The sequence below is a fragment of the Hymenobacter crusticola genome, assembly GCF_002154225.1.
GTDB lineage: Bacteria > Bacteroidota > Bacteroidia > Cytophagales > Hymenobacteraceae > Hymenobacter > Hymenobacter crusticola.
The window spans coordinates 115,344-173,014 of record NZ_MTSE01000004.1; the positions used below are offsets into that span (position 1 = coordinate 115,344).

Annotated in this window: 45 protein-coding genes (2 of these 45 cut by a window edge); 24 read left to right on the forward strand and 21 right to left on the reverse strand. The window is 57.9% G+C overall.

Annotation, left to right across the window (positions count from 1 at the left end):
• From BXP70_RS09775 to BXP70_RS09800, 6 genes are all read left to right on the forward strand, one after another.
• Nucleotides 1-1,245: the 3' portion of an alpha/beta hydrolase-fold protein gene (locus BXP70_RS09775; protein ID WP_086593883.1), read on the forward strand. 687 nt of this gene lie to the left of the window's left edge; 1,245 of the gene's 1,932 nt are visible here — the last part of the coding sequence; its start codon lies off the left edge, out of view; its stop codon occupies nucleotides 1,243-1,245.
• Nucleotides 1,246-1,451: 206 nt separating this feature from the next.
• Nucleotides 1,452-3,941: a glycoside hydrolase family 95 protein gene (locus tag BXP70_RS09780; RefSeq protein WP_086593884.1), complete on the forward strand. Its 2,490-nt coding sequence runs from the start codon at nucleotides 1,452-1,454 to the stop codon at nucleotides 3,939-3,941.
• 47 nt (nucleotides 3,942-3,988) lie between these two features.
• A complete protein-coding gene (locus BXP70_RS09785) occupies nucleotides 3,989-4,945 on the forward strand; it encodes a glycoside hydrolase family 43 protein (protein ID WP_086593885.1) in 957 nt (318 codons plus the stop codon).
• A gap of 20 nt (nucleotides 4,946-4,965) precedes the next feature.
• Complete coding sequence (locus BXP70_RS09790; RefSeq protein WP_086593886.1) at nucleotides 4,966-7,614, forward strand: glycoside hydrolase family 31 protein; 2,649 nt, start codon at nucleotides 4,966-4,968, stop codon at nucleotides 7,612-7,614.
• Between the two features lie 77 nt (nucleotides 7,615-7,691).
• Nucleotides 7,692-9,779 carry an alpha-glucuronidase gene (locus BXP70_RS09795; RefSeq protein WP_086593887.1) on the forward strand — a complete coding sequence of 696 codons (2,088 nt, stop codon included), beginning with the start codon at nucleotides 7,692-7,694 and terminating at the stop codon, nucleotides 9,777-9,779.
• A gap of 65 nt (nucleotides 9,780-9,844) precedes the next feature.
• Complete coding sequence (locus BXP70_RS09800) at nucleotides 9,845-11,470, forward strand: glycoside hydrolase family 43 protein (RefSeq protein ID WP_086593888.1); 1,626 nt, start codon at nucleotides 9,845-9,847, stop codon at nucleotides 11,468-11,470.
• Between the two features lie 409 nt (nucleotides 11,471-11,879).
• On the opposite strand, the gene BXP70_RS09805 is transcribed toward BXP70_RS09800, so the two are convergent.
• On the reverse strand, nucleotides 11,880-12,701 hold the full coding sequence (locus tag BXP70_RS09805; protein ID WP_086593889.1) for an alpha/beta fold hydrolase: 822 nt from the start codon (nucleotides 12,699-12,701) through the stop codon (nucleotides 11,880-11,882).
• A gap of 135 nt (nucleotides 12,702-12,836) precedes the next feature.
• On the reverse strand, nucleotides 12,837-12,989 hold the full coding sequence (locus BXP70_RS29885; protein WP_179197647.1) for a hypothetical protein: 153 nt from the start codon (nucleotides 12,987-12,989) through the stop codon (nucleotides 12,837-12,839).
• A 148-nt stretch (nucleotides 12,990-13,137) separates the two neighbouring features.
• Between BXP70_RS29885 and BXP70_RS09810 the strand changes: the two genes are divergently transcribed.
• The 5 genes from BXP70_RS09810 to BXP70_RS09830 all read left to right on the forward strand — a co-directional run bounded on the left by BXP70_RS09810 (nucleotide 13,138) and on the right by BXP70_RS09830 (nucleotide 19,712).
• Nucleotides 13,138-14,349 (forward strand): PAS domain-containing sensor histidine kinase, encoded by a 1,212-nt coding sequence (locus BXP70_RS09810; RefSeq protein ID WP_086593890.1) that lies wholly within the window; start codon nucleotides 13,138-13,140, stop codon nucleotides 14,347-14,349.
• 814 nt (nucleotides 14,350-15,163) lie between these two features.
• Nucleotides 15,164-16,471 carry a glycosyltransferase family 4 protein gene (locus tag BXP70_RS09815; protein ID WP_086593891.1) on the forward strand — a complete coding sequence of 436 codons (1,308 nt, stop codon included), beginning with the start codon at nucleotides 15,164-15,166 and terminating at the stop codon, nucleotides 16,469-16,471.
• A gap of 335 nt (nucleotides 16,472-16,806) precedes the next feature.
• Nucleotides 16,807-17,508 (forward strand): hypothetical protein, encoded by a 702-nt coding sequence (locus tag BXP70_RS09820; RefSeq protein WP_143436438.1) that lies wholly within the window; start codon nucleotides 16,807-16,809, stop codon nucleotides 17,506-17,508.
• A 158-nt stretch (nucleotides 17,509-17,666) separates the two neighbouring features.
• The gene (locus BXP70_RS09825; protein ID WP_086593893.1) at nucleotides 17,667-18,755 is read left to right on the forward strand and encodes a sensor histidine kinase; all 1,089 of its coding nucleotides are present in this window, start codon (nucleotides 17,667-17,669) and stop codon (nucleotides 18,753-18,755) included.
• A 171-nt stretch (nucleotides 18,756-18,926) separates the two neighbouring features.
• A complete protein-coding gene (locus BXP70_RS09830) occupies nucleotides 18,927-19,712 on the forward strand; it encodes a LytR/AlgR family response regulator transcription factor (protein ID WP_086593894.1) in 786 nt (261 codons plus the stop codon).
• Between the two features lie 82 nt (nucleotides 19,713-19,794).
• On the opposite strand, the gene BXP70_RS09835 is transcribed toward BXP70_RS09830, so the two are convergent.
• From BXP70_RS09835 to BXP70_RS09850, 4 genes are all read right to left on the reverse strand, one after another.
• Nucleotides 19,795-20,568: a LytR/AlgR family response regulator transcription factor gene (locus BXP70_RS09835; protein WP_245849590.1), complete on the reverse strand. Its 774-nt coding sequence runs from the start codon at nucleotides 20,566-20,568 to the stop codon at nucleotides 19,795-19,797.
• Between the two features lie 85 nt (nucleotides 20,569-20,653).
• Nucleotides 20,654-21,106: a DoxX family protein gene (locus BXP70_RS09840; protein WP_086593896.1), complete on the reverse strand. Its 453-nt coding sequence runs from the start codon at nucleotides 21,104-21,106 to the stop codon at nucleotides 20,654-20,656.
• Nucleotides 21,107-21,122: 16 nt separating this feature from the next.
• Complete coding sequence (locus BXP70_RS09845) at nucleotides 21,123-22,148, reverse strand: sensor histidine kinase (RefSeq protein WP_086593897.1); 1,026 nt, start codon at nucleotides 22,146-22,148, stop codon at nucleotides 21,123-21,125.
• 292 nt (nucleotides 22,149-22,440) lie between these two features.
• Nucleotides 22,441-23,763, reverse strand: coding sequence for a TraB/GumN family protein (locus tag BXP70_RS09850; RefSeq protein ID WP_086593898.1), 1,323 nt, complete (start codon nucleotides 23,761-23,763; stop codon nucleotides 22,441-22,443).
• Between the two features lie 365 nt (nucleotides 23,764-24,128).
• On the opposite strand from BXP70_RS09850, the gene BXP70_RS09855 reads away from it, so the two are divergent.
• The 3 genes from BXP70_RS09855 (at nucleotide 24,129) to BXP70_RS09865 (ending at nucleotide 26,924) form a co-directional block, all read left to right on the forward strand.
• Nucleotides 24,129-24,617, forward strand: a complete 489-nt coding sequence (locus tag BXP70_RS09855; RefSeq protein ID WP_086593899.1) for an ankyrin repeat domain-containing protein — start codon at nucleotides 24,129-24,131, stop codon at nucleotides 24,615-24,617.
• A gap of 145 nt (nucleotides 24,618-24,762) precedes the next feature.
• On the forward strand, nucleotides 24,763-26,073 hold the full coding sequence (locus BXP70_RS09860; protein ID WP_086593900.1) for a family 1 glycosylhydrolase: 1,311 nt from the start codon (nucleotides 24,763-24,765) through the stop codon (nucleotides 26,071-26,073).
• Between the two features lie 113 nt (nucleotides 26,074-26,186).
• Complete coding sequence (locus BXP70_RS09865) at nucleotides 26,187-26,924, forward strand: SDR family NAD(P)-dependent oxidoreductase (RefSeq protein WP_086593901.1); 738 nt, start codon at nucleotides 26,187-26,189, stop codon at nucleotides 26,922-26,924.
• 72 nt (nucleotides 26,925-26,996) lie between these two features.
• Here BXP70_RS09865 and BXP70_RS09870 read toward each other — a convergent pair whose 3' ends face one another.
• Together BXP70_RS09870 and BXP70_RS09875 are read right to left on the reverse strand one after the other, a co-directional pair.
• Nucleotides 26,997-27,860, reverse strand: coding sequence for a hypothetical protein (locus BXP70_RS09870; protein WP_086593902.1), 864 nt, complete (start codon nucleotides 27,858-27,860; stop codon nucleotides 26,997-26,999).
• A 40-nt stretch (nucleotides 27,861-27,900) separates the two neighbouring features.
• Entirely contained in the window at nucleotides 27,901-28,350 is a 450-nt protein-coding gene (locus tag BXP70_RS09875) for an ABA4-like family protein (RefSeq protein ID WP_086593903.1), read from the reverse strand.
• A 181-nt stretch (nucleotides 28,351-28,531) separates the two neighbouring features.
• On the opposite strand from BXP70_RS09875, the gene BXP70_RS09880 reads away from it, so the two are divergent.
• From BXP70_RS09880 to BXP70_RS29890, 3 genes are all read left to right on the forward strand, one after another.
• The gene (locus tag BXP70_RS09880; RefSeq protein WP_143436439.1) at nucleotides 28,532-29,263 is read left to right on the forward strand and encodes a hypothetical protein; all 732 of its coding nucleotides are present in this window, start codon (nucleotides 28,532-28,534) and stop codon (nucleotides 29,261-29,263) included.
• Between the two features lie 355 nt (nucleotides 29,264-29,618).
• A complete protein-coding gene (locus BXP70_RS09885) occupies nucleotides 29,619-30,656 on the forward strand; it encodes a trypsin-like serine peptidase (protein ID WP_086593905.1) in 1,038 nt (345 codons plus the stop codon).
• Nucleotides 30,657-30,729: 73 nt separating this feature from the next.
• Nucleotides 30,730-30,996, forward strand: coding sequence for a carboxypeptidase-like regulatory domain-containing protein (locus BXP70_RS29890; RefSeq protein WP_179197648.1), 267 nt, complete (start codon nucleotides 30,730-30,732; stop codon nucleotides 30,994-30,996).
• A gap of 119 nt (nucleotides 30,997-31,115) precedes the next feature.
• Here BXP70_RS29890 and BXP70_RS09895 read toward each other — a convergent pair whose 3' ends face one another.
• A complete protein-coding gene (locus BXP70_RS09895) occupies nucleotides 31,116-32,258 on the reverse strand; it encodes an AMP-binding protein (protein ID WP_086593907.1) in 1,143 nt (380 codons plus the stop codon).
• Between the two features lie 163 nt (nucleotides 32,259-32,421).
• Here BXP70_RS09895 and BXP70_RS29440 point away from each other — a divergent pair, with 163 nt between their 5' ends.
• The gene (locus tag BXP70_RS29440) at nucleotides 32,422-32,619 is read left to right on the forward strand and encodes a hypothetical protein (protein WP_143436440.1); all 198 of its coding nucleotides are present in this window, start codon (nucleotides 32,422-32,424) and stop codon (nucleotides 32,617-32,619) included.
• Between the two features lie 84 nt (nucleotides 32,620-32,703).
• Here BXP70_RS29440 and BXP70_RS09900 read toward each other — a convergent pair whose 3' ends face one another.
• The 12 genes from BXP70_RS09900 to BXP70_RS09955 form a co-directional block, all read right to left on the reverse strand.
• Entirely contained in the window at nucleotides 32,704-33,063 is a 360-nt protein-coding gene (locus BXP70_RS09900; protein ID WP_143436441.1) for a hypothetical protein, read from the reverse strand.
• 175 nt (nucleotides 33,064-33,238) lie between these two features.
• Complete coding sequence (locus tag BXP70_RS09905) at nucleotides 33,239-34,792, reverse strand: lipase maturation factor family protein (RefSeq protein ID WP_086593909.1); 1,554 nt, start codon at nucleotides 34,790-34,792, stop codon at nucleotides 33,239-33,241.
• Nucleotides 34,793-35,538: 746 nt separating this feature from the next.
• On the reverse strand, nucleotides 35,539-36,201 hold the full coding sequence (locus BXP70_RS09910; RefSeq protein ID WP_245849591.1) for a DUF2490 domain-containing protein: 663 nt from the start codon (nucleotides 36,199-36,201) through the stop codon (nucleotides 35,539-35,541).
• 415 nt (nucleotides 36,202-36,616) lie between these two features.
• Nucleotides 36,617-38,161 carry a serine hydrolase domain-containing protein gene (locus tag BXP70_RS09915; protein WP_086593911.1) on the reverse strand — a complete coding sequence of 515 codons (1,545 nt, stop codon included), beginning with the start codon at nucleotides 38,159-38,161 and terminating at the stop codon, nucleotides 36,617-36,619.
• 211 nt (nucleotides 38,162-38,372) lie between these two features.
• Complete coding sequence (gene bla, locus BXP70_RS09920) at nucleotides 38,373-39,317, reverse strand: subclass B3 metallo-beta-lactamase (protein ID WP_086593912.1); 945 nt, start codon at nucleotides 39,315-39,317, stop codon at nucleotides 38,373-38,375.
• A gap of 109 nt (nucleotides 39,318-39,426) precedes the next feature.
• The gene (locus tag BXP70_RS09925) at nucleotides 39,427-39,762 is read right to left on the reverse strand and encodes a potassium transporter KefB (protein ID WP_086593913.1); all 336 of its coding nucleotides are present in this window, start codon (nucleotides 39,760-39,762) and stop codon (nucleotides 39,427-39,429) included.
• A 260-nt stretch (nucleotides 39,763-40,022) separates the two neighbouring features.
• A complete protein-coding gene (locus BXP70_RS09930; protein WP_086593914.1) occupies nucleotides 40,023-40,889 on the reverse strand; it encodes a sugar phosphate isomerase/epimerase family protein in 867 nt (288 codons plus the stop codon).
• 286 nt (nucleotides 40,890-41,175) lie between these two features.
• Nucleotides 41,176-43,704 (reverse strand): cellulase N-terminal Ig-like domain-containing protein, encoded by a 2,529-nt coding sequence (locus BXP70_RS09935; RefSeq protein WP_086593915.1) that lies wholly within the window; start codon nucleotides 43,702-43,704, stop codon nucleotides 41,176-41,178.
• Nucleotides 43,705-43,978: 274 nt separating this feature from the next.
• A complete protein-coding gene (gene menB / locus BXP70_RS09940) occupies nucleotides 43,979-44,803 on the reverse strand; it encodes a 1,4-dihydroxy-2-naphthoyl-CoA synthase (RefSeq protein WP_086593916.1) in 825 nt (274 codons plus the stop codon).
• A 143-nt stretch (nucleotides 44,804-44,946) separates the two neighbouring features.
• Nucleotides 44,947-46,782 carry a 2-succinyl-5-enolpyruvyl-6-hydroxy-3-cyclohexene-1-carboxylic-acid synthase gene (menD, locus tag BXP70_RS09945; RefSeq protein WP_086593917.1) on the reverse strand — a complete coding sequence of 612 codons (1,836 nt, stop codon included), beginning with the start codon at nucleotides 46,780-46,782 and terminating at the stop codon, nucleotides 44,947-44,949.
• A gap of 264 nt (nucleotides 46,783-47,046) precedes the next feature.
• The gene (locus BXP70_RS09950) at nucleotides 47,047-48,306 is read right to left on the reverse strand and encodes a chorismate-binding protein (protein ID WP_086593918.1); all 1,260 of its coding nucleotides are present in this window, start codon (nucleotides 48,304-48,306) and stop codon (nucleotides 47,047-47,049) included.
• On the reverse strand, nucleotides 48,303-48,746 hold the full coding sequence (locus BXP70_RS09955; RefSeq protein WP_086593919.1) for a hotdog fold thioesterase: 444 nt from the start codon (nucleotides 48,744-48,746) through the stop codon (nucleotides 48,303-48,305). The genes BXP70_RS09950 and BXP70_RS09955 overlap by 4 nt, the downstream gene beginning before the upstream one ends.
• 80 nt (nucleotides 48,747-48,826) lie before the next feature.
• Here BXP70_RS09955 and BXP70_RS09960 point away from each other — a divergent pair, with 80 nt between their 5' ends.
• The 6 genes from BXP70_RS09960 to BXP70_RS09985 all read left to right on the forward strand — a co-directional run.
• A complete protein-coding gene (locus BXP70_RS09960; RefSeq protein ID WP_086594182.1) occupies nucleotides 48,827-49,447 on the forward strand; it encodes a histidine phosphatase family protein in 621 nt (206 codons plus the stop codon).
• 258 nt (nucleotides 49,448-49,705) lie between these two features.
• The gene (locus tag BXP70_RS09965) at nucleotides 49,706-51,433 is read left to right on the forward strand and encodes a pyruvate dehydrogenase complex dihydrolipoamide acetyltransferase (RefSeq protein WP_086593920.1); all 1,728 of its coding nucleotides are present in this window, start codon (nucleotides 49,706-49,708) and stop codon (nucleotides 51,431-51,433) included.
• A gap of 330 nt (nucleotides 51,434-51,763) precedes the next feature.
• Nucleotides 51,764-54,340 carry a TonB-dependent receptor gene (locus BXP70_RS09970; RefSeq protein ID WP_086593921.1) on the forward strand — a complete coding sequence of 859 codons (2,577 nt, stop codon included), beginning with the start codon at nucleotides 51,764-51,766 and terminating at the stop codon, nucleotides 54,338-54,340.
• Between the two features lie 201 nt (nucleotides 54,341-54,541).
• Nucleotides 54,542-55,078, forward strand: coding sequence for an ATP-dependent protease subunit HslV (hslV, locus tag BXP70_RS09975; protein WP_086593922.1), 537 nt, complete (start codon nucleotides 54,542-54,544; stop codon nucleotides 55,076-55,078).
• Between the two features lie 132 nt (nucleotides 55,079-55,210).
• A complete protein-coding gene (locus BXP70_RS09980) occupies nucleotides 55,211-56,182 on the forward strand; it encodes a deoxyhypusine synthase family protein (protein WP_086593923.1) in 972 nt (323 codons plus the stop codon).
• Nucleotides 56,183-56,186: 4 nt separating this feature from the next.
• Nucleotides 56,187-57,671 carry the 5' portion of a hypothetical protein gene (locus BXP70_RS09985; RefSeq protein WP_143436442.1) on the forward strand. Its footprint extends 264 nt past the window's final position, so 1,485 of the gene's 1,749 nt are visible here — the first part of the coding sequence; the start codon lies at nucleotides 56,187-56,189; its stop codon lies off the right edge, out of view.

Below are 57,671 nucleotides of genomic sequence, written 5' to 3' on the forward strand. Positions count from 1 at the left end.
GACGCCGATGGCCTGCTGCCCATCAGCCAGCGCACGCACGACTACCTCTACGAGCACAACGTGCCGCACGTGTACTACATCGAAGCCGGTGGGCACGACTTTAAGGTCTGGAAAAATGGGCTGTACATGTTCTCGCAGTTCTTGTTCAAGCCCGTCGATGTGGCGGTGCTGCCCACCTACACGGTGCTAGGCGCCCAGGCCACCACCAACGTGCGCAACGCCAAGTACCCCCAGATTTTGCCCGACAACCGCGCCGTGTTTCACCTCAAAGCCCCCGGCGTGCAGAAAGCGCAGCTGGACCTAGGCCGCAAATACGACATGGTGAAAGACAGCAGCGGCACCTGGACCGTAACCACCGACACCCTCAGCCGGGGCCTGCACTACTACTCGCTGCTGCTCGACGGCCTGCCCATCGCCGACCCCGCCAGCGACACCTTCTACGGCATGGGGCGCATGGCCAGTGGCATTGAGATTCCGGGCCGCGGCACCAGCTTCTACGCCCAGCGCGACGTGCCCCACGGCGAAATACGCGAGCGGAAGTTCTTCTCCAAAGTCACCAATTCGTGGCGCCGGTTTTTCGTGTACACCCCGGCCGGCTACGACGCCAACACCTCTGCCAAGTACCCGGTGCTGTACCTGCTGCACGGCGGCGGCGAAGACGAAACCGGCTGGGCCAAACAAGGCAAAACCGATGTAATTCTAGATAACCTGATTGCCGACAAAAAGGCCAAACCCATGCTCATCGTGATGATGGACGGCAACATGGGTGGCCCCGGCGGCCTAGCCGGTTTCGGCGAGCCGACACTGAAGCGTTTCGAGGACGAGCTCAAGCAAACCGTGATGCCCGTAGTGGAAAGCAACTACCGGGTAGCCCCTGGCGCCCAGAACCGGGCGCTGGCGGGCTTGTCGCTCGGGGGCCTGCAAACACTCTACGCCGGCATAAAGAACACCGACATGTTTCAGTACCTGGGGGTATTCAGCTCAGGCTTTTTTGCCAACAACGCGGCCTTGTCTGACCCGCAGTATGCCTTCATGAAAGCCAATGCCAGCACCATTAACACCAACCTCAAGCAGCTATGGCTCTCGATGGGCGGGCCCGAGGACATTGCCTACGCCAACAACAAGGTGATGCGCGCCAAGATGGACGAGCTCGGCATCAAGTACGCATACAGCGAGTATCCCGGCGGCCACACCTGGCCCGTCTGGCGCCACGACTTGTATCTGTTTGCGCAGAAGCTGTTTTAGGCAGATAGGAGGGAGGAGTGCAGGCAGAAAAAGCAATTAAAAATGCCTGTCATGCTGAGCTTGCCGAAGCATCTCTATCGCATCGTTGAACGGCTTGGATGAAGCGGTAGAGATGCTTCGGCAAGCTCAGCATGACGGTCTAGTAATACTTTGAATACATTCTAACGCTCCGCTCTTTCAAGCGTCAGCGTCCATCCCACCCACGTATGAGCAAACCTCACTGGTCAGCTAAAGCCTCTTTGCTGCTGCTTTGCTGGGCCACCACCCTAGGGGCCGCGGCGGCCAAGCCGAAGCCTACCCCCCTGCGGCTGTGGTACGATAAGCCGGCCGCCAACTGGAACGAAGCCCTACCCCTCGGCAACGGCCGCCTGGGCGCTATGGTGTTTGGCGCCCCCCAGCGCGAGCGGCTCCAGCTAAACGAGGAAACTATCTGGGCCGGCGGCCCCAACAACAACGTGAAGGCCGACGCGCTGCCCGTGGTGCGGCAGCTTCGCGAGCAGCTGCTGGCCGGGCAATTGGTAGAGGCGCAGGCCCTGGCGCAAGCCAAGATGCAGCCCGCCGGCAACAGCGGCATGCCCTACCAAATGGCGTCGAACGTGTACCTCGACTTTCCGGGCCACGACAACGCTACCCACTACCAGCGCGACCTAGACATCAGCCGGGCCGTGGCCTCGGTTAGCTATGAGGTGAGCGGCGTGACCTACCGCCGCGAAATGTTCAGCTCTCTGCCCGACCAAGTGGTAGTGGTGCGCCTCACGGCCAGCAAGCCGGGCCAAATCAGCTGCCAGCTCAGCGAGGAAAGCCTGATGCAGTACACCCGGCACGCCGAAAAAGACCAACTGGTGCTCGATGGCCGCGGCAGTGAGCACGAAGGCCAGGAAGGCCAGATTCGCTTCCAGACGCGCGTACAAGCTGTGGCCGAAGGCGGCAGCGTGCAAACCACCGACGGGGGCATCCGCGTGGAGCACGCCAACAGCGCCACGCTCTACATTTCTATCGGCACCAACTTCAAGAACTACCACGACGTGAGCGGCGACCCGGCTGCGCGGGCCACGTCCTACCTAGCTGCCGCCGTGCGCAAGCCCTACAAGCAGGCGCTGGCCGACCACGTAGCAGCCTACCAGCGCTACTTCAACCGCATGACCCTGAACCTAGGCGTGACGCCCGCCGCGCAGCTTCCTACCCCCGAGCGTATCGCTGGCTTTGCCCAGGGCCACGACCCGGCGCTAGCAGCCTTGTATTTTCAGTACGGGCGCTACCTGCTCATCAGCTCGTCGCAGCCGGGTGGGCAGCCGGCCAACCTGCAAGGCATCTGGAACGACCAGCTCAAGGGCCCCTGGGACAGCAAGTACACGGTGAACATCAACACCGAAATGAATTACTGGCCAGCCGAAGTCACCAACCTAACCGAGTTGCACGAGCCGCTGTTCGGCATGATTAAAGACCTGAGCGTGACCGGGCAGCAGAGCGCCCGCCAGATGTACGGCGCCCGCGGTTGGGCCCTGCACCACAACACCGACATTTGGCGCATCACAGGGCAAGTCGACCCGCCGCAATACGGCCTCTGGCCCATGGGCGGCGCCTGGCTAAGCCAGCATCTCTGGGACCATTACCAGTTCACCGGCGACCAGCAGTTTCTGCGCACCTACTACCCCGTGCTCAAGGGCGCGGCCACCTACTTCGTCGATGCCTTGCAGGAAGAGCCTACCCACCACTGGCTGGTGGTGGCGCCCTCGGTATCGCCCGAAAACACCTACCCCCTTCAAGGCAAGCAAATTGCGCTAGTGGCCGGCACCACCATGGACAACCAGTTGGTGTTCGACCTGTTCTCGAAGACCATTCGGGCCGCCGAGCTGCTCCAGCTTGATAAGCCTTTTGCTGACAGCCTGCGCACCCTGCGTGAGCGGCTACCTCCCATGCAGATTGGCCAGTACGGGCAGCTGCAGGAGTGGCTGCAAGACGTGGACAACCCCAAGGACCAGCACCGCCACATTTCGCACCTCTACGGGCTGTACCCGAGCGGGCAACTGTCGCCGTACCGCACGCCCGCGCTGTTTGAGGCCGCCCGCGTGACGCTCACCCAACGCGGCGACGTGTCCACGGGCTGGTCGATGGGCTGGAAGGTGAACTTCTGGGCCCGCATGCAGGACGGCAACCACGCCTACAAGCTGCTCACCGAGCAACTGCGGCTGCGGAGCAGCCAACCCGGCGGCGTGAGCGAGGGCGGCGGCACCTACCCCAACTTGCTCGACGCGCACCCCCCGTTCCAGATTGACGGCAACTTTGGCTGCACCGCTGGCCTCGCCGAGCTATTCGTGCAGAGCTACGACGGCACCCTCGACCTGCTGCCCGCCCTGCCCGACGCCTGGCCCACGGGCGAGGTCACCGGCCTCGTAGCCCGCGGCGGCTACGTAGTAGACCTAGCCTGGGACAAGGGCAAAGTGACGCGCGTGCGCATCACCTCGCGCCTCGGTGGCAACTGCCGCGTGCGGGTGCACAGCGCTGTAGCGGCTACCAGCGGCTTGAAGCTGCAAGAAGCGCAGGGCGAAAACCCCAACCCGTTTTACCAGACTCTACCCGTCAAGTCGCCGCTGGTATCTACCAAAACCACGGCTAAGCAGCCCACCGTAGCGCCGTCGGTCGTGTACGATTTTCCCACTGAAGCCGGCCAAACTTATTCCTTAAAAGCTCGCTAGCTCGGCGGCTCTTTCCTACCCCGCCTCTCTAGCTACAACCTAGTCCTATGAAAAATACCCTGCTCGTCGCCTTGCTGGCCTTCGGAACCTACCTGCCTTCGCAGGCGCAAAACCCGATTATTAGGGACGTATTCACGGCCGACCCAGCGCCGTTGGTGTACCGCGATACACTGTTCCTGTACACCGGCCACGACACAGCTTCGGTGAAGGAAACGAACTACAAGATGCCCGACTGGCGCATCTACTCCACCACCGACATGGTGCATTGGAAGGACTACGGCACGCGCCTTTCGCCCCGCACCTTCGCCTGGGCCACCGGCGATGCCTACGCGTCGCAGTGCGTGTATCACAAGGGCAAGTTCTACTGGTTTGTGGCCACCTTTCACAAGAAGGACGACAACAGCCAGGGCGGCGCGGCCATCGGCGTAGCCGTGTCGGACCGCCCCACGGGGCCGTTCAAGGATGCCATTGGCAAGGCGCTTATCGTCAATGAGATGACCAAGGACAAGCCGCACGCCTGGGACGACATCGACCCCACCGTGTTCATCGATGATGACAAGCAGGCCTACCTGTATTGGGGCAACTTAAGCTGCCGCTGGGTGAAGCTCAAAGACAACCTGACGGAGCTGGCTGGCCCCATCACGGTGGTGAATATCAAGAACTACATCGAAGGGCCCTGGGTGTACAAGCGCAAAAAGCTCTACTACCTCGTGTACGCTAGTGCCGGCACCAAGCCCGAGATGATAGAGTATTGCACCGCCCCGAGCGCTACCGGCCCTTGGACGTACCGCGGCATCATTCAGGAAAACGTGCCGAACAGCTTCACGACGCATCCCGGCATCATCGACTACAAGGGTAAGAGCTACTTCTTCTACCACAACGGCTCCTTGCCCACCGGCGGCAGCTACCGCCGCTCCATCTGCGTGGACGATATGTATTATAATCCGGATGGCACCATCAAGCCCATTGTGCAGACGACGAAGGGGGTAGCGCCGGTGAAGTAGCCTTGCGTTTACTAAACAGCATGGTTACCAAGTTGATAGATAACGCACTACATACTAGCAAGCTGCTAGCAGTGCTGCTAGCCTTGGGTGTGCCCCTAGGTAGCTTTGGGCAGCGCGTACAACGCTATACCCAAGCCGCTGACCGGGTTACGCTTACTCTGGCCGATGGACAGCTGGTGCTGCGCCCGCTGGCGGAAAACGCCATCCGGGTGCAGTTTACCAAGGACGCTCAGCCCAAGTTGCCCGAGTTGGTGCTGACGAGTCCGGCGATGGTACCTGCGTTTAGGGTGACGGAAACCAGCGCGGCAGTGCAGCTAGCTACCAAGCAAGTGAAAGTGCTAGTAGATAAGGCCACCGGCACCTTGCGCTACGCCGATAACACTGGCCGCATGTTCTTGCAAGAGCAACCTACTACCCGCCTGCGGGCCGCTGAGCCCGTGTTGGGTGAAGCCTGCGTCGTGGCCGAGCAACAATTTCAAACTGCGCCCGATGAGCTGCTGTTGGGGCTAGGGCAATTCCAGGACGGGCACTTCAACCTGCGCGGCATCACCCGGCAACTCACGCAGGTGAACACGCAGACTGCCCTACCATTCATTTATTCCAGCAAAGGGTACGGCTTGCTCTGGCACCAATACGGTTTGACCGACTTTAACCCGGCGGACTCGCCTATTCCGCTGGAAAAGCAGGCGCTGGCCGTAACGCAAGCCGGCCAAGCAGTAGATGCCACCACCGCCACGGGCACCCAAAAAGTAGCGCAGGACCAGGCCACTTATACTGGCACGTTTACGCTGCCGGCAGCGGGGGAATATTCCCTCATGCTCGACCTAGGTGCCATGGGCAATCGGCACTACCTAGCCATTGATGGCGTGGCCTGCCTCGACCACAGCAACTTCTGGCTGCCCCCCACAGCGAGTGCCAAAGTGACCCTGGCCGCAGGGCCGCATCGCATCCAGGTGGTGTGCAAGGCCAACAACACGCCGCACGTCACCTACAAACGGGTGGATGGCCTCACCACGTTTCGCTCGCCCAACGCGCAGCTGCTGGACTACGTGGTGTTTTATGGCCCGCAGGCCGACGCCGTTATTCAGACGTACCGCAACCTGTCGGGGCAGGTGCCGCTGCTGCCGCAGTGGGCCTATGGCTTTTGGCAATGCCGCGAGCGGTACACTTCCAGCGCCCACCTTCAGGAGACGGTGCAGGAATTTCGGCGGCGCAACATCCCGATGGACGTGATTGTGCAGGATTGGCAGTACTGGGGCAAATACGGCTGGGGCGTGATGCAGTTCGACGAGGCCAAGTACCCCGACCCGGCCGCGCTCATGCAGAACCTACACGCCCAGCACGCGCGCTTCAATATTTCGGTGTGGGAGAATCTGAACAAGGAGTCAGCCATTGGCAAAAGCCACGTAGCCAACAACTTCTACATCCCCAATAGCCCCTGGCTGGACCTCACGAACCCGGCGGCCCGCACGGCGCACTGGGCGGCCATGAACCAGCACCTGTTCCGCTACGGGGTAGACTCGTGGTGGCTAGATGCCACCGAGCCCGAAAACGACGCCCTGCACGGCAAAAAGCTGTTTGCGGGACCAGGCGACTTTTACCGGCTCACGTATCCGCTGTTCGTCAACCAGGCCGTATACGAGGGCCAGCGCCAAACCACCGCTGATAAGCGCGTGTGCATTCTCACGCGCTCGGCTTTCTTGGGTCAGCAGCGCTACGGCACCATCAACTGGTCGGGCGACATTGGCGGCACCTGGGACTCATTCAAGCGCCAGATTCCGGCTGGGCTGAACTTCACCATCACGGGCCAGCCGTACTGGACCACCGACATCGGCGGCTTTTTCCGGCCCGGCGCCGGGCAATACACCGACCCGCAGTACAACGAGTTGCTGATGCGCTGGTACCAGTGGGGCACGTTCACGCCCATCTTTCGGGTACACGGCTACCAGACCGAAACCGAGCCCTGGAAAAACGGCCCAGTGGTGGAAGCCAACATCCGGCAACTGCTGGACGTGCGCTACCGCCTGTTGCCCTACCTCTACTCTGAAGCCTGGCAAGTGCACCAACACGGCTCAACGCTCATGCGGCCGCTGGTGATGGATTTCCCGGCCGATACCACGGCCGCGCACCAAGCCTACGAGTACACGTTTGGTCCCGCTTTCCTGGTGGCGCCTGTCATTAAGCCGGGCGTGACGGCGTGGCCGGTGTATTTGCCGAAGGCGGCGGGATGGTACAACTTCTGGACGGGCCAGCGCCACGCGGGCGGGCAAACCGTGACTGCGCCCGCACCCGCGGCCACCACTCCGGTATTTGTGAAAGCCGGCGCCATCGTGCCCCTAGGCAAACGCCTGCAATACACCGGTCAGAAGACAGCTGATACGTTGGAAATCAGAGTGTACGCCGGTGCCGATGGCCGTTTCGCTTTGTACGAGGACGAAGGTGATAGTTACCGCTATGAGCAGGGCCAACACACGCTCATCACCTTCGCCTGGGATGAAAAGCGCCAAACGCTCACCATTGGCCCGCGCCAAGGCACGTATCCTGGCGCGTTGCCGCGGCGGGTGTTCAACCTCGTGTGGCCCAGTGAGGCCACCGGGCTAGGTGCCGCGTTTGGTAAGCCCCAAAAGCAAGTAGTGTACACAGGCAAACGATTGACGATAAAACGGTAGCATCAATTACTTTTCAACGAGTAGTACGCCACTCATCTCCGGCGCTAACTGCTAATTAAGTGTTAAGCATCAGGTATATGAAAAAGCTTCTTTTTGCCCTTTTGCTGCTAAGCCCCGCCCTAGGGCTGCGCGCCGAGGACGGTCACCAGCTTTGGCTGCGCCCGCACGCGGCGGTGCCGGTCACGGTGGTGGTGCCCGCCAAAAACTCAGCCTTGCTTGCCACGGCGAAGCAGGAATTGCAGCAGGGCTGGCAGGGTAGGGCAGGGGCCACCGTGACGCTGACGCTCAAGAAGGACAAAGCCTTCAAGTATGATGGGTTTCGCCTGAGCGCGCAAGGCGTGCAGGCTGCCACCGAGGCGGGCCTCCTGTATGGGGCTTTCGAATTGCTACGGCGCCAGCAAACTGGCCAATCGGTGGCTGAGGAAGTTTCTAACCCTTCGTACGAGCTTCGCCTACTCAACCACTGGGACAACCCCGATGGGTCGGTGGAGCGCGGGTACGCTGGCAAGTCGATCTTCTGGCGCAAGGACAGCGCCCTGGTGGTGACCAACCGCGACAAGAAACTGTGGCAGGAATACGCCCGGGCTAACGCGTCTATTGGCATCAACAGCAGCGTGCTCAACAACGTGAATGCTTCCCCAATGATTCTCTCGGCCGAGTACCTAGGTCGGGTGAAAGCCATTGCCGACGTGTTGCGGCCGTACGGGGTGAAGACGTATCTCTCGGTGAAATTCTCGTCGCCGGTACTGCTGGGCGGCCTCAAAACCGCCGACCCGCTGGACCCGGCCGTTGTCAAGTGGTGGCGCGGTAAGGTGAAGGAGATTTACCAGCAGGTGCCGGACTTTGGTGGCTTCCTAGTGAAGGCCAGCAGTGAAGGCCAACCCGGTCCGCAAGATTACGGCCGCACCCACGCCGACGGCGCCAACATGCTGGCCGACGTGCTGAAGCCCTACAAAGGCTTGGTGATGTGGCGCGCCTTCGTGTATAGCCCCAACGATAAGGACCGCGCCAAGCAGGCCTACAACGAATTTGTGCCGCTGGATGGCAAATTTCGGGACAATGTTATCGTTCAGGTGAAGAACGGCCCGGTTGATTTTCAGCCCCGTGAGCCATTCAGTCCGCTGTTTGGGGCGCTGAAAAAGACGGCCGTGATGCCCGAGTTTCAGATTACCCAGGAATACTTAGGGCACGAGATTGACCTAGCCTATTTGGCGCCCATGTGGGAAGAGTGCCTGCAAAGCGACACTTACCAGGCCGGCCCCGGCAGCACGGTGGCCCGCTGCACCAACGGCAGCGTGTACCGCCAGGCGCACTCGTCCATGGCCGGGGTATCCAATGTGGGACTGGATACCAACTGGACCGGCCACGACTTCGCCCAAGCCAACTGGTACGCCTTTGGGCGGCTAGCCTGGAACAGCAGCGCCAAAAGCGCCCAAATAGCCGAAGAGTGGCTCAAGCTGACTTTCCAAAATGCCGCCGGGGCTAACCAACTGGCTGCCTCCGCGGCCGACTGGAACGCTAAGTTCCTGACGCCCGTAGCTCAACTGATGCTGGCGAGTCGCGAGGCTATTGTCGATTACTCGATGCCGCTGGGCTTGCACCACATCATGTCGGCCACGCATGAGCACTACGGCCCCGGCCCGTGGTGGGCGCCGCCTAAAATGCGCGCCGACTGGACTCCGCCTTACTACCACCAGGCTGCGGCCAACGGTGTAGGCTTCGACCGCACCAAGAAAGGCAGCGACGCGGTGAGCCAGTACCACGAGCCGCTGGCTTCGCAGTTCAACGACCCCGCCACCTGCCCCGACGAGTACCTGCTGTGGTTTCACCACCTGCCCTGGGATTTTAAGATGAAAAGCGGCCGCACGCTCTGGGACGAGCTAGCCCTGCACTACGACCATGGCGTGCAGCAGGTGCGGCAGTTTCAGCGCACCTGGGACCAGGCCCAACCCTACGTGGATGCCGAGCGATTTGCAGTGGTGCAAAACAAGCTACGCAGCCAAAGCGGCAACGCCGTGCTCTGGAAAGACGCCTGCTTGCTCTACTTCCAGCAGTTCAGTCATATGCCCATTCCGGCTGCTATCGAACCACCGATGCATACGCTGGAGGCCGCCATTGCCAACGATATGCCGCCGCGGCCACCGCGCCAACCCCGTCAGCCTTAGTACCTTGTACTTACTTGGTCGGCCGCTTGTGGGCGGCTCGCCTTGCTGTTGCCTAGCCTCTCCTTATGCGTAAATCTTGCCTTCCTATTACCCTGCTCGCAGCAGTGGGGCTAGCCTTCACCGCGCTGCACAGCTACGGCCAGACGGCCCCCAAGCCGGGCGAAAATCCCATCCTGCGCGACGTATTTACCGCCGACCCGGCTCCGCTGGTGTACAAAGACAAGGTGTACCTCTACGTGGGTCACGACGAGGCCAAGGAGGGCCAGATGTTCAACATGAACGACTGGCGCTGCTATTCCTCCACCGACATGAAGCACTGGACCCCGCACGGCTCAGTGATGAACGTGCGGGACTTTACATGGGCTACGAAGGACGCTTGGGCCTCGCAAGTAGTAGCTCGCAATGGCAAATTTTACTTCTACGCGGCGGTGCAGGAAGGCGCCCCAGCCAACGCCAAGGCCATCGGGGTGGCCGTATCCGATAGCCCCACCGGCCCCTTTGTGGACGCCCGCGGCTCGGCCCTCATTTCCGACAAAACCACGCCTGGCCCCAACGGCTGGGACGACATCGACCCCACCGTATTCGTAGACGATGATGGCACGGCCTGGCTAGCTTGGGGTAACCCCAACTGCTACCTAGCCAAGCTCAAGCCCAACATGACGGAGCTGGACGGGCCCATTCAGCGCATCGAAGTACCTAATTACACGGAAGGCCCGTGGCTCCACAAGCGGGGCAACTTGTACTACTTCACCTACGCGGCCTTCGCACACCAAGGCATGTCGGAGAAAATGTGCTATGCCACGGCTCCCAAAGTAACCGGTCCGTGGACCTACCAGGGCATCCTCACCGACCAGGCCAAGAACAGCTATACCATTCACCCGGGCGTTATTGAGTTTAAAAAGCAATGGTACTTCTTCTACCACAACGCGACGCTTACCCTACCTAGTGGGGAAAGCGGGGCCCTAGGTCGTCGCAGCGTGTGCGTAGAATACTTGTATTATAATCCAGACGGCACCATCCAGCCCATCACCCAAACGGTGGCCGGCGTGAGCGTGCCACCCAAGCCTAGCGCCAGCCGAGCCGCAGCGTCGGCTACGCCTGTACCTACCGCCACCGGCCTTTCCGTAGTCCAAAATATCCAGCCCCGCCCCGCACAATGGCCCGGCGCGCCCTTGCTGAGCACCATGGCCGACCCGGCAACTACGGCCCTCGACAACATCAGCTTCAACCACGACAAGGGCGCTGCTAGCTTTGGCCAGACCTTTCAGGTGAAGACGGACTGCAAGCTGACGCGCATCGACCTGTTTGGGGGCGACGGGTTTGGCACCGACGCCAAGCAGCCCGTCACCCTGGCGCTCTACGACCTAGGTTCGCAGGCCAACCCCGCTTACACACCGGGTACCAACCTTTTCGGGGCTGGCAAGGGATTATCTGTTGCTTACACCCCGCAACCCGCCGGGCTGCTACAGTTCGATTTTGCGGGGAGCAATCAAGTGGCTCTACAAGCCGGGCACACCTACGCCTTTGAGCTGCAAGGCATTGAGAAGGCGGCCCCCCTTTTCTGGCGCGTGAGCCGCCAAGAGGCGTATCCGGCCGGCGGCGCCTATTTCAACCGGCAGCCTTTGCTACTAGGTGATAAACGGGGCTATGACTTTGCCCTAGCGGTATACGCTACGGCCGGGCTGAAATAATTGGCACAAGTGTGCATAAGCTTTGTGGTAGGTGAGTTTGCCTCCAGGCAGCGCAACCGCGCACTATCGCTCGGATCATACCACCGTGGCAGGCATTACAGGCAGGCATTACATTGCCATCAAACAAAACTTGTCTGCGCAGAAGGAGGAAACTGCTGCAGGCCGCCAGCGCTGGAGTAGTAGAGGAGTAGGTATCAAAATCCGCTGCGTTAGCCTAGCGCCTGATCGGCTGCATGAAGGAAGCTAGCCTAGCCTTAGTGGCCGCTGCCTCAGCGTGAAAGTCAAACAGCAGCCCTGGTACCAGGGCTGCTGTTTGACTTTCACGCTGAGGCGAAAATAAGAAGTGCAAAGAACGTCCTGCTCTAGCGAGCAGCTGCCGGCTGGGCAGGACGTTGCGCGAACCTAGGGGCTACGACTGGATAAAGGCCAGCAAGTCGGCGTTGATGGTAGCAGATTCAGTGGCAGGCATGCCGTGCGGGAAGCCAGGGTACGAAATCAGCTTGCCGTGCTTTAGGAGCTTTATGGATTTTGCCGCACTCACGTGGAAGGGCACGATCTGGTCGTCTTCGCCGTGCAGCACCAGCACCGGAATATCCACGCTTTTCAGGTCGTCGGAGAAATCGGTTTCTGAGAAGGCCGCAATGCCGTAGTAGTGCGCATTGGCCCCGCCGGTCATGCCCTGGCGGAACCAGTTGTCGCGCAAGCCTTGCTTTACTGTTGCGCCCTCTCGGTTGAAGCCATAGAAGGGCAGGGTAAAGTCCTGGTAGTACTGGGCGCGGTTGGTAGCTGTACCCTCACGGATTTCATCAAATATAGCCATCGGCACACCGTCCGGGTTGCTAGGGCCTTGCACCATCACGGGCGTTACGGCGCTGACGAGTACCACTTTGGCTACGCGGCCCTGCTCGGCGCGGGCGGCGTAGTGGATAGCCTCGCCGCCGCCCGTGGAGTGGCCAATGTGAACGGCATCCTTCAGGTCGAGGTGAGCCGTCAGCTCGGCTACGTCGGCCACGTAGGTGTCCATGTCGTGACCCGTGGCGGCCTGGGTTGAGCGGCCGTGTCCGCGCCGGTCGTGGGCGATTACCCGGTAGCCTTTAGCGAGAAAAAACAGGAGTTGGGCATCCCAGTCGTCGCTCGACAAAGGCCAACCATGATGGAAGAACAGCGGCTGGCCCGTACCCCAGTCCTTGTAGAAGATTTCGGTGCCGTCTTTTACGGTGATGGTAGGCATAACGCAGGTAGTAAGAAAGATGAAAAAATAGCTAGGTCGCCCGAAAGCAAAAGGCTGACGAGCGGCGTCGACGTGGCAAAAGTATTCGGACCTGGGGTCAGTTTAGCGGTAAAAAACCTGGCTTTCGCGGTACATTCATAGGAAACCATTGGGGCTTTTATGCAGCCGTTGTTTCTGGCCGGCGCCTCGCCGAACGCCGGCCAGGTAGCGCGGCCGGTAGGGGAAGGCGCTACGGGCTAGGTACCAGCCGCCGCCGCATACGAGCACCGGGAGCATCCAAAGAGGCATCGAATTCGCGCCGTTGATCTAGCCTTCAAGCAGGGCAGGAACCAGCCAATGCGGCACGCTCGCAAGCTCGTCTGGCATTGGCTGGCTATCTAACTTCCTTCTTTCCAATACGAAAGCTGTACATTCCCCTGGATTAGTCCCTTCTCTTATGCCCGATGCCTCTCCGTCCGCTATTCCGCCAGCGTCTCTGGCCGCTGAAAATCAAGCTCTGCGCGAGGAGATTCGGCACTTACGGGCCCAACAGCTAATTACCGCCGTGCACCAAGAGGCAGAAGACCGCTATAGCCAAAGCCAAGCCCGCTTCCGGACGGTATTTGAGAACTCACCCCTAGGCAATAAAATCATTGATGCCGATCTGCGCATTCGGCAAGTAAACCCGGCCGTTGTAGCCATGCTAGGCTTTACCGAGCCTAGCGAGCTACTCGGGCACCGAATTCTGGAGTTTGCCCACCCACACTTTCGCGCCGATTGGCATGAGTTGCAGCAGCAGCTTTGGGAGCACAAGCGGCCTTATTTCTCTTTGGAAACGTGCCTGGTGCGCGCCAATGGTTCTTCCTTTTGGTGTCAGGTCACCTCCGTGCTATTTCCCGACGAAGGGCACGAGCTAGGTTATACCATCTTGGAGGATATTTCCGCGCGGAAAGGGTTAGAAACCAAACTTCAACGGCTCTACGACGCGCAGGAAACCATCTTGCACCTCGCCACGCACGATGTGAAGGCGCCCATTGTCCAGATTCAGCTGCTGGGCGACCTGCTTCAGCGCGAGGTTGCCAGCCACCACGGTGAGGGCCCGCCACCTCCGGAGATGCTGCACTACCTTGCCCTGATCCAGCAGGCGTGTGGCCACGCCAACGGGCTGCTGCAGGACATCCTGTTTGTGGGCGACTTGGACGCGCATAGCTTGCAGAAAGTGCCTACGGAGATGAATACCTATCTCACCGAGCGGCTGCCCGTACACCGCCTCGTGGCGCAGGAAAAGGGCATCACCTTGGCGCTCGACCTGCCGCCAGAAAGCGTGTACGCGGCCTTGCAGCCCGAGAAGTTTGGCCGGGCACTGGACAACTTGCTCGGCAACGCGCTGAAGTTTACCCCCGCGGGCGGCACCATTACCCTTGGCCTGCAGGTGCACGACGGCCGAACCCAGGTGCGGCTACAGGACACCGGTATCGGGATTCCCAGCAAGCTACACGCGCAGTTATTCGACAAGTTTAACCCCAGTCGCCGTACCGGCCTGCGGGGGGAGCCTACCACAGGCCTAGGGCTGTTCATTGCCAAGCAGGTTGTAGAGTTGCACGGGGGGCATATCTGGCTGGAAAGCCGCGAGCAGCAGGGCACCACCTTCTTCATCGAGCTAGCTTGAGCGCCAAATACGAGCCGCTGTAGCTATTGAACCACCCAGTCGCCCTAGGTCACTAACCTAGGCGTATTAGCTCGGCTAAAGGCTAAGTGTCTTTCCTTTCTGCGACGCACCTGCTGTACTAGCTCTTCGAATCGTTCTATTCGCAAGAGGAGTAAATTCCTGTAGCCTGATGAAGTAGAATACCTGCTGCATACCCGGCTTTTTAGCATTCGGAAAAGAAATTAGTACTCAGAAAAGAGGGGGAGAACCTAGGTCTGCAACCATACAGGTAGCTAGCAGCTACACCCGCAAGAGAGAGGCAGGGGCGTACATGATTTTGGCATCGGGCGGTGGCTAGGTGTACGAGGTATGCTACAGGAATAGAAAAATAGGGCGTTTGCTTTCCGCCTGGTGTTTTTCCAAGAAGCTCGACTAAAGGGCCTAAGCTCTTAACGTTACCAAGGCGTACAATCCATGCTTAGGGTGCGTAAGTAAGCACGCTATTGTTCAAAAATACTCGTAGCAGTAGGCGAGAAATCACAGAACTGAACGGGAACGAAAAATATTTTTTGGCACTTAGCCAAACTTTTTTTGCATAAAACCGATATTAGTAGCTCGACATGCTACTTTGAAAGTTGCTCAACGTTTTTGCTGCTCCTATCACGCCCACGCTGCCCACTCCCACCCATTTCCCGGTGATAGGTCAAAAAGCTGACATAATACCCGCGGTGTGTGCCTACGCGCGGCCACGTGCCAGCACACAGACGACCCGCTCATCTCACCCCTAACCTAATCACCGCCATTTTGGCCCGCGCGGGGCACGCGCATACTGCTTATGAGAATTTTACTATCGGCTTACGCCTGCGATCCGGGGCTTGGGAGTGAGGAAGGCAACGGGTTCAATTGGCTTTGGGAAACCGCTTCCTTGGGCCATCAGGTGTGGGTGCTGACTACGCCACGCGGCAAGGACAACCTAGAAAAGGCTTTGGCTGCGCGCGCCGCCGAGCCAGCCGCAGCGCGCATCAAACCCGTGTACATCACGGTGCCTAGGTTTGTTGAGTACCTCTACCGCTGGCAGTTCGGCGTGTACACGCACTACATTGTATGGCAGTATTGCGCGTGGCGCATAGCGCGGCAGCTTGATCAGCAGGTGGACTTCGACCTAGTGCACCACGTTACCTACAACAGCCTGCAAATGGCCTCGTGGCTGTGGCGCCTCAAAAAGCCGTTGCTACTCGGTCCCCTCGGTGGGGGCATGCAAGCGCCGGCCTCGTTGCGCCGCTACCTGCCCGATTGGTTCAAGACCGAAACCATGCGCAACGTTATTGCTTGGCTGCTCACCACTTTCGACCCCAACGTGCGGCAGTCGTTGCGCCACGCGGCACTGGTGCTGGCCGCCAACCGCGACACGGCCGAACTCGCTCAGCGTCTTGGGGCCCGCAAAGTAGAGCTCGCCATGAGCGCCGGACAGCCCTTGAGCCTATACACGCCCGAATACGTGCCGCGGCCGGCGCTGGAAGGGCGGGAGCTACGCATCATGTGGCTGGCGCGCATCTATCCGCGCAAAGGGCTGCACCTCGTGCTGGAAGCGCTGGGCAAAGTTGACCCGCGCGTAAAGTTTCACCTCGACATCCTCGGTGACGGGCCCGTAGGCTCCATGGTGCCTGGCTGGATTGCCGACGCCGGCCTGCAAGACCGCGTAACGTGGCATGGCAAAGTGCCCTACGACACTATTCGGGAGCAATACCTACGCCACGACCTGTTCATGCTGTGCACGTTGCGCGATACGTACGCGGTGCAGTTCACCGAAGCCATGGCCCTCGGCTGCCCCATCCTCACGCTCGACCTGCACGCCAACACCGACTTCGTGCCCGACACGGCGGGCATCAAGGTACCCGTCTCGACGCCCGAGGAAACCAGCGCCGCCCTAGCGCGTGCCGTAGAACACCTCTACGACAATCCGGCCGAGCTGGAGCGCCTCGGGCGAGGTGGCTTTGCCTACGCGGCCCAGCAATCCTGGCCGGCCTTGGTCTCGCGCCTCCTGCATCGCGCTGCCCTCGCCTCGCACGAGCTAGCAGGCCTGACCGCCAACGTGGATACATCCTTCCAGAAGCTAGGTCGACCTGCCTTCGGCACCGAGTAGCAACCGGCGCTTTACGCTTTATCACGTGCACCCAAGGCTGAGTAGGCCTTGGGTGCAGTTGTTTTCGGGGCCCTGGGTGCTCCGTCGGGCGCTATGCGGAGCCCCGCAAAGCTTCTCGACTGTGGTAGCTATTGCTGCAAGGAGAGAGGCTCTGCGGGGCTCCGTATGCCCTCCGGTTTACTATTCCCAACCTATCGCTAAAAACGCTGGGTCTCAAAATCGACGGTTCGTCTGGCTGATCCGACGCTTCGGTAACTCAAAATTTCAGTACGCGGCGGCAGGCAGCACCTTTGGTTCAACAAAACGCCACTAACCAACCAAACTTGTTGAACGCCATGAAAAAGTCCATCCTCCTGCTCGCCCTAGCCGCCGTTTCGTTTTCCGCTGCTGCCCAAAAAACGCCGGCCCCTACCGCAGCCAGCACCCAGGCCGCGCCAGCCGGCTACACCGACCTGATGGCCGCTACCATCAAAGACCTGATGGGCACCGGTGACCCAGCCCAGTTGCGGGAAATCAGCGGCAAGATGGAGCGCGCCGCTGCCGTGGCCCCCGCCGACTGGCTACCCCGCTACTACCAATCTTATGCTTTGCTCATCAATGTGTTCCAGAGCAAAGAAGATGGTGAGGTGAAGGACAAAACCCTCGACCAGGCCGAAGAAGCGCTGGGAAAGGCTCGCAAGCTAGGTGGCGACGAATCGGAACTGCTGGTGCTGCAAGCCTACATCTACCAGGCTAGACTGGGCGTTGCACCCATGATGCGCGCCATGACCTACCCCCGCATGGTAGACGAGGCAGTGGCCAAAGCCAAAACGCTCAACCCCGCCAACCCCCGCATCTACCTCGTGCAGGCCAACAACAAGTACTTCACGCCTAAGATGTTCGGCGGTGGGGCTGAGGCAGCCAAGCCGCTCTTCGAGGAAGCAAAGGCTAAATACGCCGCCTTCCAGCCTAAATCGGCGCTGGCGCCTAACTGGGGTGAGCGGCAGGTACTAGGTCGGCTGAAAAGCTACGAAACGGCTTCGACAACGAAGAACTAAAAGCGTTCTGCGTTTGATTTCGCAAGCGCTTCGGCCGTCGTGCTGCGCCCAGCTCGGCACGACGGCCTAGTGGATTTCGCGAACCCAAATAGGCGCGAAAAGCCAACAAGCATCGGCCGTCAATTCTAGTTACCTTGTACCCCTACTGGCTTCGTGTTATGTCTACGGCCTTATCCTCTGGTTTCGAAATGAAAGAGTCGGTGCTGCTTGGGAAGAGCTACCCCAATGAGTCGCGGTGGTGGCGAAAGTTTGGCGCGATGGTGCTGTTTTCCATTGTGTTAAGCTTCTTCTTTTGTCCGAGATGCAGCATTTTCAGCGAAGATTACCTTGTTACGCTCGCTTACAATCTATTTTATACCAATGGCTTGTGGCTAGCTAATGATTATCCCAACCGCTGGCTCAATCGTAAATCTGACTGGACGCAGCAGCCACTGCGTCGCTTCCTGATTACGTTGGCGGGCTCCCTAGTCGCCTCGTTGCTGGTCATTACGCTGGTCAACGTTGGGTTCATGGTGGGGTACCACCACGGAAAGCTAAGCTCCATCCGTTGGGAAAACTTCGTTTTCCCGCTGCTGATTACGGTGGTCGTGTCCTTGTTCATGCACAGCCGGTCGTTTCTGCTAAGCTGGCGCAACGTGGCGATTCGGGCCGAGCGCATGGAGAAGGAGTCGGCCGTGGCGCGCCTCGACTCGCTGCGCCGGCAAGTAGACCCGCACTTTCTGTTTAACTCGCTGAATGCCTTGACATCCCTGGTGGAGGAAGACCCCACGCGGGCCGTACGCTTCATCCGGCAGCTTTCGCAGGTGTATCGCTATGTGCTCGACAGCCAGGACCACGAAGTTGTGACGCTGGCCGAGGAGTTGCGCTTCGCCGAGGCGTATCTATACTTGCAGCGCACGCGCCTGGGCAATAGCCTAGAGGTGGAGTTGGCCCTGCCGCCCACCGACGACCTGGAGAACTTCATGGTGCCGCCGCTGGCCTTGCAGCTATTGCTCGAAAACGCCATTAAGCACAATGCGGCGCTGCAAAACCAACCCTTGCACATCCGCATCAGCCTCGATGAAGCAAGCCACCAACTGGTAGTGCGCAACACGCTACGCCCGCGCCGGGTAGCGCCAGAAGAGTCGACGGGCCTAGGTCTGAAGAACCTGGAGGCGCGCTACGGTTTCCTAACCCAGCAACCTGTGTTGGTAGAAAAGACCGAGCAAGAGTTTATTGTGACGCTGCCGGTGCTGGAGCTAGTGTAAAAGTCAAAACCAGGGCGAGAAGCCAGGACGCAAACCTAGGTCCCTGCCTTGAAAAAGGAAGAAAGCTTCTAGCCCTAGCTTTTCACTGTCGCCTTAGGTTATAGTTTTAAGGCTGAATAGATCTTCAGCACGCATAGGCAAGCTGCCTACCCTTTGTTTCATTCTGTTGCTATGCCCCCAACCTTACGCGCTCTTATTGTGGAAGATGAGCCGCTGGCCGCGCGCCGCCTCACGGAGCTTCTGCGCAAGCAGGAGCCGCCGGTGGAAGTTGTCGGCACGGCCGAGTCGGTGGCGGCGGCGGAGGCTTTCCTGCAAACCATGCAGCCCGGTCCGGATGTATTATTCTTGGATATTCACCTAGCCGATGGCCTGAGCTTTGAGCTGTTTGAGCGCCTGGAGGTGAAATGCCCCGTCATTTTTACTACCGCCTACGACCGGTACGCCCTGCGCGCTTTCAAGGTAAATAGCATCGATTATCTGCTCAAACCCATTGACCCCGAGGAGCTAACGGCGGCCCTTGCCAAACTACGCAGCCTGCGGACCACAACGGTTGCGCCCGCCTTCGATGCGGCTATGCTAGCGGAGATATTGCGGCAGTCGCAACCGAGTACCAGCTACAAAACCCGCTTCGTAGTGCGCGTGGGCGAGCACCTGAAAGCCATTCCGACCGAGCAGATTGCTTACTTTTTCAGCCTCGAAAAAGCCACTCTGCTTCAAACCAAGGAAAACCGCCGCTTTGTAGTGGATTATACTCTGGAGCAGCTTGAAAACCTGCTCGACCCGAGTCACTTTTTCCGCCTCAACCGGGCCTACCTCGTCCACGCCGATGCTATTCAGGACATCATCCACTACACCAACAGCCGCCTCCAAACCGTGCTGCGCCCACCTAGCTCCGATGAAGCCGTGCTCGTCAGCCGCGAGCGAGTAGCCGCGTTCAAGGCGTGGCTGGATCGGTAGAGCGCAACTAAGTAGCTGAGTAGTTGGGTACTGCTAAATGACTTCACTCAGTTACTCCCCCTACTCAATCACGCCAGAGAAGCTAGCCTTCCAGCCAGCTCTTGAGCGCGCTGGCTTTCTCCCGGCTCACGACCACTTCCTCGCTCGGCGTGGGGGCTAGGTCTAGCTTGAGCTTGCCGTTGAAGTAAGGATGCAGGCGCTGCACGGCTTGCAGGTGCGCCAAAAACTGGCGGTTGAGGCGGAAAAAATGCTGCGGATCGAGCAGGTTTTCGAGTTGTTCCAAGGTATAGTCCACTACAAAGCGGCGGCCATCGGTGGCGGCTAGGGTGGTGACTTCGTTGCGGCTCTGGCACCAGGCCACTTGTGCGGCGGGCAGGGGCAAGAGCTGCTCCCCGCTGCGCACCAGAAAGCGAGTTTTGTACGACTGGTTTTGCCGGGGCAGGCTCTCGATCAGCCGCTCCAAACGCTGAGCTGAATCATCGGTAGGCGCGGCGGGTGTGCGCCACTGGCGAAGCTTCGTGAGGGCTGTTTGCAGCTCGGCTAGCTTCACGGGCTTCAGCAGATAGTCGACACTGTTGGCTTTGAAGGCCTGAATAGCATAGGCGTCGTAGGCCGTGGTGAAAATAACCGGGCTGCTCACCACCGTGCGCTCGAACACTTCCAGGCTCAGGCCATCGGCTAGCTGAATATCGGATAGGATTAGGTTGGGAGTGGGGTGCGCGGCCAGCCAAGCTAGGGTGGTGCTCACGCTGTCGAGCACGGCTACCACCTGCGTGTCGGGGGCTGCTTGCTGCAACAGGCGTTGCAGGCGTTCGGCGGCGGGATATTCGTCTTCCAGCAACAGGACGGTCATCATATAAGCGTAACGGAGTAGCTGAGTGACTGAGCAATTAAAGAATAAGTACGTGTACGGGCCACGAAATAGCCTGTGCGGGAAAGCTTCAGCTAGAAAAACCAAAAAACCACACCCAGGCAATAAACAGCAGTTGCAGCGGCACGCGAAACCATAGGTACCGCGGGCCTGGCCCGTCGGCAGTACCCTTCTGGTAGTCGATATGGTGCATGGCTGCGTAGATATTGGCCGGTAACAGCACGATGAAAAAGACAATCAACGGCCACGCAACCCAATGGCGCGTGCTTGGGAGCAGTAAGCCAGCCGCCGCCGCCAGCTCAACGACACCTGTAAAGTAAACCCACGCTTTGCGAGCTGGGAGCCAGCTTGGCAGCATACGCATCATGCCGTTGGTAAGCGTGAAATGCGCTAAGCCCGTGAAAAACAACATCACGGCCATTGCTAGGTTGCCGGCTAGCACGTAGTTGGCGGCGCCGCCCAGCAAACGCGTTGCGGCCAACGTCAGCACGAAAGTGCCGATCAAAACAAACAGAGGCTTCATGTTGGTAATGAGTTAATTACCCTGTGACTCGCCTGAGCAGGGGCAGGCGCACCCGAAACCAACCCTCGTCCTTGCTGACTTCCACGGGCAGCGGCGCTTGCAGCAGCTCGTAGCGGTGAATGATGTTTTGCAGACCGATGCCGGTGTTCGAACCGAGTCCGGCCGTGCGAGGGCGCAATACATTTTCCACCACCAAAAACGGCCCACTCAGCTCGTAGCGAACAGCTAGGTGCAGCGGGTGCTCCCGCGACGCTACGTTGTGCTTCAAGGCATTCTCCACTAAAAGCTGCACGCTTAGTGGGGCTACGTGCTGCATGAGGGCTTCCGGCGGCACGTCTTGGGTCACCTGCAAGTTGTCTCGAAACCTAGCTTTTTGCAGCGCCACGTAGGTATCTACGAAGGCTAGCTCCTCGGCCAGCGGCACGGTGGCTTTGTCGCGGCTGAGCAGCACGTAACGGTACACGTCGGCGAGCTGCTCCACGAAGTCTTGAGCGGGCAGGTTGTGCTCGTCGATAAGCGCCGAGAGCGTATTAAGGCTGTTGAAGAGAAAATGCGGGTCGAGCTGGCTTTGCAGGGCTTCTAGCTGACTCTGCACCCCGGCGCGGGTGAGCTGCTCGGTGCGGCGCACGTTCTGCTCCCACTGCTGAAAAAAATACACGGCCTCGTAGACCGTGAGCACCACCACCGTAGGAATCAGGTTGAAGATGGAAGCCCGCAGGTGATCGGGCCAAAAGGTGGTGCTCGGTAGCAACAGCTGCAAGGGCAGCCGCAGCAGCACCGTGGCCACGGTCGTGTAGAGCACCGACAAGGCCGCCAGCGTCCAGAGCCGTTTGGTGGTTTGCGCTACATCCGGAAAGCGGCCGAGGACCCATACCCACAGCGTTCGGTTGCCGATCCACAGAAAAAAGGTGAAATAAAAAGAGATGCTCCAATCGATAAAAAACCACAGCACGGATAATGACCTAAGCTCCGGAACCGTGAACAGCGTAATAAGCAAGCTCAGGATGGGAATGCCAATAAGCCGAAGCCGACGGTCGTGCATGGGGTAGTGGAGCAGGGAGGGAACCTAGGTCAGGAAGGGCGGAGGGTATTCAGTGGGGGCGCAGAAATAAGTCTACAAAATGAACGGCAGGCTGCGTTAGGCAACCATTTTATCGCGCGAAGCCCCCTTGAGAAAGACCCAAAGCTCGGCAAAACTAGCCCCTAGCTCCAGTGCGAACCAGGTGAAGTGACCAATCGGGGAGGTGAAGCGGCAGGAGCGACAGGGCGAGCCGAAACAGCCCACGCCGCCAACATGCTGGCATACCAGCAGCGCACCTGCAAAAGCTAGAGTACTACTGTTTCGCTAGCGGCTCCAATGCTTTCGAGCCCCGGACCAGAAAGGCATATTGGGCATAATCGGTAGCAACAGCATCTGGCTTGGTCGCGCTCATGTTCTGCCCAAACAGCGGCGCTTTGATATCGAGCAGCTGGCGGGAGTGCCGGTAGGGCGAATCGGCCGCGTCAAGTTTGAACAACGTAACGGCATGCTCCGGCGCTACTTTCGCTAGGTCCTTCAATCCCTTCACGAACACCAGCGGCCCTTGCTGATTCACCCAGTCGACGGCGACGTACGGCGTGGCTGGCCGCACCGACGCTGGCAGAGCGCCCGTTGGCAGTAGCGTTTCGCTTTCCAGCGAGAAAATAGGCATCGACACCACTTTATCGTGAAAAGGAAGAGGCGATTTCTTGAGCAAGGCCGCGAAAGGGAGCGTTTTGTTGATGGGGCCCTGCAAAACGTGGTACACGCCCCACAAACCGTACATTTTCTCCCGACCTAGGTGCTTGGCGTGGTACTCGGCTTGCAGGTTCAGCAGCAGCACACTGTCGCGCCGCACCCGGGGCTGCAGGTAGGTGAGGTTGCGCACAAGGTGCGCGAAGTCGGCGTACTGGGTGCCGAGCTGGCGCTGGTAAGTTTGGGTGGTACCTAGGTTCTGCTCGAGGCGGCGGGCGCAAGCGCTGAGGGCTTCTTCCGACGCCGGCTCGGCGGCCAGCAACTGCTGAAGCGTATCGAGCTGGGCAGCGGCGCCCGCTTTATACTGCGCAGCCTGCAGCAGCGCCTGCACCCGCTGCCGCGTGACACCTAGGTCCTGAAGCCGATCGAGGCCGATAAAGCGAATCTTGGCCGAATCGGGCAGTGACTCATTTAGCGCGTAAATGCGCTTGAGCTTGTTGTAAAAACCTACGTTGCCCCACTGGGCCGTATTTAGCCACGGCTGAAATGCCACGCGCAGGTTGCGCTCATCGCCCGTTTGCAAATACTGGTTGAAGTAGTACGCTTGGCTCGGGTCAATCTCGGCGATGTAGTTGCGCAAGCCAACCTTGGCATTCAGGTGCTTAAGCAGCGCAAAATCTAGGTCCTGGGGCGCGGCTGTGCCGTGCGACTCCCCCAGCAGAAAAATCTGATTTTGGTAAAACGTCTCATCGAGTAGGGCGAAGGTTTCCGGCGTGGCCGTCGTGAGTACCTCCTTGTGCTGCGCTAGGTATTGAATATTCTCCGTGCTTTCACTGCCCCGCGCCGCTAGTCCATACAGCGCATAACCACCTAGCGCTAGCAGCGGCACTCCCACAATCAGCAGAAGAAAAAGTATCAATAAGGCTTTTAAAAATTTCTTCATAGGTTACTGATTATGAAAGATGTATTACCTGTGGTAAGCCAACTGAGCTTTGCCAAAAACCCGTTGCAATGAGCCGCAACAGCCACGCAAACGCCGTGTCGCCCGACGTGAGGCGTCTCGCGTGCCACGCTAGCTTCAGGCACCAAGGTAGCCCCGGCACGTGTCATGTGTTGGTCGTCATCACGCAGAAAAGCTAGCGCATAAGAAATGCCCGGTGCTGGGTTTGGTGTGGGCTAACGGCTGTGGCGGCGTTAAGGTACTCAAGGTAGCCTTGCAAAAATCGGCCGGGAAGAAAGCCAGTCAGTTTTGTTCTTGTTGCGTAATTTATTTACTCCTACTGAAAACCAGAACCCCTACTTCCACTCATGTCCTTTTATTCTGCCCGACCTGAAGATCTGCTTTTTGATGCGGCCCGCAAGGGTGATGTTGCCTACCTCCAACACCTGCTAGATGGGGGCATTGACGTGAACGTGCAGGATGGCCGCGGCTTCACAGCTCTCATTCTCGCTAGCTACGACGGCCACCTAGACGCCACCAAGCTCCTGCTAGCGGCCAACGCTGACCCCAACATTCAGGATGTGAGCGGCAACTCGGCGCTGATGGGCGTGTCGTTCAAGGGCTACCCCGAAATCGCCAATTTGCTCATTCAGCACGGCGCCGACCTAGATCTGCGCAACGGCAACGAGGGCACGGCCCTCATGTTTGCCACGTTATTTGGCCGCAACAACTTGGTAAAAATCTTGGTGGAAGCGGGGGCCGACCAAACCCTGCGCGACCGGCGCGGCCTTTCTGCCTACGACCTAGCTATTCAGCAGGGCAACGAAGAAGCCCTGCAATACCTCCACGTTGGATAACGTGCTGCTGGCCTAGCTAGTAAGCTGGCCTTCATGCTCCGTTAATCTTGTTCGTGCCTATTTCTCCGCCCAAAGAGAAACACTGAAGGTCGTTGCGGGGCTTGTCCGGCAACGACCTTTTTCCTTCGCCCTTCACCCACCCTTTATGGTACCCCACTTCCTCTTTGCCACCGGCATCGAAAACAGCTACCCGACCATCCAAGGCGGCAAAGTCCGCATGGATGAAATGGACAAATGCGGCCACTACAAGCACTGGAAAAAGGATTTTGACCTGGTGCAGGAGCTAGGTATTTGCTTTCTGCGCTACGGGCCGCCCATTCATACCACCTGGCTCGGGCCGGGGCGCTACGATTGGTCGTTTGCCGACGAAACCTTCCAGGACCTGCGGCGCCGCGACATTGTGCCCATCGTCGATCTGTGCCACTTTGGAGTACCCGATTGGCTGGGAAACTTCCAGAATCCGGATTTTCCGGAGCAGTTTGCCCGCTACGCCCGCGACTTTGCCAAGCGCTTTCCGTGGGTGCAGCTCTACACGCCGGTGAATGAGATGTACATCTGCGCCGAGTTTTCGGCGCTGTATGGCTGGTGGAACGAGCAGTTGCAGTCCGATCAGGCCTTCGTGACGGCGCTCAAGTACATTGTAAAGGCCAACGTGCTGGCCATGCAAACCATTGCCGAAGTGCGCCCCGATGCCCTGTTCGTGCAAAGTGAATCGTCGGAGTACTTCCACGCCGAAAACCCGGCCGCCATCAAGCCCGCCGAGCTGATGAACGCCAAGCGGTTCTTGTCTTTGGACCTGAATTACGGTCGGCGCGTGGATTCGGAGATGTATGAGTACTTGCTCGATAACGGCATGACCCGCGAGGAGTACCACTTCTTCTTGGAAAACAAGATGAAGCACCAGTGCATCATGGGCAACGACTACTACAAAACCAACGAGCACCGCGTGATGGCCGACGGCAGCACCCGCGCCTCGGGCGAAATATTTGGCTACTACGCCATTACGCGCCAGTACCACGACCGCTACCATCTGCCCGTGATGCACACCGAAACCAACCTGTGGCAGGGGCCCTGCGGCGACGAAGCCGTGAATTGGCTCTGGAAGGAGTGGGCCAACGTGCTGCGCGTGCGCAACGACGGCGTACCGATTGTGGGCTTCACCTGGTATTCGCTCACCGACCAAGTCGATTGGGACTCGGCCCTGCGCGAGAACAACGGCAACGTGAACCCCCTAGGTCTCTACGACCTCGACCGCAACATCCGGCCCGTGGGCGCGGCCTACAAGCAGCTGATCCAGGATTGGCGCGAGGTACTGCCGGCCCAGAGCGTATGCTTGCAGGTGCCTATTGTGGTGCCCAGCGAAACCGACCAGCCCTGGGCCAAAATCCAGCGCGACCGGGCCCGGCGAACCCACACAAGCCGAAAATCGGTGGAGGCCAACCAAACCACGGTATAGGAAAGCGGAACGGGGCGTTCGTTGGGGCGCCCCGGCAGCGCTGTTTTAAAACCAAGCTCAACAAGAGCACGTAACACGCCCGGCGCGCCCTCACAACCCCGCCGCACACCTGCATGAGATTTCAAGACAAAGTTGCCCTTGTAACGGGCGGCGCCAGTGGCATTGGCTTGGCTACCGCCAAACGCTTCGCCTCGGAAGGTGCCCGCGTGGTTATCGTTGATTTAAAGCAGGAAAACCTAGACAAGGCGCTGCCGGAAATCAAAGCGGCCGGTGCCCCCGATGTGTGGGGCTGCGCCTGCGACGTATCAGACGAGAAGCACGTGGAAACTGCCGTGCAAGGCGCCCTAGCTAGGTTTGAGCGCCTCGATGTGGTGGTGAACAACGCCGGCCTAATGCAATTTAAGCCCCTGGAAGAACTAACCGGCGAGGATTGGCTGCGCGTGCTCAACGTGGATTTGCTCGGTACGTTCTACTTCACTAAGCAAGCCTTCTTGCACATGAAGCCCGGCGGCACCATCGTCAACGTATCCAGCATTCACGCCATCGAAACGAGCCCGCTGGTAGCGCCCTACGCCGCCGCCAAAGCAGCGGTGCTGTCGCTCACCCGCTCAGCTTCTTTGGAAGGCAAGCCCAAAGGCATTCGGGTAAACGCTGTGCTGCCCGGCGCCATCGACACCCCCATGCTCTGGGAAAACCCCAACATTAAAAGCGGCGTGGAAAAGATCGACCGCGCCGATGTGGGCAAAGCCGAAGACATTGCCGCCACCATCGTCTACCTAGCTTCCACCGATGCGGCCTTCGTGCAAGGCGCCGAGCTGCGCGTAGATGGCGGCCGATTGGACCAATTGTAACCACCTGATTGAAAACGACAAGCGGGCGCTACTACCTAGGTAGTAGCGCCCGCTTGTCGTTGTAGAAAAATGTTACGGAGCTGCTACCAGCGGAATACCGTGCATGGCTTCCCAGAAAATAGCGCCCGTCAACGCCGCGTAGCTTAGGGCAAAAGCCCACGTACCTAGCACTGCCCGCCGCGGCAGGTAGCGGCTCAGCAGCCAGCCGGCCAGGGGCACAAATTGCAAGGCGTGCAGCCCCAGGAAGTGCGCAATGCGTAAGTCGCCGGCGCGGGTGCTCCACCCTAGGCCCAGCAAGCCAGGGCCTCCGTCGGCAGCTCCCACGGTGTGGCTGGCCTGATGAATCATAATGCCGCCTAGCAGACTGCCAATTAAGAAGAAGAGGATACCTAGTCGCACGCCCCACACGTACGCCGCCGGGCCGTGCGGCCGATGCCGAAACACCAGCACCAAGGCCCAAATAATAAGGGCCGTATTCAGCATGATGAAGATGCCCATCAGGTTGAACAGGATGATGTTGAGGGGTGTGCTAATGTTGTAGTGCGACGTGGTGCCGCGAAGCGCTTGCGCGTAGATAATGATGATTTCGACCATGATGGCCACCGCTACGCCCCAACTGATGCGCTGCACTGCCCGCTGTGCCGCCGCCGGCAGATCGGCCAGCAGCCAACCTAGCGTCCACAAGTACAGGATGTTTGAAACGGCAAACTTGATGGGCTTGATCCACGCAGCTACGCCCGTAATGATGCGGTGGTCGAAGGGCAGCAAAAGGACCGCCGCTCCCAGCAACCCAACGTGAATCCAAGCGGGCCACGACAACACTGGGTTGGCGCGGTGCAGTACGATGAGCATCTCGCGCAGCCTCTTCCCGAAAGAAAAGCTAGGTTGGGCGGGAGCACTAGACGAGGCTTTGGAGATGGTGAACGTAGTTTCCATAATAGGTAGAGGCAGAAGAGTGGAAGCGGAAAAGGCAGCGTTAAAGAGCAGGCGCTGTGCTAGGAGTAGCATACCGGCGCCGTACCACGCTGTAGAGCAAGAAGCCGACGGGCCCAAACAGAAACGTAAGCAGGAGCGTGGGCACGAGCAACAGGTGCGGCACCCCGCGCCGCTGGGCGTCGCGGCTGGCCCAGGCGCCCACGGCTAGGTCGAAGCAGAGGTAGTGCACCCAGCCGGCCAGCAGCGCCCACGGGTCGCGAAACAGGGCCGCTACTGCCGATAGGGAGCTAAACCCACCTTCGCCCGCGTGCCCCCCTAGGTAGTGGCCCAGAATCACGACGGTATACACCACTGCCAGCCCCAGCGACCAGGCGCCGCTACTGATCAGGCGCTGGGTAACGCGCCAGCGCGGCGCCACAATCAACAAGACCCAGCCGAGCAGGGCGGCATTGCTGGCGTACTGAAAAAGCGTGTCGGGTGTAAGGAGCATAGCCGGAAGGATTTGATGGGTCTAAAGTACTGTCATTGATGCAGCTAGGTATCCTGAATCGGGGTGAACCGGCGGACAAGCAGGGGCGAAGCCGCGGGAAGTAGCAGGTGAACCGTCGCCGTTTCTGGCTAAACTTGCCTAGGTTGCCGTGCGTAATGGAGCCATTATCCTTTTCCACACCGTGCGTTATTCGCTGACCAAACTGCTGGTGCCCGGTTTACTGGCGGGTTCGTTTTCCGTTGCGGCACAAACAACGACGCCGGTGGAAACCTTGGCTTTGCGCCCCGATTCTACGCACGTGCGCACTCCGCACCGGCGAGTCGTAGCGCAGTTCGATCAGCGTTTTTCGCCTCTCAATGGCAAACTCGTTGGCATCAACGGCGTGAAGCTTGGTATCGAATGGCGCGGCCGCCTGCGCACGGGCCTAGGGGTGTACTTGCTCAGCGGAGGCGTGCCCACGCGCGAGCCTGCCCCGCTGACGCTGCCCGCGAATACGCGCACCGAGTTGCGGTTTCGCTACCTAGCTGCCTACGGCGAGTACGTGCTCATCGGCACGCCGCGCTGGGAGCTGAGCACACCCACGCAGATTGGGTTTGGCCGGGTACTGGGCCGCTACCATCTTCCCGACGGCAGTCGGCAGCAGTCACCCATCGACCATATCTGGCTAGTCGAGCCCTCACTCGTGGGGCATATGCGCATCTTTCGCTGGGTGGGCGTGGGCGCGGGCGCGGGCTACCGGCAGATGCTTTTTCTCAACAGCAAACAGGAGCGCGAACTCAGCGGCTTCATTCTGGTAGGGCGGGTGAAGCTGTTTTTGGGTGACTTGTACAAGATTGCCCGGGGCCGCGAGCGGCTATTGTCGCAGAAAGGGCTGCACCGCCGAAACAGGCGTGAGAAGCCAACCGACCGGTAGCGCTAGGCTCAGCAACGCCACAAACGCGGCCACGCGGCGGTGGCTAATGGGCTAGCTACGCGGTATCGGGTAGCCAATATGACAAACCAAATTTTATAGCATATTGTTGATTTTCACATATTTATGTGATTGACAGCTCTGTTCTAAACGCAGATATTTGAACACTGATTAGCTGGTCAAGTGCTCTACTGATCACAGAGCAAGCTAGGTAATGCCGGCAGTGCTAGTAGGTTACGCTATATCCTTATCGCTATTGCTATTATGGTTCATTATTACATCTGGTCAGGCTAGGATCAGCGCTTACGAGCCCCGACGAACACTAGCCAAACTCCCACTCTCAAACCAGTAAAAATCAATGGATACCCTTCTGCAAGACAAAGAACCCGTCACAATTCCGAGTGTAAGCAAGCCTACAAATGGCCACATGCCCGTCTCCAATTTGTCGGAAGACGCCGAACCGGAGGCCATGCAGGCCCAGAACGGCCGGGCGCTGCCTTCTAGCCCACCCGCCGAAGGCACTAACCCCCAAACAGTACAGCCCGGTAAGGATGGCGTGGAAGCCGTGAAAGGCTTTAAGCTGCGCGAATCACAAGTCCTTAGCGAGAGTGAGCTAGGCAAGCTCTACAAGGCCCCCGATACGAGTAAGCTGCGCGATATTGGCGAGGCTTCGTACGGAATACTTGCGCCCGACACGGATGACACATTGCCGCCAAAAGCCGCCACCGTGCACGGCCCCGACGACCGGGTGCAGATTACCAACACGACTATTTACCCGTGGCGAGCTATTGCCTCCCTGCTCATTACGGCCCGCGACGGTTCGCAGTGGATTGGCACTGGCTGGTTTATCGGGCCCCACACACTCATGACGGCGGGCCACGTCGTGTTCATCAAGAACAGCGGTGTGCCCGGCCGGGATGGATGGGTGCGCAGCATTCAGGTGATGCCTGGCCGCAACGGCAGCTCGCTGCCCTTCGGCTCCGTGACGAGCACCAACTTCCGCTCCGTAACCAACTGGACCAACAACGGCGACCAAAACTTTGATTATGGCGCTATCATCATCCCCACGAACCTAGGCAACACCACGGGCTGGTTTGGGTTTGGTGTCTACTCCGACGCAGATTTGCTGAACACCGTGGGCAACATTTCGGGCTACCCCGGCGATAAGCCCGGCGGCACGCAGTGGTTTGATGCCCGGCGTATTGCCGCCGTCAACAGCCGCAAAGTGTACTACGACATCGACACGGCCGGCGGGCAAAGCGGCAGCGCCGTATACCGGATTGTGAACGGTGCCCGTTACGCTTTTGCGATTCATGCGTACGGCGGCGCTACGACCAACTCCGGTACGCGCATTGTGCAGGATGTCTACAACAACATGGTTAGCTGGAAAGCGTAGGAAGCACTGGCGAGTTCTCCTGGCCGGCGGCAGCTTAGTTGCCGCCGGCCTAGGGCTCTGGCTACTACCAACGATGACCCGCAAGCCACACATCATCTCTGGGCACGTGCACGAGCCCAATGGTCGACCAGCTGTTGGCGCACGCATCTACTTCTTGGCGGCGCCGGTAGCCGTAGCCGATATGGCTCTCGTTACCGACCAGCACGGCCAGTTTACGTTGCCTGCGCCAGCCTCCGGCACCTACCAGTTGGGCTGCACCGCCGACGGCTTCGCGCCTGCTACCGTCACGGTCGATGTTGCGGAGGAGGATGCACGCGTAGAGATTGAACTACGACGCTAGCAGCGCGGGCGTTCTAAATAGAAATAGGCCTCACCGTATCGGTGGGCCGCAAGGGGTAGCGCCCGCCTAGCCATAGCTGGGCGGGCGCTACCCCTTTAGCGCGGTTAGCGTCGCGAAGCCTAGCTAGGCGGAGTTCTTTCTGAGGAAGTTGCGTTAGCTAAATACCCGATAGTACCTAGCCGGTCTACCTTGCCCGAAGCAGTAGCCTGAAACTGCGGCGCGTACACGAAGGCCCGCGGCTGCTCATAGCGGGTAAGGCGCTGGGTGAGTAGTTGTTGTAGCTGTTGTAATTGCGCGTCCGTTAGTGCTTCGCCTTCCAGAAAAGCCGTCACTTGCTCGCCTAGGCGCGCATCTGGCTGGCCCGCCACAAAAGCTCGGCGGATGGGCAAACCTAGCTCCGCCAGGGCCACTTCCAACACTTGCTCTACCTTTTCGGCCTGCACTTTCACGCCGCCCGAGTTGATCACAAAGTCGGCCCGGCCGAGCCACTCAAAGGTGTGCTCATCCACGAGGCGCCCCCGGTCGTTGGTCGTAACTAGTTGATCGGCCGTTACATCACCCCGAATTGCTAGGCAACCGCGGGCGTCCAGCTCCACATGAATGCCCGGCAGCACCCGGTAGTACGGCGACGCCTCGGGCCCGTTGATGCGGCGCAGGGCAATGTGGGAGGCGGTTTCCGTCATGCCATAAGTATGATATACGGGTACGGTTAGCGTCTGAATAGCGCGTTCCAGCGCGCTTTCCACCGTAGCGCCTCCCACCAAGATAACCTTCATCCGGTTGAGTTGGGCCTCGAAGCCGCGGTCGAGGAGGGTGCGGAGCTGCAGCGGAACAAAGGAAGCAAAGTCGAACTCAGCGTCGGGTGCTACTGCTACCAGCGGGTTGGCGTTCGGCTCCACAATGGTTAGGTGCATCTGGTGCTCCAGGCCGCGCACCAGCATCATCAGGCCACCCACCGATTCGCAGTTCAGGCATACCAACTCTCGGTCGCCGGCACCTAGGTCAAAGTATTCACACGTTCGCCGCGCACTAGCTTCCAATTGTCGCCGCTGCATTTGGATGAGCTGCGGCGTGCCCGTCGAGCCCGACGTGTGCAAATCAAAGGTAAGAGTGCCATTAAGCCACTGCCGGCAGAAGTCCAGCACTTTCGCCTCATAGCCATTCAGGTCGGCGGGAGTGTTTAGCGGATACTGCTGGATATCGGCATAGCGAAACACGCGGCCATTCAGTAGCAGCGAATCGGGGACGAGGGAAGCGGACATAGAATGTAGGAGAAAAATAAGATGGCATAATACAACAACAAAACTGCTTAATTCTCACGCTGGTAGCTAGCTTCAGCAAACGTTTGCATAAATTTCAAACGTTTGCGCTTGCTTTTTTGAAATTGCCCTCGTACATTTGGATCAGGATTTAATCATACTCGCTATGACTACTGCCCAGCATTTCCCAACCGAAACAGTAGAAACTGCTCCTGCCCGTGTTGCTAGCACGCCTGCTAGCTTCTCCCCAGAAGCTGAGCAAAAAGCGCAAGCGAAAGCCATGAAGAAATGGCGAAAAAACGAGCGGCTTCGGTTCTTCTTCGGCTGGTGCTCTGGCTGTCAGGCATACGGTTCGATATTCTAGTTCTAATTACTGCACGCAAAACCCACCCAGAAAAGCCTCGCCGAAAAGCGAGGCTTTTTGCTTTGCGGGAGACTTACCCAACAATCAGCGCAACAACCACTGCCGATACTTGGGCTCGGTAGGCGCAGTCAGCAGGCACAAAAAAAGCAGCAACATACCAAAGAACACCAGATCAAGCCAATGGCGCGTGATGTGGTAAATCATCAGGGGTGGCAGCCCCAAGATACCTAGGAAGCTATTTCGCAGAATGATGCCACTGAGGTACAAGCGGCGGTTTTGCTCCTCGGGGCGCCGCAGGTTTGGCCGGATCCGCTTGGAAACCAAGTAAAGACATGCTCCCACCACCAGCAACAGCAGCGCCAGCGCCAAGAGAGCGGGCACCGGCGCTGGTGTGGCCGTGGTGCTCCGCAGGCGGTGCCCAGCTGATAAGGTAAGGAGTAGCATGAGGGTGGCCTGCACAGGAAACTGCACAAAGTGAACTCTCCGAATCCGTTGAATGGCATGCATGTGTTTATCTACGCACCGGCGCGTTTCGTGGTCAGGTGCCCCGCAAACCGCGCCATGAGTACTCTTGCCAACCTAGCTTTCCCGGTCAATTTCCCTGGAGCATCCGCGCCGCTCACGGAGCCCAACCGGTACTTTTCAGGTAGTCGATCAGCTGCGGGTTAGTGGCAGAAAGCGCCGGAATCCACAGGCTGATTCGTTCCCGGTGCCACCAAACGCCCTGCGGATTGTTTGGCTCGGCAAACGTGTAGCGATATAACACTGCACGGATATAGCGTGGCGGCTTGTTGGGAAAAGGGTTGCCGGCAAACAGGCTTAGCGTTTTGGGGTCATTGTGCAGCAATTTCCAGACAAGGTTCAGCGTCCAGGGGTATTCATTGACCGACGCCATGGAGGCAAACCACATCTGCCAGTCGAGGCGCAGCTGATAAGGTGCTACCTGCGGAGGGCGCTTGTCGAGCAGCACCGGTAGGCCTTTGTAGAGGTAAGGCTTCCAAGTGGCTTGGGCACTGGGGGCCTCGTCCATTGTGCCTTCAAACACCACATTCAGCCGCTCCCGGCCCACCGAGCCGAAAGCCCCGTAGGTGTTCACGAGGTCCAGCGGGTCGAAGGAAGTGTTCATAATTTGCCCCGGCGATATAATGTTCAAGGCTGGCTGGATGCTGAGCGCCGTAATGAGCGCCGTCACGACCCACGCCGTTACCAGCATGGGCTTAGATTCCTCCGCATTGGCCGCCGCCGCTTGCGCTTTCTGTACGAGCCAGCGCGGGAGCACCCTAGCCCAAAAGCCATCATCCAAGCAAGCCAGTGCCGGGACAATCGTCAGCCAGTTCAGAAACGAAAGGTTGCCGCTGAGAATAATGTTGAGCTGAAACAAGATCATCACCCCGCCCGCAACATGCCGCGCTACCCTAGGTCCGAACGCGAACAGGGGCGCGACAATTTCGGCCAGCCAGTTGAACCACACCCCCATCTTCAGCGCAGTACGGGGCAGAAAGTGAAACCACCGGCTCAGCGGCCCCGGAATCGGCTGCGTTTCAAAGTGATAGTAAAGCGCCGTGCTGTTACGCCACACTTCATCCCCGCGCACTTTAATCAGGCCTGCCCCTAGCATGATGCGAAAAACCAGCCACCGGAATAGCACGATGATGGGCATAGGCGGCGCGTACTTTGGAAAGGGCCGCATATCGAGCAGCGGGCAGAGGAAAATGGCCAGGAAACCGGTTTCAAGCAGCTGAATCTCCCAGCCGTAGCCGTACCATTCCTGCCCCACGTGCACGAAGGACATATACAGAAACCACAGCACCGTCAGTAGCAGCGCATTAGCGAAGCCCGCCGCCACCACGCAGGAAAGCCCAAACCCAATCCAGGCCACTGTAAGCAGCGCCGCATCTGAATGCTCCAGCCAAAACACCGATGGTAACCGCAGAAAGCCCGCGCCATCCGACCCTAGAGCGGCGCTTATTTGCTTGAGATACAGCCCAACGGGCAATAGCCCATCGGCGCCAATTAGTGGTACGATCTGGTTGATGGCCACCAGAAAGGCCACCGCGTAGAGGGCACCCAGCAAGCGCAACAGCACAAAGCGGGTGAGCCAGTAAGTGGGAGGGGTGCTTAGCGTTTGGGCAGGGTTTTGCCGTGCTTGAGCGGAGGTGTTGGTGACTTCCATCGACTTTCATCCTGATGGAAGTGCATACGAGTGTCGCTTGGCAGTAGGTGCCCGCTGGACGGGTAAAATGCCGATAAGTTGCTACTGATCAACTACAATGGTGGAGCTTGCCTGCCTAGCTAACACGTTACTCGCTGGGCTGCTCATAAGTTGCCATGGCAGAGAGACCAGCGCCAGTACGCCACCACATTACGATTGGATAGTTCACTTAACCGCCACCCTTCCGCTGTTCGTGTGGCTACCGCCGACAACACGCCGCCGGCCACAAAGTACGTTTGTAGAGAGTTAGGGTCGTGCGCATCAGCCGCCCACAAATGCATAGCTGTTAAGTTGGGTCTCAGCTTGGCCTAGTCACCGGCTAGCTCAATCACCTAGTCAGTCGTAACATGGTGCGTGGCCTGAAAGCGCGCAAAGCTCCTTTGCTGGCCTTCCAGAATATTCTCCTATCCCGTGAGAGCGGAGCCGTTAGGCCGCATGATGCGCCCGTCGGGCGTGAACGTCGCTTGCACAATAGCTAGGTCAAGATGTTTGTCCTCAACGGCCCCAAAATAGCGACTCAGCAACTGGCTTATGCTTAGACGGTTGACCTACTCCGTACTCATAAGTGTCTTGTCTTGCAGTGCGTTGAAGTTACGAATTCAGTAACAGTCTTTCCCGTTGCCGCACATCTCTGTGCTTCTCACACGTAGCCTGAAGCGTAGGCTGCGTCAACGCTAGCAGCAATAGGTGCGCTTAAGAGGGGCGCGCTATTCGAGGTTGCCGATGCGGGTACGCTTGGCCATTTTGTGGTGCGATAATGGGTTTTTCCAGATCACATCAAGCGCTGCATAATGCACATAAATCGGCGAGGTAGTGCCGAGCCGGTTGGCCATATAGCCTAGGTCGAAAATAAAAGGCAACGATTTTGGCGCGAATGAATAATATCCCACAAATCGGCTTTCGCGATAAGCTAGCTTTTCCCACTGGCTCGGAGCATACAGCTTACTCGCCGAAAATAGCTGTTCCGAGCTTAGGATGATTTGATGGGTTTTTGCGGCATCCAGGTTTATCGACAACTGTAGGCGTACTCTGGAGCGCAGCTGAAAATTTTCGGCTTCTCTGGCGAAGGTCGGCGTGTAGAACTTTCTGAATTCCTGTCGGAAAGTGGGGATGAATTTGAAGCGGCGTGTTTCTAGGACGTAGGAGAAGCGACTGTAAAATCTGAACTCCTGTTCGAAAGCTGGGTTTTCGCGCTCGTAAGGGTAGCTGTCGAAATACTCGTTTTGCCGGCGGTAGCTCAGGGCGAAGGAGCTTTGCCAGTGCTTGTGAAAGCGGTAGTAGAATTCCTGGTTGAGCACCAAAATGGCCGACTTGTCAAAAGGGTTGTAGTCGGTAGGGTTGCTGATCCGGCCTAGGCCGATGTAGGACATGGATTGCCATCTTTTAAGCGAGTCCAGATCCTGGCGTACGCCAAACGCAACCCAATCAGCTGTATGCGCCTTCCCCAGGCCGGGTGGACTAATTTGCGCAAAGGCTTGCTTGCCTAAAATGCAGAGAAAGAAAAAGCTAGCCCTTCTTAGATTCATTCAATAGCTCTCTAGGTAGAGCATCGCGCTCCTACAGTAAACAGTCTGTTTCGTTGACGGTTATCTCATCAGGCCTAAGCCAAATGAGTACTATCAATCTTACAAACTGATGAACTGGCTGCTGAAGATTAGATGAAGGCGCTGTCGGCTGCCGTTAGCAAAAACGTCCGATACACCTGCCAAAAAGCGAGGTGCATCGGACGCTCAATGGTAGCTAAGCAGCACATACTTGCCTGAGTACTTATTACCAGCCGGCGACTCATTTCTTCTTCTCCGTCAGATGATATTCTTGGATTCTAGGTACTTGATCCGGGGTGAGTGTGAAACTCACTTCTAGGTTTTCCTTTTCGCCTTCAAGCAGGAAAGAGCCGCGGAGCCCGTTCTCCGGCACTAGTTCGCCTACCCGCACAATCTTACCGGCTCGCTCGAAAAGCGCGGTGGCTTCTTTGCGCAACGAAGTAGTGAAATAGTCGAGAAAGAAGTTTTCGGCGAAGATGCCGCTTGCTTCCGCGCCGTTCCAGGAGGGCAGTAGCTTCACGAGTTGCGCCTTGCGCTCATTCAGCACGCTGGAGGGGCGGAGTTGGCGGGGCTTGAGGTCGGCTAGGGTAATCAGGGTGTCGATCATCCGGATCATGATGCGCGAGGTGGGCGCGTACGTGACGTTGGCAAAGCAGGCCACTCCAATGCCATAGTCGGGCAGAATGGCCCAGTTGCTACCGAAGCCGGGCAGGCCGCCACTGTGCCCCACCGTCACGCGGTTTTCGCAGTCCTTGCTCCAGCGCATGCCGTAGCCGTAGGCCGTCACCTGCGGGCAAGCGCGCCCCGACGGGTACTTATACTGCGCATTCAAGGCGTTGAGATTCCACGGGTGCTGCATTTCCCGCACCGAGCTTCTTTTCACCGGTCCTTTCTCTGGCGCGCTAGAAGGCGGCCACGCCGACTGGTGGAAGGCCATGTACTTGCCAAAATCTTCCATGGTGGTGATCAGGCCACCCATGGCTCCGCCGGCGCCGTCGTGCAGCATCGGTTGCTCCACCCACTGCTCGTTCAGCCACCGATAGCCATGCGCGAGTTGGGCCGCCGGCACCTTGGCGTACTCCCAATAGGTGTGGGTCATGCCCAAAGGCTTCAGGATGTTGTCGTTGATGTACTGCTGATACGGCTGCCCCGATACTTTTTGGATGATGTAGCCGAGGGTCACAAAACCTAGGTTGCTGTACTCGTAAGTGATGCCCGGATCGTTTGAGTAACTGAGGCCATTGTTGATAAAAGCCAGCAGCTGCGCATCGCTAATGGCCAGCTGCCGGTCGCCCCACGGGTTGTCTTCCGGCAGGCCGGCCGCGTGCGTGAGCAGGTGTCGAATGGTTACGTCTGGCGCGTCGGTGGTGGGGAAATGCTGCTTTTTAAAGCTAGGTATGTACTGCGATACTGGGTCATCGAGGCGGAGCTTGCCGGCATCCCGCAGCTTCAGGATGGCCATAGCGGTGAAGCTCTTGCTCATCGACGCAATCCGGAAGGCTGATTGGGGCGTGGCGGGCGCTTTTTGCTCCAGGTTGGTGTAGCCAGTGCCGCCGGCGTTCAAGAGCTGCCCATCCACCATCACCCCATACACAAAACCCGGCGCGTGCACGGCGGTAGCATATTCCTGGTACATCCGCTCGAGCACGGGCAAGGCCTTGCGGATCTTCGCCATCCGGGCCGTATCGGCGAAAATAGGCGCCGAGTAGGTGATGGGGGCGGGCTTGAGTTGGGCAAAGGCACGCAACGAAAACAGCACCAGCAGGAGTACAGAAGAAAGGCGCATAGCAGGGAGTTAGGGAATCAATATAGCTAGGCATAGCTAATTCATTCGTTTTCCATTCTTCGACCCTAGGTTATTTCGCTACGCTAGGTGCTGCGCTGCGGCGTGGAACGCTATACTTAGCTCACTTTTGTTCTATAAGCCAGCCAGCAAATTAGAGCCTAGGTGTGGCACACACTCGGCAAGCCTGGCTGGGCTTCGGTTCTACGAACGGCTACTGCGCTTCTTGCTGCGTCCGCAGTTCTTTGCGGAATTTTTCTTCTCCTTTGGCGATGTAGCTGAGGTAGCCAGCCCGGTCGATAAACGGGGCTACTGGGTCCGCGGCAGTGGTGCTTTCGCGAAATTTGCGGTACCGGTCAAACTGCCTTGCGTGCGCTGTCAGGAAGATGTCGGCGGGGAGGCTGCGCAGCACCCGAAAGCTGCGCTCGAAGTCGGCTCGAATGCCGGGATACCGCTCCGGCTCCACTAGCGACATGCCGGGTAGCAGCGTCAGGCTGCCGGCGCTTACCACCTGCAACTCCCGGTTGCCGGCCCGGACGGGGAAGGCCCACGTGGTGCAGCCGCGCGTGTGTCCCGGCGTGATGTGCGCGGTGAGCTTGATTGGCCCGAGGCGGATCGTTGCGCCGTCCTTGAACCGGTGGTCTACGCGCGCGGCCGGGTACCTCGCCAGCCCAGACCATACCAGCAGCTTCATGGGCCAAAAGGTAGCGCCCGCATCATCCAATCCGCCGGAAGCAATGGCATCGGCGCTGGCTTCGCTCGCCCACAGCTCAGCCCCGGAGGCCGTTTGCAGCGCCGCCAACCCGCCCGCATGATCGAAGTGCGGCTCCGAGTTCAGGAGCACCTTTACGTCCCGGATGTTGAAGCCAAGTTTGGTAATACTGGCCATGATCATCGGGGCAGTGCCAGGATAGCCGCCGTCGATCAAAACGTGACCCGCGGGCCCCGTGAGCAAAAAGGAAGTTGCATCGTTGGCGCCCACGTAATAGAGGTTGCCGGCAATGCGAAAGGGCTCGGCCGGTTGCTGCCCACCACGGTCTGAGGCTGCTTTCCACTTCGTAATGCCAACTACCGCTAATATGGCAAGAACGGCGGCAACCCCTAGCCATCGTTGCCGCTTGCGGCGTCTGCTGTTTCCGGAAGTTGTCGAGTTGACCATCGCTGCTAATCCACCTAGGTTCTTGAGTAACTATTTGCTTAATCGCCGCCGCTGTACCAGCTGTGAGCAAAGGAGAAAACGGGTAACAGGAAAGAAACCCCAGGCTCATTTAATCCCACATGGTGCCAACTAACCCCAGCACAGTACCAACCCACAGCCCAACGAGGTACACAAGCAAGCTGGCCAGGATAGCTACTGCCTTTTTCCAGCCGCCCTGGTAGCGCAGATAGTCCATGAAATAGTAAAAGATGCCGCCTACCGCGCCGGCTGCCGGCACTACCAGCAGTGGTCTGATCATCCAGAACTTGGGCCACCTTGGGTCGGGCGCCCCGGCATTAAGCAGAAAAACGGCTATAAGTACCAAGGCAATGGCGGCACCTTGCAGTGCGCGTTTGCCCAAGGATGCCGCGTGCAGCGGCTGCTGAAATTGGTTTGGTGCGTGCATGGGTTTAAGGCTTTAGTGAGATGATAGAAGTATTCGTTCCTGCTGTGAGGCCTGCACTAGCTCCTCCATCCAGAAGAACAGGTGCTTGTAAAGTACTTTGTAATTCAAAGTAAATGGTTGTTTGCGTAACTCCCAAATAAATGCTTAGAAATGTGCTGTATATGTGCTAGCAGATTGCCTCCTGAGTGAGCGTCAGCCGTTCAACACTAGGCCTCTGAAGGCTGCTTCAGGTAAAAGGGGCTTTTGCCGAACCTAGCTGCTCATTTCTCGGCATACACTTCCCGTAGCTGCTTCGTCAGGTAAGTAAAGGAAAGCGGGATGTCGGCGGTAGGGTTGCTGGTAGTACCCTCAATAAAGATATTGCCTTGGTAGTTCGCCTTTTTTAGCGCTCTTAGATACGGCTTGAAATCTTCGCCTTGCACGCCCGGGAAAGAGCGTTTTTCCTTCTCGGCGATTTCGCAGTGAACTAATATATCCTTGGCATCGACAATACTCTGCGGCGACTCACTTTCGCGCAGCATGTGAAAAATATCGGCGTTGAGCTTGAAATTAGGATGATTAACCGCGCGTACAACTTCCGCCGCCGAGCGCACTGTATTCAGAAAATTGGTTTCAGAAGAATTAAGGTTTTCGATGGCAATCATGATGCCGTGCCGCTGCGCCGCAACCGCCATCTTGCGGCATAAAAGGACGAAATCGGCTTGGGCTTTCTGGGCATCATAGCCTTCCGGAATTCTACGTGCGCCACCGCTGCCCAAAACGATAAAGGGGATGCCCGCCTGCTGAGCCCTCGCAAATACACTGTCGACGTAGGCTACCACTCGGGCGTTATCCACCGTAGGCCCCGCAATTTTTATTTTACCGGTAAAGAGAATATTGCAGAGGTACACTTTGCACTTCGCCTTTTTGATCCGAGCTAGGTTTTGCCTGAACTGCTCTTCCGATAAAGCGGGCGAAACCATGCGGCTCACTGTTTCACCTAGCATCCGAAAACCGGCCGCGTGTAGCAGGCTGTCCTGGTCAATGGGGGCTACTAAGCCAATCTGCGGAACGGGCGCTTTGCTCGGGCCGAAGCTGAGCAAAGCCGTAAGCGCTGCGGAGAGTGCCAATAAGGGTAGAAATTTCATAGAACAGCATCGGTTATGGGAGTGGTGGGATGGGGTGGATAAGAGTCGAGCCTTGGCGCTACCTAGGTAATCAAGCGCAGAAGCTAGGAGCCTTTCACACCCGTATTACGCCGCCGTGTGCTACCAATGAAAAAAGGCTCTATATCCTGTCTACCAGGAGTATAGAGCCTTTTGAGTTCTTATGCAACTATTGGCCGGTTACGAGAATTTCTTGTGCTTAGAGTAGCCCGGCCCTAACAGCAATCCTAAATGAATAGCTGCTTTAAAATCGTTTGACACCAGCTGTTTATTTCACTAAATTTTTAAAAGCTGATCCAAAAATTAAATAACCAGTATTGCCCGCAATTGTGCCCTCGTTTTCTCCCCACAGAAATGGCCAGTCGTCGTAGTTTTCGAAGTGGTCGGGTTTTCTGAATAATACACCGGGCGCAACGTTGCCTGGAATAGCGGAGAAATCGGCCCTGTTATTTCCATAAAAAACTGCCTTAGGACGAGTAGCGCCCACCGTTGCTACAAACGAATAATTATGATACGGATGGCAGCCAAATAACCAGTTAGCGACCTTGAAAGCATGGCTGGCGTCGACAATATCCGGGAAGTATTTGTTGGCAAAGCAAACGGTAGTGCCAAAACTCTGAATACCTCCGTTACCGGCCCAGTTACTAAGGCCGATAGGTACTCCGTATGGGTTGTCCTTCTCAAGCCCTTTTATGTAGTCATTGTATTTGACAACATATGGCCGCAGCTTCTCTTTGTAGGCCGCGTCCATGTGCGGTATGGCATTTAAGGCCGTGAGCAGGTTGAAGTTGAGGTTACGCTCAAGCCCAGGCCATAAAAGCTCCTGAAATTTATTGATATACTGTTGCTCCCCGGTTGAGACGTACAGTTGAAGGTTGGTGGAAATATCTGCTGACGAACCTTCCCTACGTGCCTCATTCTGCGGCTTGTTAGCGAGCAGTTCCGTTGCCTCTTTCAGAAGCCGTTTCGACTGTTGTAAGGCTCTGGCCGAAAGATCGTCGTTATACCCCTTCAAGGCCCGGCTGGCGGCGGCAAACATCGTTGCTGCACTAAGGTCGAGGCCGGGGTTACGGCTTGTAAACGCCCACATATCATCCTTCACCCCGCTCGACCGGCCGTCAGGAGCTACTTCGTAAGGCCGAAGGTTAGGATTGTACGGTAGGCCGTCGGTTAGCGAAGCGGCGTCGCCAAGGTGATGGTAATTATCCAGAACGGAGTTAGTGAGCGTTTGTGACATGTGGCCGATATTCTCGGCCTGCGCTACTAGGTTCAAGGTTCCGTGCTCAATAAACTGCAATACGTCGGGCGTTCCATCCGGGCGGTGAAGATCAACATACCGTTGCTTCTGACTGACAAACGTCTCATCGCGTAAGGGTTTGAAATACTCCCATGTCTGGACGAAGTTCTGCACCACGCTGATATTCGATCCGGTTTCGATATCGAAATCGCCGGCATCAAAAAAACCGCCTACGTTTAGCCCAGGAATTAATTCCAGTGCTTTATACTTGGTATCGGTTGTCAGCCCCTGGCTATGCAAGTCGAAGTGATCAGTGTTTGGCGGAGCCTGTCGATATCCTTCCTTGAAAGGCTCGCCGTGCCATACCCTATACGCCTCATTTACGAACATATGATCCATATGAATTGGGATCCATACATCGCTCGTGGCATCGGTGATTTTATCGTAAACGTTATTTTCTATTAGAAAATTATTTGTTTTGACCTTGCCGTACTGAATATAATATATACCGGGAGTTTTAACGGAAGAAAAATCAAATTTCACATAGTTGTATTTATAATAATTACCCCAGGGTGCGATTTTGCTGCTAAATATTTCGGTAGCATTCCCATCGTCTCCTATTTTATATAAAGATGCTTTTGTAAGTGGTTTGTCTTTTTTGTCGAGTTCAATGACGGCAATTTTGGGCTGCGCAGGAATATAGCCCACTTGGGAGAAACCAATATTTGGCTCTCTTACCCAACTTTTAATAGCATTTGGTTCAACTGTCCAGGTTAAAACCTTGCCTGTTTTGCCTGCTGGTAGTAAACTGCGCACTACAAACCAGCCATTTTGTGCCAGCATCCGGCCGTCGAAGAGCATCAGATCGGCATCAGGCGAAGTGATTTTTACCAAACGTCCGGGTTCATCGGGTGCCAGCAGAAAAGTACGGCCAGTTTCGAGAGGAAGAGGATCAATGAATTTACCGGTTCCGCGGTCATCGGAAGTTACATACCCTTTAAACTGTTTAATTTTTTCACTGTTAGGCTTTGTAACTGTATTACTTACCGCATAACGTGGAAATCGGTTAGGGCGCCCATCCATCAAATAGGCCTTTCCCCAATATTGCGAGGGTAGAAATTCAAGATTAAATCCAGCTTTTCCTTCAAGTGCCTTGGGAACGGGTTTATCAAGGTAAACAGCTATTTCAACGCCTTTGCCCTTCGCGGTAACTACCACTCGCGAATCAAAATCGTACTCTTTATAGCCTAACGTAGTCTCAATGGTTTGAGACGCACGATCTACCTTGCGGTTTGACATTGCCGGCACAAGATCCCACTGCTCTGGAGTATTAGAAAGTCTCACAGCACCACCTTGCGCTGTTCTTACGCCGTGGTGAATCAATTCTATACCGGCGTTTTTTTCATCGTTAAAACCTCCCGTAAAAAGGTTACTATATACAAGGATATTGACGCCTTGCCTCTCAAAATACTCAAGATCGTTGAGTTTTAAATCTTGGCCCGAAGCATAATTGAATGCCGCAAGTAGTAGTACTGCAAATGAGAAAAGTGTTCTTTTCATGTTAGTAAAAACAGCCCTATATTTAAGGATTTATACTATTCGTTAGTTTGCTAACTTACAGGGTAAGTCGCAGCGATTACTATTTAGAGGTTTATTGTAATAGTATACTAAATAGCACTACAATCATAGGACGCTTGTACCAGAATTATTTACGTTTCTCTAATTCAATTCATAGTAGTCTAGCCTTATGAACAATAGCTTGTAGAGCTACCAACAAAAAAGCCTCATCCGCAAAGGCGAACGAGGCTTGATGAGTCAGATAACCCCTCAGTTGTTACGGGAACTTCGGATACTTCGAGAAGTCGGGCTGGCGCTTTTCGATGAAGGCGTTTTTGCCCTCTTTGGCTTCTTCGGAGAGGTAATACAGCAGCGTCGCATTGCCAGCTAGCTCCTGAATACCGGCTTGTCCGTCGAGCTCCGCGTTGAACGATGATTTGAGCATGCGCAACGCCAGCGGACTCTTCTCCAGAATCTTGTGGCACCAGGCTACGGTGGTTTCTTCCAGCTTATCAAGCGGCACTACTTTGTTCACAAGGCCCATGTCGAGGGCTTCTTGAGCGTCGTACTGGTCGCAGAGGAACCAGATTTCGCGGGCTTTCTTCTGGCCCACGATGCGGGCTAGGTAGCTAGCCCCGAAGCCCCCATCGAACGAGCCGACTTTCGGGCCGGTCTGGCCGAAACGGGCGTTTTCGGCAGCAATGGTTAGGTCGCAGACCACGTGCAGCACGTGGCCGCCTCCGATGGCCCAACCGGCCACCATGGCAATAACGGGCTTGGGGATGGAGCGAATCTGCTTTTGTAGGTCGAGCACGTTCAGGCGCGGTACGGTGTCTTCGCCCACGTAGCCGCCGTGGCCCCGCACGCTCTGGTCGCCGCCCGAGCAGAAGGCGCGGCCACCTTCGCCGGTCAGGATGATGACGCCGATGTCGGTACGGTCGCGGCAGATGTTCATGGCCTCAATCATTTCCTGCACCGTGAGGGGCGTGAAAGCATTGTGCACCTGCGGGCGGTTGATACTGATTTTGGCGATGCCTCCGTGCTGGGTGAAGAGGATTTCGCGGAACTCTTTGATCGGGGTCCAGGTAAGTTGTTCTGCCATGAGTGTGAGTGGAATCAGTTAAGTAAGGCCGTCATGCGGAGCTTATCGAAGCATCTCTACTGCAATGGCAATCATCTACTTGGGCAGTAGAGATGCTTCGGTAAGCTTCGCATGACGGGCAAGGGAGGGTTCTGGAGAAATGGTTAGACAACGGCTGCCTTCACAGCCCTACGGTATTCTTCAAAAAACTCGGCGTTGGTGGGGCTGTCGGTGGTGATTTCCAACAGCGCCGCGCCGCCTTCGGCTGCAAAGAAAACAGGTAGCGCTGATTCAAGTTCTTCGAAAGACGAAACTGCAAAATACCGCAGTCCAAAGTCGCGGGCGGTGTTCTCAGCGGTGAGCGGCTGGCGCGTCTCGAAAAACTCTTCTAGCTCCGGCTGCTGCCGCGGCCCGTCGATGATGCGGAAGATGCCACCGCCGTGGTTGTTGAACAGCACCACGCGCAGGTTGGGCGTCGGGTAGTTGTGCCAGAAGCCGTTGCGGTCGTAGAAAAACGCGACGTCGCCGGTGAACAGCACCACGGGCCGCTCCGGTTGGGCCAGGGCCGAGCCTACGGCCGTGCTGTTGCAGCCATCGATGCCGCTGGTGCCACGGTTGGCAAACACCTCCGTGTCGGGCTTGTTGGCCAGACCTAGGATGTTGGCGTAGCGCACCGCCATGCTGTTCGCCAAGTGAATAGCGGTACGGCCAGGCACAAATTGTAAGGCTAGGTGGAAGGCGCTGAACTCGTTGAAGGGCTGCGTGGAAGCGTTGAAGAAGGTCGCCAAAAAGTCGTCGGCCCAGCTTTCGGCGCGCTGCCAGGAAGCTAGGTAGGCCGGTGCGCCCTCGTGCGCCGTAGCGTCGGGCGGCGTCAGAAGCACCCGAGGGATGGGCACGGTGCGCTGCTGGGCCGAGCGCACGGCCGGGTTTGCCACCACCACCCTAGGTTCGCGGGCGGCGGGCTCGGCCAGCATGGCTTCGAAGAACGCCGCTGGCTCCATCCGGATGATGCGCGTGAGCGACTTGAACGTATCCGCTACCGGCCCGGCAGCCTGAATGTGCCAGTGTTGCTTCGGGGCGTACTCGCGCAAATACAGCTTGAGCGCCTTCGAAATGAGCGACTGCCCAAACGTAATCAGCAGCTCCGGCCGCAAGGCTGCTTTCTGGTCCTTGTCGGGCACGGCCAGAAACACGTCCTGCCGCCCGATGGGGGCAAACGGTGTCTTTGCCTCGGGCGCAGCCGACAGGTAAACGTTGGCAATAACGTCGCCCACAACCGGCACTTGGTAATCACTACCAAAGTGCCGCAACGCCGTCAGGAGTGCCGCGTCGTGGTGGTGCTGCCCGGTAACTACCAACGCCCGCGACGTTTGACCTAGCTCCTGGCGCAGGGCGGCTAGCTCCGTGGTGGGGAGCGAAGGCGCGCCGGGTTGCTCGCGGATTACTTTGACTTCCTCAAAGTGGAAGGCTTCACCGCTTTTCGGGTAGAAAGGCTCCCGCAGCGGAATATTCACCTGCACGGGACCAGCCGGGAACTGCTGGGCTAGGTTGATGGCCTCCGACACAATGCGCGCCGAGTGCCACTTAGCATCGTGGTGGGTGGTGTCGGCGGGGAAAGTGGCCGCGCCCTTCACGTGGTTGCCGTAAATATCGGTCTGGCGGATGGTTTGGCCGTCGAGCTGGTCGATCCACTCCGGGGGGCGGTCGGCGGTGAAAATGATGAGGGGAATCTGTTGGAAAAAGGCTTCGGCTACGGCGGGTGCGTAGTTCAGGGCCGCCGTGCCGGAGGTGCACACCAGCGCCACCGCCCGCCGCTGGGCCTGCGCCAGACCTAGGCCGATAAAGGCGGCAGCCCGCTCATCAGGCACCGTGCGCACGTGCAGCTCAGGGTGGCGCGCAAAGGCAATGGTGAGTGGCGCGCACCGGGAGCCGGGCGACAACACCACATCCGTAATGCCGTGCTGCGCGCAGATTTCCGCAATATTATAAACAGCCTGCATTTTCAGTTACCAATTATCATATTACCAACTAACAGATGAGAACTGCGGTTGGATAAAGAATAAACAAGAACGTCACGCTCCTAGAAAGTCACTACGAGAACGTCATGTCGACCAACGGGAGACATCTCGCGTGCAGTCGTTGCCCTGGTAAACCTACCGATCGACGTTAGCATGGCACGCGAGATGTCTCCCGCTGGTCAACATGACCGTTTTGGGTGGTTCTTACGAAATACTCAGCCATTCAGTCACTCGCTTGGAGCCTGGTCAATCCACCTTACCGCCTAGCACGGCCCCGGCGGTGGCTAGCTTTAGCTCCGTTTCAGTCCATTCGCGCAAGGGGTCGGAGAAGGCCGTGAGGCCCGTGCCGGCGTAGAGAATGGCCTCGTCTTCGCGCAGTTGTAGGCAGCGCAGATTGACGAACACCCGCGCTATACCTGGGTTTGGCATGTTCACCGGACCTAGGAAACCGCTGTAGTACGCCCGGTCGTAGCCCTCGTAGGCTTGCAAGAAATCCAGGGCGGCTTGGCGGGGCATGCCGCCCACGGCCGAGGTCGGGTGCAGCAGGCGCAGCATGTCGGTGGCTAGGGTAGGGTGGGGCACTTGGCGCAGGGGCACGGCAAAATCGGTGCGCAGGTGCAGCAGCTGACCCGCCGCAGCCGTGCGCGGCCCAATTTCGTCGTAGTCGCGCAGACGCAACTGCTTGAAACAACTCACGATATAGCGTGCCACTAGGGCTTGCTCCTCGATTTCCTTGCCCGTCCACATGGCGGTTTGGGGCGTGAGGTCGGGCGTAAGCGGCTGGGTGCCGGCTAGCGCCATCGTGCGAAACACGCCGTCCTCGTCTACCTCCACAAGCTTCTCGGGCGTAGCCCCGAGCCAAGTACCGGCCGACGGCGTGCTGACCAGTGACACAAACGCCGTCGGGTAGCGGCGGTGCAGTTCCCCGAAAGCTACCAACACATCGAACCCCACCGGCAATAACTGCCGCGCCGCCCTCGACGATACTACTTTGCGCAAATGCCCCTGCTCGATGGTCGCTACGGCTTTGCGCACCAAGGCCGCGTATTCGGCCCGGGTGGCGGTGTGCGGCACCGGCTGCGGACTCACGTGCCAGGTCAGCGGCGTGGAAGAGGAGGGAGGCGCGGTGCCTAGAAAGGCAAGCAGCTCCTGCATGTGGGCCTCGTCCTCTTCCTCCAAAGCGGTGCTTATTTGCAGTTCGGTGGGGTTGGCCGTGTCAAAAAAGACGTTGGCGGGCAGAAACTGGGCTGGGTTGTGGTCGGAGTCGCGGAAGGGGAAGAAAGCAAAGCCAGCGGGAGCTTTAGGCTCTAGCACGGGCGTGAGCCCCACAAAGGCGGCTTCATCGGAAAAGCTGAGGCAAAGCTGAGCCTGCTGCATGTTAGGCAAGCGCCAGAGGGCCACGGGCAAGCCTTGCTGAAAGGCAAAAGCTAGGATCTGGCGCAGCTGAATCCGAAAGTCGGGCGCTTCTCCCGGCCAGGCCACTGCGCGAAACGACGGCTTTTTCATGCCGCGGAGCTAGGTTTGGCGGGCAAGTCGATAACGGCCATCGTAATGCGGCTGAGGCACACCAAAGCGCCTGTTTCCTCGTGCGTGATGCGAATCTCCCACACTTGTGTGCTGCGTCCCACGTGGATGGCCGTGGCCCGCCCCACTACGTAGCCCGAGTGTACTCCTTTGATATGGTTCGCATTGATTTCCAGTCCCACACATGCTTTCTTCGTTGGGTCGACTTGCAGGGCCGCGCCGATGCTACCTAGGGTTTCGGCCAGGGCCACCGAGGCGCCGCCGTGCAGTAGGCCCATGGGCTGGTGGGTGCGGCGGTCGACGGGCATGCGGCCTACCAGGTACTTGTCGCCTACCTCGGTAAGCTCAATACCTAGGTGCTCACTCAATGTATTGCGCGACCACTCATTGAGTTGGGCAAGATCGGGGGTGGGAAAATTCATGCGAAAAAAACAAGGCCAATAAGACTTTTCCAGCGTAAAACCGCTAGTTTGGGACCTTGTTCAGCAAAGCTAGCGGGAAAGTGAGCGTCAAAAAAATCTACCTTATCCGGCACGGACAAACGGACTTCAACGTGCGCGGCATTGTGCAGGGCAGCGGCGTCGACTCCAGCCTGAACGAAACCGGCCACCGGCAAGCCGCTCGTTTTTTCGCGGCTTACAAGCACGTGAAGTTCGACAAAGTCTACACCTCCACGTTGCAGCGCACCCACCAATCGGTGCAGGGCTTCTTGGACCTAGGTTTGCCCCACGAGCAGCACGCCGGCCTCAACGAGATTAGCTGGGGCGCCCGCGAAGGCACGCGCATCACGGCGGAGGAAGACGCGCAGTACCACGCCGTGCTGGAAGGCTGGAAGCAGGGCATTACCAACATCGGACTGCCCGGCGGCGAAAGTCCCGACCAAGTAGCGGCCCGCCAGCGCCCTGTCATCGACCTGATTGTTTCGCGCCCCGAGGAAGAGACCATCTTGGTGTGCATGCACGGGCGCGCCATGCGCGTGCTGCTCTGCCAACTGCTCAATTACCCGCTCAGCTGCATGGATTCGTTTGAGCACCGCAACTTGTGCCTATACAAAGTGCATTACACCGGCTCCATGTTCTCCGTGCGCAGCTTTATGGATGTTGTGCATTTGCAACCAACCTAAGCACATACCTAGGTGCTTTTGTCTTCTGTGCGGCCTGCGTCGTGGTGGGTTGTGAGCAGGCGCTTTGGTAGTAAAATAACGACTTAGGTCGGGCAGCTTGTATTTCGCCGGGGCGCCACCAAATGGTGCTGCCAACGAACGCGGCCTGGCACGTTCCTGCGGGTTGGGTTGTATTTGACCCCTATCTAGGTGTACTTTGGTTTGCTTGCCCGGAATTTCGGGCTAATTTTGACGCCTCAACTCCAACCCAAGAAGCAAATGGCCGAAATCATAAAAATGCCCAAAATGAGCGACACGATGACGGAAGGTGTCATCGCCGCGTGGCTCAAGAAGGTAGGTGACAAAGTGAAATCTGGTGACATCCTAGCCGAAGTCGAAACCGACAAAGCCACGATGGAGCTGGAAAATTATGAGGATGGCACCTTGCTTTATATTGGTCCGAAAGAAAAAGACTCGGTTCCGGTAGATGGCGTACTCGCCATCGTGGGCAAAGAGGGAGAAGATATTTCCGGCTTGCTCGGTCAAGTAAACGGTGGTGCTGCTCCAGCGGCGGCTCCGGCCCCGGCTCCTGAAGCTGCTGCCCCTGCGCCCGCTCCGGCGGCGCCTGCCCCAGCCCCGGCTGCTGCGCCCGCGCCGGCTCCGGCTCCGGCCGCTGCTCCCAGCAACGGCAAAAAAGCCACGGTTATTCGGATGCCCAAAATGAGCGATACGATGACGGAGGGCACCATTGCGTCGTGGCTCAAGAAAGTAGGCGACAAAGTGAAATCGGGTGACGTGTTGGCCGAAGTTGAGACCGACAAAGCCACAATGGAACTGGAGAACTACGAAGACGGCACCCTGCTCTACATCGGACCAAAAGATGGCGAAGCCGTAGCGGTAGATGGTGTGCTAGCCGTAATCGGGGAAGAAGGCGCCGACGTGCAGGCGTTGCTAGGTGGTGGTCAGTCGGGCGGTGCTGCGCCGCAAGAAGCTGCTCCGGCGGCTGATGCGCAAGCTGCACCTGCTGCCGCTGCTCCTGAAGCAGCTACTACGACTCAGTCGGGTGGCCGTTTGTTGGCCTCGCCGCTTGCCAAGAGCATTGCCAAAGAAAAGGGTATTGACCTCAATCAGGTAAAGGGCACCGGCGAAAACGGCCGCATCGTGCAGCGCGACGTAGAGGGCTTCCAGCCTTCGGCTGCTCCGGCCGCCGCGCCGCAAGCAACTACCGCTGCTACCGAAGCTCAATCAGAATACATCAAAGCCGCTCTGCCTGAGCAGGCTAAAGCCGAAGCGCCCAAAGCTGCGCCGGCTCCTGCCGCTGCCGAAGGTACCTACACCGACACGCCCGTGTCGCAGATGCGTAAGGTTATTGCCCGCCGTCTGTCGGAGAGCTTGTTCACGGCCCCGCATTTCTATCTGACGATGGAAATCCTGATGGACAAGGCGATGGAAGTGCGCACGCAGCTGAATGCACTGTCGCCGGTGAAGCTGTCCTTCAACGACTTGGTTATCAAAGCGTCGGCTGTTGCCCTGAAGCAGCACCCCGCCATCAACTCGTCGTGGCTCGGCGACAAGATCCGCCAGAACAAAGTGGTGAACATCGGCGTGGCCGTGGCCATCGAAGATGGTCTGCTCGTGCCAGTTATCCGCAACGCCGATGGCAAAGGTCTCTCGGCCATTGCTACGGAGGTGAAAGACCTAGCGGGCAAAGCGAAGTTGAAGAAGCTACAGCCCTCGGAGTGGGAAGGCAGCACCTTCACCATCTCGAACCTAGGTATGTTCGGCATCGAAGAGTTCACCGCCATCATCAACCCGCCGGATGCTTGCATCTTGGCCGTGGGCGGCATCAAGCAAACTGCCGTGGTGAAAAACGGTGAGCTAGCTATCGGCAATGTGATGAAAGTGACGCTCAGCTGCGACCACCGCGTGGTGGACGGCGCTACTGGCTCGGCCTTCCTCCAAACGCTGAAAGCGCTGCTGGAAGACCCCATGCGTATGCTCATCTGAGCCTAGCTTCAAGAGTTGTTTTACCAAGAAAGCCAGCCTGCAAAGGCTGGCTTTCTTGTTTGTATAAGCTGTCGTATTCGGCTACGTCCGCCGGTCTGACGCCGTGGGCACCTGACTAGTTACTGTCTGCTTCCGCCTAAAAAGCTAGATGCAGGGTCTTCGTTCTAGAAGCCGTTCAACAACAAACAAGCGGGCGTCGAAGGCGTCGGACTAGCAGGCGAATTAGCCAGGGTTCGTAACGACACTACGCTTTTATTGCTTTATTGTGAAAGAATAGAGCTTTTGCCTAATAATCTTTCGATACCATACCTCACCATTCTTTCCCTCATTATGAATAAAAGTCTACTGTTAGCGCCAGTGTGTTGCGTGATTAGTGTTGCTGCTTTCGGGCAGGGGCAAGCGTTGACGGGGCAAGTGCTCGACCCGACGGGCCGGCCGCTGGTCGGCGCCACGGTGGTGGAGAAGGGCACCAACAACGGCACCGGTACGGGCGGCGATGGCCGCTTCACGTTGAAGGCCCGCACGGCGCAACCTAGGTTGGTGGTGAGCTCCATCGGCTTTGCGCCGCAAGAGGTAAGCGCCGATGGGGGCTCCATCACGGTGCGGCTGGCGGAAGCTAGCACTAGCTTGGGCGGCGTGGAAGTGGTAGGCTCGCGTAGCCAGAACCGCTCCATTACCGATTCGCCTTCGCCCGTTGATATTATCGACGTGCGCAACGTGACCACCAAAACCGGCCAGCTCGACGTGAACCAGTTGCTGCAATTCGTGGCGCCCTCGTTCAACTCCAACCGCCAAACCGGCTCCGATGGCGCCGACCACGTCGACCCCGCCACGCTGCGCGGCCTAGGTCCCGACCAAACGCTGGTGCTCATCAACGGTAAGCGCCAGCACCAATCGGCGCTAGTGAACCTGTTTGGCACCCGCGGCCGCGGCAATACGGGCACCGACCTGAACGTCATTCCGGCGGCGGCCATCGAGCGGATTGAGGTGTTGCGTGATGGTGCCTCGGCGCAGTACGGTTCCGATGCCATTGCGGGCGTCATCAACATTGTGCTGAAGCGTTCGACCAAGGAACTGACTGCCAACGTGAACTACGGCGCCTACGACGCCAAATACCGCTTCGACGACCGTGACTTCGATGGCGGCAACTTCAACGCCAACGTGAACTACGGCGGCGCGATAGGGGAGAAGGGCAGTTTCATCAACGCCACGCTCGACTACAACCGCCGCGAGCATACCCAACGCGCCAACGTGCCGGCGCCCGACGGTCGGCTCCGTCGCGAGTACGGCGACCCGCGCGTGACCAACACCTCCGCGTATGTGAACTCCAAGTTTGCGCTCAGCGACAAAGCGCACATCTACGTGTTTGGGGGCGGTAACAAGCGCCGGGGCGACAGCTACGCCTGGACGCGCTTCGCCGACGACGACCGCAACGTGCCGGCCATCTACCCCAATGGCTTCGACCCCATCATTACCAGCGACATTTGGGACGTGTCGGCGGTGGCGGGCGTGCGGGCCACGGTGGGCGGCTGGGACCTGGATCTGAGCAACGATTTCGGCTCCAACCGCTTCGAGTACGGCGTGCGCAACTCCTTGAACAGTTCGCTCGGCGCGAGCCCTCGAATCACCGAGTTCGACGCTGGTGGTTTTCAATTGCAGCAGAACGTAGTCAACCTAGGTCTGACGCGTAACTACAAAACCGTACTGGAAGGCCTAAACCTAGCCGCTGGGGCCGAGTGGCGCCGCGAGCGGTATTCATTGTTTGCGGGCGAAGAAACCTCTTACGCCAACTACGACCCCGCCGGCACGCCCGACTCCCTGCGCCGCGCGGCTGGGGCGCAGGGCTTCCCCGGCTATCAACCCAGCGACGCCATCAAAGCCACGCGCGACAACATCGGCATCTACGCCGACGCGGAGTTGAACGTGACGGTGCGCTGGCTCTTGGAGGCGGCCCTGCGCTACGAAAACTACAGTGACTTTGGCGGCACGCTCAACTACAAAGCGGCTACGCGCTACAACCTGACCGACTTTCTAACCGTGCGCGGCACGTACAGCACCGGTTTCCGGGCGCCGTCGTTGGCGCAGATCAATTTTAATTCTACCGTCACCAACTTCATCGGTGGCCAGCCAGTGGAAGTGCTCTTGGCGCGCAACAACAGCCCCGTAACGCAAAAGCTAGGTATTCCGAGCCTGAAGCAAGAAACGTCGAACAACGCCAACATTGGCCTGACCAGCCGTATCGGCTCCAACTTGAGTCTGACCTTGGACGGGTACTACATCAAGGTGAAAGACCGGGTGGTGCTCACAACGCAATTCTCCGCCGATGATCCGGTTATTGGGGCCGATTTGCGGGCGCTGAACGTAGGACAGGCGCAGTTTTTTGCGAATGCCGCCGATACTCGTTCCTTGGGCTTGGATGTGGTGCTGAGCCACACCGCGACCCTAGGTACTGGCCGCCTCAACTCGACGCTGGCTGCTAACTTCAACCACCTCAAAATCGATCGGGTGCGGACATCGGGCCGACTCGCTGGCCGGGAAGAGGAGTTCTTCGGGGCCCGCGAGCAAGCTTTCGTGAAAGCCTCGGCGCCGCCCTCCAAGATCAACCTGACGTTCGACTACCAAGTAGGGCGCTTCGGGGCGTTGGCGCGCTTTGTTCGCTTCGATAAAATTACCCTGATCAACTGGGACGGGCAGCCGGACAACTACGAAGCCCGCGTGACCACCGACCTCACCCTGAACTACGCCGTAACCAACAACTTACAGTTCATTGTAGGTGGCTCCAACCTGTTCAACCGCTACCCGACGCTGTTCAATCCCCAGCTCACGGAAAGCGGCGGCGCCTGGGACCCGGTGCAGATGGGGTCGAACGGCCGATTTTACTTTGCTAAATTGCAGGCCCGATTCTGATTGTAGTTTTGCTCAGGAGATGGAAGTCAGCTGTCGGTTTTGGAAACCGGCAGCTGACTTCCTTTTTCACGGCGGTGTAGAGACGCGATACTTCGCGTCTCCTCGTTGAACGACCAGCCTAGAACACCCTCGCTAAACAACATTCGCAACGGGGAGACGCAAGTATGCGTCTCTACAGGTTCATACATAGCTATTTAACAAATGAAAATACGTTCCACAACCGTTCTTGGCGTGCGCCACAACGGTGAAATTGCCCTTGGCGCCGACGGCCAGGCTACCATGGATAAGCACGTGGCCAAGAGCAACGTGCGCAAAGTGCGAAAGCTGCACAATGGCAAAGTTGTGACGGGTTTTGCCGGCTCCACGGCCGATGCCTTTATGCTGCTCGATAAGTTTGAGGAAAAGCTTTCCGGCTACAACGGTCAGCTCCGTCGTGCGGCCATTGAGCTAGCCAAGGAATGGCGCAAAGACCAATACCTGCGCAAGTTGGAAGCCATGATGGTCGTCTGCGACAAAGACGAGCTGCTCATCATTGCCGGCTCCGGCGACGTGCTCGAACCCGACTCCGACGTAGCCGCTATCGGCTCGGGCGCCATGTACGCGCAGGCTGCGGCCCTCGCTCTTAAGAAGCACGCACCGCACCTCACCGCCCGCCAGATGGTGGAAGATGCCCTGCACATCGCCGCCGATATCTGTATCTACACCAACCACAACCTGATGATCGAGCAGCCGGTATAGCTAGCTGTTTGGTAAGCAACCTAGCTCGAGTTGTTTATTCTTCATAATCTTTTAACCTAGAGCACGAAGAATGAACGATTTAAGGTTGCTAATTGATTGTAAACCGCAACCCATTCATTGAATAACGAGTCGATGCAAATCACGAACTTCCTTAAGCACCACTACCGCCACTTCAACGCCGCTGCGCTTATCGACGCGGCCGAAGGCTACAACAAGCACCTCGCGGAAGGTGGTAAAATGATGATTACCCTCGCCGGTGCCATGAGCACGGCCGAAATGGGTATTCAGCTAGCCGAGCTAATTCGTCAAGATAAAGTACATATCATTAGCTGCACCGGCGCTAACTTGGAAGAAGACATATTCAACTTAGTGGCGCACGACTTCTACGAGCGAGTACCGAACTACCGCGACCTGACGCCTGCCGACGAGCACGCCCTGCTGAAGCGCCACATGAACCGCGTAACGGATACTTGTATTCCGGAAGAGGAAGCCATGCGCCGCATCGAGCACACGGTGCTGAAGTTTTGGGAGAAAGCTGACCAAGCGGGCGAAGCCTACTTCCCCCACGAGTTCTTCTACCAGATCCTGAAGTCGGGCGAGCTGGAGCAGTACTACCAGATTGACCCCAAGGACTCTTGGATGCTAGCTGCCGCCGAGAAAAACCTGCCGATCATCTGCCCCGGCTGGGAAGACTCTACGCTGGGCAACATCTACGCCGGCCACGTCATTTCGGGCGACATCAAGAACGTGCACACCATGAAGACCGGCATTCAGTACATGATGTATCTGGCTGATTGGTACACGGAGCAAGCCACCGACGAAAGCACCGTGGGCTTCTTCCAGATCGGCGGCGGTATTGCCGGTGACTTCCCGATCTGCGTCGTGCCCATGCTGCACCAAGACCTAGGTCGCCATGGCGTGCCACTGTGGGGCTACTTCGCCCAGATTTCGGACTCGACCACCAGCTACGGTAGCTACTCTGGCGCCGTGCCCAACGAGAAAATCACGTGGGGTAAGCTCGGCGAGAACACGCCCAAGTTTATCATCGAATCGGACGCTACGATTGTCGCGCCGCTGATTTTTGCGATAGTGCTAGGGCAGTAAGTACATGACTAATCCGCGCCAAGCGCCGGACTTTGCCGCCTCGGCTCCTAACTCCCATATTCCTCATCGAGGATGGGAGTGGGCAGCCGGGGCGGCATTGTTATTAGTAGTCTGTGGGGCACTGCTAATATACGCTCTCATTCCCTATGCCATCCTGCGTGACTGGTATTTACGTCGCACGCCTTATTTATACCGTTCAGCTAGTTGGGCTACTAACTTTTTTACGCCTACTGTAAAGGCGCACGGTACAGCATTGGCACTGGTGACACTCATTGGCCTAATCGTAACCAGCTACTGGTTGCTGCGATTGCGCCGCAATAATGCCGTTCCGGCTAAGCTGCCGCGCCTATTTGTGCGGGCCGATTGGCCTTGGCTGATTGGGGTAACGCTGCTAGGCACTGGCTTGTGGACCTGGGGCGCGCTGTATACTCCACCAACCCACGACGAAGTGTTTTCGGCCCTGTACTGCGCTGGCAATGAATCACTCTTCGTTACTTGGAGCTACTACATGCTCCCTAACAACCATGTGCTATTCAATCTACTGAATGGCAGTATGTTTGGATGGCTGCACCACCTGCCTTGGTTGGTGACTACGGGCAGGATTCTATCGGGGCTAGCTTACTTAGGTACATTGGCTGTTGTCTATTGGCTAATGGGGCGTTTTACTGGTCGGCGCTGGGCAGGCGCGGGGGCAGCAACACTGGCCAGTTTGCAGTATTCGTTGTGGGGCTTTGGGTTTCAGGCGCGAGGCTACGCCTTGTACGCACTACTGCACTGGATAGCACTAGCGGCGCTGTTGGGCTACTGGCGGCAACCCCGGCGGGCTTGGTTAATGCTCAATGCCGGAGCAATAGTAGCTGGCTATGCCACAGTGCCGACGTTCTTATTCTACCACGCGGCGCAACTAGCAGCAGCTGTGATAGTGCAAGTGCGGCTACGTCGCTACGACGGACGCTTCTGGTTGGCGCAGGGGGGAGCCCTGGTTCTCGCGGGGGGCTTTTACCTACCTGCTGTTGGCTTCTCAGGCTTAGCGGCAATCTCCGCAAACCCTTACGTGCGTCCTTTTCAAGGTAGCCTGGCAGAATTTATCACTCAAACGTGGCCTGACTTCAAAAGCTACGCTTCCTACTGCTTCGGCGAAATGGACTTAGGTCCTTGGCCGGCCTACGTGCTAGCGCTGGTACCACTTTCTTTACTAGCTCACCGCCGCTTCTGGCAGCTTGGCTTAGTGTACGCAGCCTGGTTGCTGGTGTTGGTGGGTGGTATTCTGGGGCTGCGACACATTATATTCCACCGCAACTTACTGGGTCTCTTTAGTGTGGCGTTGGTGCTGGCACCGTTCACCGTAGGAGTGTGGCTAGCGCGTTGGCGCTCTTGGGCAGGCTTGGGTGGAGTGCTATTGATCGTAGGTGGGCTAGGAGTAGGGTTGGTGCGTCATAATCCAGTAAGTGAGCCTACGGCACTCTACTTCTATGACTTAGAAGGAGGC

What these genes read in the sequence shown, in the direction of transcription:
- BXP70_RS09780 (WP_086593884.1), top strand. Translation starts at nt 1,452, where the DNA reads ATGAGCAAACCTCACTGGTCAGCTAAAGCCTCTTTGCTGCTGCTTTGC.
- BXP70_RS09785 (WP_086593885.1), top strand. Translation starts at nt 3,989, where the DNA reads ATGAAAAATACCCTGCTCGTCGCCTTGCTGGCCTTCGGAACCTACCTG.
- BXP70_RS09790 (WP_086593886.1), top strand. Translation starts at nt 4,966, where the DNA reads ATGGTTACCAAGTTGATAGATAACGCACTACATACTAGCAAGCTGCTA.
- BXP70_RS09795 (WP_086593887.1), top strand. Translation starts at nt 7,692, where the DNA reads ATGAAAAAGCTTCTTTTTGCCCTTTTGCTGCTAAGCCCCGCCCTAGGG.
- BXP70_RS09800 (WP_086593888.1), top strand. Translation starts at nt 9,845, where the DNA reads ATGCGTAAATCTTGCCTTCCTATTACCCTGCTCGCAGCAGTGGGGCTA.
- BXP70_RS09805 (WP_086593889.1), bottom strand. Translation starts at nt 12,701, where the DNA reads ATGCCTACCATCACCGTAAAAGACGGCACCGAAATCTTCTACAAGGAC.
- BXP70_RS29885 (WP_179197647.1), bottom strand. Translation starts at nt 12,989, where the DNA reads ATGCCTCTTTGGATGCTCCCGGTGCTCGTATGCGGCGGCGGCTGGTAC.
- BXP70_RS09810 (WP_086593890.1), top strand. Translation starts at nt 13,138, where the DNA reads ATGCCCGATGCCTCTCCGTCCGCTATTCCGCCAGCGTCTCTGGCCGCT.
- BXP70_RS09815 (WP_086593891.1), top strand. Translation starts at nt 15,164, where the DNA reads ATGAGAATTTTACTATCGGCTTACGCCTGCGATCCGGGGCTTGGGAGT.
- BXP70_RS09820 (WP_143436438.1), top strand. Translation starts at nt 16,807, where the DNA reads ATGAAAAAGTCCATCCTCCTGCTCGCCCTAGCCGCCGTTTCGTTTTCC.
- BXP70_RS09825 (WP_086593893.1), top strand. Translation starts at nt 17,667, where the DNA reads ATGTCTACGGCCTTATCCTCTGGTTTCGAAATGAAAGAGTCGGTGCTG.
- BXP70_RS09830 (WP_086593894.1), top strand. Translation starts at nt 18,927, where the DNA reads ATGCCCCCAACCTTACGCGCTCTTATTGTGGAAGATGAGCCGCTGGCC.
- BXP70_RS09835 (WP_245849590.1), bottom strand. Translation starts at nt 20,568, where the DNA reads ATGATGACCGTCCTGTTGCTGGAAGACGAATATCCCGCCGCCGAACGC.
- BXP70_RS09840 (WP_086593896.1), bottom strand. Translation starts at nt 21,106, where the DNA reads ATGAAGCCTCTGTTTGTTTTGATCGGCACTTTCGTGCTGACGTTGGCC.
- BXP70_RS09845 (WP_086593897.1), bottom strand. Translation starts at nt 22,148, where the DNA reads ATGCACGACCGTCGGCTTCGGCTTATTGGCATTCCCATCCTGAGCTTG.
- BXP70_RS09850 (WP_086593898.1), bottom strand. Translation starts at nt 23,763, where the DNA reads ATGAAGAAATTTTTAAAAGCCTTATTGATACTTTTTCTTCTGCTGATT.
- BXP70_RS09855 (WP_086593899.1), top strand. Translation starts at nt 24,129, where the DNA reads ATGTCCTTTTATTCTGCCCGACCTGAAGATCTGCTTTTTGATGCGGCC.
- BXP70_RS09860 (WP_086593900.1), top strand. Translation starts at nt 24,763, where the DNA reads ATGGTACCCCACTTCCTCTTTGCCACCGGCATCGAAAACAGCTACCCG.
- BXP70_RS09865 (WP_086593901.1), top strand. Translation starts at nt 26,187, where the DNA reads ATGAGATTTCAAGACAAAGTTGCCCTTGTAACGGGCGGCGCCAGTGGC.
- BXP70_RS09870 (WP_086593902.1), bottom strand. Translation starts at nt 27,860, where the DNA reads ATGGAAACTACGTTCACCATCTCCAAAGCCTCGTCTAGTGCTCCCGCC.
- BXP70_RS09875 (WP_086593903.1), bottom strand. Translation starts at nt 28,350, where the DNA reads ATGCTCCTTACACCCGACACGCTTTTTCAGTACGCCAGCAATGCCGCC.
- BXP70_RS09885 (WP_086593905.1), top strand. Translation starts at nt 29,619, where the DNA reads ATGGATACCCTTCTGCAAGACAAAGAACCCGTCACAATTCCGAGTGTA.
- BXP70_RS29890 (WP_179197648.1), top strand. Translation starts at nt 30,730, where the DNA reads ATGACCCGCAAGCCACACATCATCTCTGGGCACGTGCACGAGCCCAAT.
- BXP70_RS09895 (WP_086593907.1), bottom strand. Translation starts at nt 32,258, where the DNA reads ATGTCCGCTTCCCTCGTCCCCGATTCGCTGCTACTGAATGGCCGCGTG.
- BXP70_RS29440 (WP_143436440.1), top strand. Translation starts at nt 32,422, where the DNA reads ATGACTACTGCCCAGCATTTCCCAACCGAAACAGTAGAAACTGCTCCT.
- BXP70_RS09900 (WP_143436441.1), bottom strand. Translation starts at nt 33,063, where the DNA reads ATGCTACTCCTTACCTTATCAGCTGGGCACCGCCTGCGGAGCACCACG.
- BXP70_RS09905 (WP_086593909.1), bottom strand. Translation starts at nt 34,792, where the DNA reads ATGGAAGTCACCAACACCTCCGCTCAAGCACGGCAAAACCCTGCCCAA.
- BXP70_RS09910 (WP_245849591.1), bottom strand. Translation starts at nt 36,201, where the DNA reads ATGTCCTACATCGGCCTAGGCCGGATCAGCAACCCTACCGACTACAAC.
- BXP70_RS09915 (WP_086593911.1), bottom strand. Translation starts at nt 38,161, where the DNA reads ATGCGCCTTTCTTCTGTACTCCTGCTGGTGCTGTTTTCGTTGCGTGCC.
- bla (WP_086593912.1), bottom strand. Translation starts at nt 39,317, where the DNA reads ATGGTCAACTCGACAACTTCCGGAAACAGCAGACGCCGCAAGCGGCAA.
- BXP70_RS09925 (WP_086593913.1), bottom strand. Translation starts at nt 39,762, where the DNA reads ATGCACGCACCAAACCAATTTCAGCAGCCGCTGCACGCGGCATCCTTG.
- BXP70_RS09930 (WP_086593914.1), bottom strand. Translation starts at nt 40,889, where the DNA reads ATGAAATTTCTACCCTTATTGGCACTCTCCGCAGCGCTTACGGCTTTG.
- BXP70_RS09935 (WP_086593915.1), bottom strand. Translation starts at nt 43,704, where the DNA reads ATGAAAAGAACACTTTTCTCATTTGCAGTACTACTACTTGCGGCATTC.
- menB (WP_086593916.1), bottom strand. Translation starts at nt 44,803, where the DNA reads ATGGCAGAACAACTTACCTGGACCCCGATCAAAGAGTTCCGCGAAATC.
- menD (WP_086593917.1), bottom strand. Translation starts at nt 46,782, where the DNA reads ATGCAGGCTGTTTATAATATTGCGGAAATCTGCGCGCAGCACGGCATT.
- BXP70_RS09950 (WP_086593918.1), bottom strand. Translation starts at nt 48,306, where the DNA reads ATGAAAAAGCCGTCGTTTCGCGCAGTGGCCTGGCCGGGAGAAGCGCCC.
- BXP70_RS09955 (WP_086593919.1), bottom strand. Translation starts at nt 48,746, where the DNA reads ATGAATTTTCCCACCCCCGATCTTGCCCAACTCAATGAGTGGTCGCGC.
- BXP70_RS09965 (WP_086593920.1), top strand. Translation starts at nt 49,706, where the DNA reads ATGGCCGAAATCATAAAAATGCCCAAAATGAGCGACACGATGACGGAA.
- BXP70_RS09970 (WP_086593921.1), top strand. Translation starts at nt 51,764, where the DNA reads ATGAATAAAAGTCTACTGTTAGCGCCAGTGTGTTGCGTGATTAGTGTT.
- hslV (WP_086593922.1), top strand. Translation starts at nt 54,542, where the DNA reads ATGAAAATACGTTCCACAACCGTTCTTGGCGTGCGCCACAACGGTGAA.
- BXP70_RS09980 (WP_086593923.1), top strand. Translation starts at nt 55,211, where the DNA reads ATGCAAATCACGAACTTCCTTAAGCACCACTACCGCCACTTCAACGCC.